The following is a 56426-nucleotide window of genomic DNA, read 5'->3' as shown; positions in this document are numbered from 1 at the left end:
GCACGACCCTCCCGACCGAGGCTGAGCCGGGGATGGAGTCGTTGCCACAGCACCGCGTACGCGATGTCGAACCGGTGGAACTTCACCCCCTGCTGACCGAACTGGGTCCGGAGCACGGCCAGCGCGTCCTGGTGTTCCCGCTGCGCCGGCACCTGGAGATCCAGTACGGCGGTCGGGCGGCTGGCCGGGACCCGGTTGCGCAACTCGACGAGAAGGCGGGACTTTCCGATCCCGCCGATCCCGGTCAGGTTCACCACCCGGGTGTTGTTCTCGTACCCCGCCAGTAGGTCCTGGAACGCGACGAGCACCGGCTCACGGTCGACGAACGGCCGGCGGGAGGCGCCCGGCCGGAAGCGGGGGGTGAGTGCCATGACAACCTCCGTGCCAGCGCGACATACAGTCGGAGTGCTGTCGCTCGTACGCTCGGCCACCCTCCAGATTAGGCGATGGGGCATAGCCGGGGATCGGGGTGCGGGGCCTCGGTCATGGTGCTGCTGATGACGTCGCTGTACGCCGCACCACCGCCTGCGGCCACCGGGTGACCCGGCGGCGGTGGGGACCTGCGTTGACCGACGAGTTGATCAGTGGAACCATCCACGACGTGAACAAGATCGCGTGGCGGCGGGCGCCCTACGCCGGTGTGCTGCCCGACTCCGGCGTTGCGTGACTCCGGGTTCATGAGCATGGACTCGACTGATCCGCGACCGGCGCAGAGTGTGCCGCCGCTCGTGTCGGAGGCCGTGTCGCCGTCCCGCTGGTCGTTCGGGGTCGCGGTGTCCGGCGGCAACGGCGACATCCGGACCTGGGGTGCCGGTCGGCACAACGTCGACCTCGCCCGGGTCTCGGCACCGCGTAACGCGAAGAAGGCGGTCGTCCTGCCCCGGTCACCGTTCACGATCCGCAGCCGGCCCGACGGCGAAGTCCTCTGTACGGTCCGGCCGACCGGAGCGGAGAGCTACGAGGTGTGTGCGGCCGACGGTTCGGCACTGGCCACGATCACCCGCCGGCCCGGTCGGTTCTGGCCGTGGCCGCGCCGGATCCGATGGACCGTGACGCCCGGCGCCGGTCCGACGACGTTCACCGGCCGGGTCGGCAGTTGGTACACCTGGCTGGCGTACGTCGTGTTCGCGCCGCTGTGGGTGCCGTTCCTGGTCATCATCGGGCTGTATTCGGCGGTCACCGGGACCGGGGGCGACGACATGGTGCCGGACGGCCCGACCCGCACCCGCTGGCGTGCGCCGGGACACGGCACGGCACTGGAGTACCGCGGCCTCAACAAGGTCTTCCACCTCGCCCCCCGGCGGCTGGACCACCGGGTCGCCTACGCGCAGGCGGTGCTGCACGACTGGGACCGCTGACCGGACTGGACCGGGACGGGGCAGGGGAGAGTCGCCGTCAGGTCCGCAGGTACGAGGCGCCGTTCAGGTCGACGATGGTGCCGGAGGCCCACTCCGCCTCGGGGGAGGCGAGCCAGTACACGGCCGAGGCGACCTCCTCCGGGCGGGCGACCCGGTTGAACGGGCTCTGCGCCCGGATCGCGTCACCGCGCGGGGCCTTGAGGTGCTCGTTGGTCATGTCGGTCTCGACGAAGCCGGGCGCGACCGTGGCGACCGCGATGCCGTACGGGGCGAGGGCCACCGCCAGCGACTGGCCGAGCGAGTTCAGCGCGGCCTTGCTGGCGCCGTACGCCGGTTGGGTCGGCTCGCCCCGGAAGGCGCCCCGGGACGAGACGTTGACGATCCGGCCACGCCGCTGTCGCAGGTGGGGGGCGGCGCACCAGATGGCGTTGGCGGCGCCGAGCAGGTTGACGTCGAGGATCCGCCGCCACTGCTGCTGCCACTGCTCGTAGGAGGTTTCGAAGACCGGATGCGGGTCGTCCGCCCCGCCGAACACCCCGGCGTTGTTGACCAGTACGTCGAGTCCGCCGAGCCGGTCCGCCGCCTCGTCCACCATCGTCCGCACCTCGGCCGGGTCGGCGAGGTCGGCCCGGACCACCACGTGCCCGTCGCCGGGCAGCGCCGCGACGAGTTCCTCGGCCAGCGGGGTCGAGTCCCGGTGGTGTACGGCCACCCGGTCCCCGCCGGTGGCGAACGCGATCGCCACCGCCCGTCCGATGCCCCTGGAGGCTCCCGTCACCAGTACCGCGCGTCCCGCCATCTGATCATCATGCCGCAGTCGGTGCCGCGCTCCGTTGCCGGGGAAGAGCATCGGCGAGGCGGTCGAGTGCCGCGCTGAACTCGTCGGGCGGAAGGTGGCCGAAGCCGAGCCGGAACACCCGGTCCGACTCGCCGAACCAGGAGCCGGGTGCGACCCGGGTGTCCCGCGCGGCGAGGCGGGCGTGGAACTCCGGGACCGCGTCGTCGGTGAACCGGTCGGCCGGCAGGCGCAGGCAGCACATGGCGCCGCCGTCCGGGAGGACGATCTCCAACCGGTGGTGCCGGGTCCAGTCCACCAGTTCGTCGAGCGCGTCCCGCAGCCGCCGCGCGCGGGGGCGGAGGAGTTCGGCCTGCCGTCGGAGGACCCGGGTGGCGAAGTACTCGTCAAGGGTGGAGCAGGCGATCGTGGTGACGAACTTGGCCTCCCGGAGCCGCTCGTACAGGTCGGGGTCCGTCGTGGTCAGCCAGCCGATCCGCAGCCCCGGCGCACCGTGTGCCTTGGAGATCGAGGAGCAGGTCACGATCCGTGGCGACAGTGTCGCGGCCGAGGATGGGACCGGAGCGTCACCGTAGGTGGCGGCACGGTAGGTCTCATCGACCAGCAGCACGGCGTCGGGCGCCCGTTCCGCGACGACGGCGAGCAGGGTACGCAGCTCCTCGTCGGTGAAGCGGACACCCGACGGGTTCTGCGGCGACGCCACGGACACCAGGCGGGTGTCCGGCGTCAGGGTACGGGCCAGCCGGTCCAGCGGCAGTCGGTAGCCGTCGTCGAACGACAGTGGCAGCACCTCCACCCGCGCCCCGAGCCCCTCCGGCACGGTCCGGGCCGGTGGGAAGCAGGGTGTCGCGAGCAGCACCCGGTCGCCGGGCCCGCAGGTGGCCTGGGCCAGCAGGAACATCGCCTCGATCCCGCCGACCGTGACCAGCACCTGGTCCGGCCGCACCCCGGCGTCGGCGGCGATCAGTTCGCGCAGTTTGGTGTCACCGCGTGAGGTGCCGTAGCCGAGCGGCAGGTCCGCGAGCGCGGCGGCCTCGGCGAGGGCACCGGTGGTCAACGGCGGACATGTGCTCTCGGCGAGGTCGTACCGCACCGGCACGTCGACCAGGGCGGTGATGGGGCTCGATGCGAAGACGGTCATGGTCTCCAGGGTCGGAGCGTCGGCGGCGCCGGGACAGAGCCAATTCGCTCGGACTGGTTCGACCGGCGCGGCCGTACCCGCGGTTGTCGGACCAGGTCGCGGCCGGGACGCGCGGGAGGCGCGCCGCGCGGCCGGGGCGGCACCCCTACGATGCGGGGCATGGAGAGCAACAGCGACTGCCTGTTCTGCCGGATCGTCGCCGGGGAGATCCCGGCGACCGTGGTCCGGGAGACCGAGACCACGCTGGCCTTCCGGGACATCGGGCCGCAGGCGCCGGTGCACGTGCTGGTGATCCCGAAGGAGCACTACGCGGACGTGGCGACGCTCGCCCAGGCCGACCCGGCGCTGGCCGGTGAGGTGCTCGGCACGGCGGCGGTGGTGGCGGAGAGCGAGGGCCTGCTCGCCGACGGCTTCCGGATGATCTTCAACACCGGCCCGTACGGCGGCCAGGAGGTCTTCCACGCGCACGCGCACGTGCTCGGCGGGGAGCCGCTGGGGCCGATGCGGTCGCGCTGAACCCCGACGTCACCGGAACCCGCCGACACCCAGTTCTTCGAGGTCGGGAGGGTGACCGGTACGATCAGTGATCTTGGCGTGAGGGGGCGGTGCGTGACCGGGATGACTCGGCGGTACGAGCGGATGGTCCGGCAGGCACAGGCGGAGTCCCGGATACCCGCGGTCTCCGCCGCGCTGCACCGGGCGGACCGGCCGCTCTGGACCTGCACGGTCGGCGCGACCGGCAACGACAGCCCGCTGAGCGCGCGGACCGCCTTCCGGATCGGCTCCGTCACCAAGACCTTCACCGCCGTCCTCGTCCTGCAGTGTCGCGACCACGGCCTGCTCGACCTCGACGACCCGATCTCGGCACACCTGGACGTCCCCGCCCACGGGGAACTCACCGTACGTCGGCTGCTGTCGCACACCTCCGGGGTGCAACGTGAGCCGTACGGCGACATCTGGGACACCCTGCACACCCCGGACGTGACGGAACTCCTCGCCGACCTGGCCCGGGCCGAGCGGGTCCTGCCGCCGGCCCGCCGCTTCCACTACTCCAACCTCGGCGTCGCCCTGCTCGGCCAGGCCGCCGCCCGGTTGCGGGGCGGCACCTGGGCCGAGGTCCTCGCCGACCGGATCCTGCGGCCACTCGGACTCGCCGACACCAGCCTCGCCCCGCCACCGGCCGCGGCGACCGGGTTCCTGGTCGACGCGTACTCCGACCACGCCCGGCCGGAGCCGAACACCGACCTCGGCGCGCTCGGGCCTGCGGCCCAGCTCTGGAGCACCGCCTCGGACATGGCGCGGTGGGCGGCGTTCCTGGCCGACCCGGCGACGGTCGACCCGGACGGCACGGTGCTGGGCCCGGGCACCCTCGACGAGATGCGCTGGCCGGCGACCACCACCGACGAGGCGGTCTGGTCCGCCGGTTTCGGGCTCGGCCTGATCCTGGTGCCGCAGAGCGCGCCGACCGGTTCGCGTTCGGCCGGCGGCGAGCGGATCAGCCACGTCGGGCACGACGGCGCGATGCCGGGCTTCCTGGCCAGCGTCTACGGCCGGCGCGGCGGTGCCGGCAGCCCGGCGGCGCTGGGCTGCGCGGTCTTCGGCTCCTCCGGCACCGGCACCGCGGTCAACGAACTCAGCCACCAGCTGCTCGCCGCCTCGGCCGAGGACGACCCGGCCGACATCGCGCCGTGGACCCCGGGCGAGCCGGCGCCGGAGGCGTACCGGGGGCTGCTCGGCCGCTGGTGGGGCGAGGGTTTCGAGTACGTCTTCAGCTGGCGGGACGGCACCCTGCGGGCCCGGGGCGCCGACGACCCGGCGGGCCGGCCGCCGGCGGTCTTCGAACCCCTCCCGGACCGCCCCGACGTGCTGCGGACGGTCTCCGGTCGGGAGGTCGGTGAACTCCTCCGCCTCACCCGCGACGACCAGGGGAATGTGATCCTGATGCACTGGGCGACCTACCGGTTCACCCGCCACCAGGAGACGTTCGACCGTTTCGACTTCCGCCAGGTGTAAGGAAGGGCCCCTTATTATCGTTTTCGGTGTAGGAAGGGCCCCCTGTTAACACCCGACACAGCTGACCGCCCCGGCGGAAATGGGCGGCGTGCCGGCGGTGTTGAACAGATACGATGACGGTAACGTCCGCACGCCGCGCCGCCTGGGCGCGGCATCGAGATCGAGAGCAGGTGGCACAGGGCCGCGGGCCCGACCCATGACCGGTACCCCACCCCCCGGGCAGCCCCGGGTGCAGACCAGGATCACGGTCCCTGACCCCAAGATCATGGTTAATCTGCTCGGCGCGGGCGACGAGATCCTGCGACTGATCGAGCGGTCGATCACCAGTGACGTGCATGTCCGGGGCAACGAGATCACCGTCACCGGTGCCCCCGGCGACAATGCCTTCGCGGAGCGCCTCTTCACCGAGCTGCTCGAGCTGATCGAGAAAGGCGAGACCCTGACCACCGACGCCGTGCGGCGTACCCTCGGCATGATCGAGCAGGGCGGCGCAGAGCGCCCGGCCGAGGTGCTGACGCTCAACATCCTGTCCCGGCGCGGACGGACCATCCGGCCCAAGACCCTCGGCCAGAAGCGGTACGTCGACGCGATCGACCAGAACACCATCATCTTCGGCATCGGCCCCGCCGGTACCGGCAAGACGTACCTCGCGATGGCGAAGGCCGTCCAGGCGCTGCAGGCCAAGCAGGTCAACCGGATCATCCTGACCCGCCCGGCGGTCGAGGCCGGCGAGCGGCTCGGCTTCCTGCCCGGCACCCTGTCCGAGAAGATCGACCCGTACCTGCGGCCGCTCTACGACGCGCTGCACGACATGCTCGACCCCGAGTCGATCCCGAAGCTGATGGCCGCCGGGACGATCGAGGTCGCGCCGCTGGCGTACATGCGGGGCAGGACGCTCAACGACGCGTTCATCATCCTCGACGAGGCGCAGAACACCACGCCCGAGCAGATGAAGATGTTCCTCACCCGACTGGGCTTCGGCTCCAAGATCGTGGTCACCGGTGACGTCACCCAGGTCGACCTGCCCGGCGGGACGACCAGCGGGCTGCGCGCCGTACGGGAGATCCTGGACGGCGTCGAGGACGTGCACTTCGCCCAGCTCTCCAGCTCCGACGTCGTACGGCACCGGCTGGTGAGTGAGATCGTGGACGCGTACGCCCGCTGGGACGCCGAGCGGGAGTCTCAGCAGGGCCAGGGCGTGCACGCCGTGCCGGGCCGTACCGCCCACGGCGGCCGGGCCGGCCGCCGCCGCTGACGCAGCAGAGGAAAGAACCAGTTGTCCATCGAGATCGCCAATGAGTCGGGTACGACCGTCGACACCGACGCGGTGCTCGCCGTCGCCCGGTACGCCCTCGACGAGATGGGGGTGAACTCCCTGGCCGAACTGTCGGTGCTGCTCGTCGACGTCGACTACATGACCGAACTCAACCACCGCTGGATGGGTGGGGACGGGCCCACCGACGTACTCGCCTTCCCCATGGACGAGGGCAGCGTCGACCACGGGCCGGGCGAGGTGAACGGCGGTGAGCCGGCGCTGCTCGGCGACATCGTGCTCTGCCCGGAGGTCGCCGCCAAGCAGGCCGCCACCGCCGGGCACTCGCCCGCCGACGAACTGCACCTGTTGACCGTGCACGGTGTGCTGCACCTGCTCGGCTACGACCACGCCGAGCCGGAGGAGGAGCGGGAGATGTTCGGACTGCAGGCCCGCCTCCTCGACGGCTGGCGCGCGACCCGGGCGCACTGATGCCCGGTCACTTAGCCACCCTGGCCGACGCGGTGGGCGTACCGTCCATCCCGCTGGCCGAGGCCGGTTCTGCCGCGGCCGGTCTGCCCGACCTCCAACTGATCTTCTTCGCCGCCGCCCTGGTGGTGCTCGCCGGGATCTTCGCGATGGCGGACGCGGCACTCGGCGCCGTCTCCCCGGCCCAGGCCGGTGAACTCGCCCGGGACGGCGTACGCGGGGCCCGTACCCTGCAGATCGTCGCCGCCGACGCGGCCCGGCACATCAACCTGCTGCTGTTGCTGCGTCTGCTCTGCGAGCTGACCGCGACCGTGCTGGTCGCGCTGGTCGCGGTCGACACCTTCGGTGCTGGCGTGACGGCCGCGCTGGTCACCGCCGGCGCGATGACCGTGGTCAGCTTCGTGGTGGTCGGTGTCGCGCCGCGCACCATCGGCAGGCAGCACGCGTACGCGGTCGGCCGGGCCACCGCGCCGGTGGTCCGCTGGCTGGGGCGGGTGCTGAACCCGCTCGCCTCGCTGCTGATCCTGATCGGCAACGCGGTGACCCCCGGCCGGGGGTTCCGGGAGGGTCCGTTCGCCACCCAGGTGGAACTGCGCGAACTGGTCGACCTGGCCGAGCAGCGTGGGGTGGTGGAGCACGGCGAACGACAGATGATCCACTCGGTCTTCGCGCTCGGCGACACCATCGTCCGCGAGGTGATGGTGCCGCGTACCGAGATGGTCTGGATCGAGACGAACAAGACGCTGTCCCAGGCGCTGGTGCTCTTCCTCCGGTCCGGGTTCTCCCGGATCCCGGTGATCGGCGACAGCGTTGACGACGTGCTCGGCGTGCTCTACCTCAAGGACGTGATCCGGCAGACCCAGGGCGGCGACCCGGACGGCGAGGAGCGGTCGGTGGCCGAGGTCATGCGCGCGGCGACCTTCGTACCCGAGTCGAAGCCGGTCGACGACCTGCTCTCCGAGATGCAGGCGGCCCGGACCCACATGGTGATCGTCGTCGACGAGTACGGCGGCACCGGGGGCCTGGTCACCATCGAGGACATCCTGGAGGAGATCGTCGGCGAGATCACCGACGAGTACGACGTCGAGCGGCCGCCGGTCGAGCGGCTCGACGACAACGAGGTCCGGGTCACCGCCCGACTGCCGGTCGAGACTCTCGGCGAGCTGTTCGACGTCGAACTGCCGGCCGACGAGGTGGAGACCGTCGGCGGACTCCTCGCCCAGGCGCTCGGCCGGGTGCCGATCCCCGGCGCCGAGGCGGAGGTGGGTGGACTCCGGCTGCTCGCCGAGGGCACCACCGGCCGGCGCAACCACATCGACTCCGTACTGGTCCGCCGGGTGACCGGGACCGACGACCGCGACCACGACCGCGCGCGGGACGGCGACCGGGAGCGGAATGGCGACCCGGACCACCCGACCCGTACCGACCCCGATTTCCGGGCCGCACAGCCGACCCGGGAGGAGCACTCCCGGTCTGAGGAGAGGCAACCCGCTGATGCCTGAGTCGTCCGCCGCCCCGACCGCCCCGGTGGCCGTCGAGCTGAGCGCCGAGGACAACAAACTGGTGATCCTGGCCAGGGGAGCCCGGGCCAGGATCGGTGCGGTCGAGGGTGCGGCCGTCCGCGACCAGGACGGGCGCACCTATGCCGCGGCCAGCGTGTCGCTGCCGTCGCTGACCATCACCGCGCTGCAGTTGGCGGTCGCCTCGGCGGTCGCCGCCGGTGCCACCCGGCTGGAGGCCGGCGCGGTGGTCACCGAGGCGTCGACGCTGGACGGGGCCGGCCACGCCGCCGTCCGTGACCTGGCGACCGACGCCCCCATCCACGTGGCGGCCCCGGACGGCACCGTGCTCGGCACGGTGGTCGAGTGACGGCGAACCGCCAGGCAGGCGACGACTACCGGGCAGGCTTCGCCTGTTTTGTCGGCCGTCCGAACGCCGGGAAGTCGACGCTGACCAACGCCATCGTCGGCCAGAAGATCGCCATCACCTCCAACAAGCCGCAGACCACCCGGCACGTGATCCGGGCCGTCCTGCACCGACCCGACTCGCAGTTGGTCCTGGTGGACACACCCGGCCTGCACCGTCCCCGTACGCTGCTCGGCGAGCGGCTCAACGACCTGGTCCGGCAGACCTGGAGCGAGGTCGACGTGATCGGTCTCTGCATCCCGGCCGACGAGCCGATCGGCCGTGGTGACCGGTTCATCACCGGCGAGCTCGCCGAACTCAAGGCCAAGGTGCTGGCGGTGGTGACCAAGACCGACCTGGTCGACCGGAAGCGGTTGGCCGAGCAGCTGCTCGCGGTCAGTGAGCTGGGGGAGTTCGCCGACGTGGTGCCGGTCAGCGCGGTCTCCGGCTACCAGGTCGAGACCCTGGTCGAGGTGATGACCGGCTATCTGCCGCCGTCGCCGCAGCTCTACCCGGACGACATGCTCACCGACGAGCCCGAACAGGTCCTGGTCGCCGAGCTGATCCGGGAAGCGGCGCTGGAGGGCGTCCGCGACGAGTTGCCACACTCGATCGCCGTGGTGGTCGAGGAGATGATCTCCGAGGGCCGGCTGATCAAGATCTACGCCGACGTGTACGTCGAGCGGAGCAGTCAGAAGGCCATCGTGATCGGTGCCCGGGGTTCCCGGCTCAAGGATGTCGGCACCCGGGCCCGGCAGCAGATCGAGGAGCTGCTCGGCAGTCGGATCTATCTCGACCTGCATGTGCGGGTGGCGAAGGACTGGCAGCGGGATCCGAAGCAGCTTCGTAAGCTCGGCTTCTGAGTCGTCCGACCGTCAGAATCTCCTTGTGGCCCACCGGGGTGGGGCCGTCGTCGGGGCGAAGGGTGGTTGACGTGCCGGAACGGGTGTTGGTCACGGGGTCGGGCGGCCGGATCGGCGGATATCTGCGGCCGCGGCTCGCCGCCGCGGACCGGATCCTGCGCCTGCTCGACGTCGTCGACCAGGAGCCGGCCGGTCCGGATGAGCGGGTGGAGCTGGTCCGGGCCGACCTGGCCGACCCGGCGGCGCTGGCGGCGGCCTGTGCCGGAGTGGACGCGGTGGTGCACCTCGCCGCGATCCCCACCGAGGACGCCTGGGACACGCTGCTGGCGGTGAACGTGATCGGCACCCGGAACGTGCTGGAGGCGGCCCGGGCGGCGGGGGTACGCCGGGTCGTGCTGGCCTCCTCGATCCACGCCGCGGGTTTCTACCGCCAGCCCGGCAGCAGCCCGGAACCGGCCGGGGTGCCGGCGCCGACCGGCCCAGACGGGGTGCCGTCCGGGGTGCCGCCCCGGCCGGACTCCTACTACGGCTGGACCAAGGCCGCGGTCGAGTCGCTCGGCAGCCTCTATGCGGACCGGTTCGGGATGACGGTCTTCGCACTGCGGATCGGTGCCTGCTTCCCGGAGCCGCCCGGACTACGTGGACTGGACGGCTGGCTCTCCCCGGACGACTGCGCCCGGCTGGTCGACGCCTGTCTGGGTACGGACGCGACCGGGTTCCGGGTGCTCTGGGGGGTCAGTCGGAACACCCGCCGGTGGTGGTCGCTGGCCGAGGGTCGCGAGATCGGGTACGAGCCGGTCGACGACGCCGAGCCGTACGCCGACCGGGCGCGGCCGCTGGCCGAGGAACTGGGCACGATCGGGCTGCTCGGGGCGCAGTTCAGCAGATATTCGCTCGGCGAGCGGCACTGAACCGCGTACCGTCCCGCCAGGGGCAGGGAGGAGCGTGCGGATGAGCAGGATCCTGTCGGTCAACCTCGCCGTACCGGAGCCGAACACCGCCAAGGCGGTCGGCGTCACCGGCATCAACAAGCGCCCGGTCGACGGGCCGGTGCCGGTCCGGGCGCCGGGCCCGAAGACCACCGGTCTCGGCAGCGGCCTGGTCGGGGACCAGATCTTCGACATGGCCCACCACGGCGGCGACGACCAGGCGGCGTACGCGTACGCCCGGGAGGACTACGACTGGTGGGAGGCGGAACTCGGCCGCGACCTGCCCGGCGGGATCTTCGGCGAGAACCTGACCACGACCGGGGTCGACGTGAACGGCGCGCTCATCGGCGAGCGGTGGCGGATCGGTGCCGAGCTGCTGCTGCAGGTGACGTTCGCCCGGATCCCGTGTGCCACGTTCCAGCTCAAGATGGCCGAACCGCAGTGGATCAAGCGGTTCACCCGGGAGGCCCGGCCCGGAGCGTACCTGCGGGTCGTGGAGCCGGGCGAGGTCCGGGCCGGTGACCAGGTGACCGTGGTGCACCGCCCCGACCACGGGGTGAGTGTCGCCGAGGGCTTCCGCGCCTGGACGCTCGAACCGGAACTGCTGCCCCGACTGCTGGAGGTGCCGGAGGCGCCGGAGGGTGTGCGGGAGAAGGTCCGGCAGCGGCTGGCCGGCTGACCACGCCCCGCCGGTCCGTCGGGCGGTCCGCTCAGCGCTGCTGAATGGTGATGTCGCCGCTGCCGGTGCTCGCGTCGAGCACCGCCGTCGCGTCCGGGGCGTTCGGCACCTCGCTGTGGGCGTTCCCCGAGCCGGTGGCGGTCCGGACCTGGTAGCCGCCAGCGGGTACGGACAGCGTGACCGACCCGCTCGACGCCCGGGCCTCGACCGAGGCGGCCGTCGACAGGGTCAGCGTGATGTTTCCGGAGCCCGTCTCCGCCTGCACCTTCCCGGCCCCCAGTTCGCGTCCCTCGATGTCGCCCGACGTGGCCCGCGCCGCCACGGCTCCCGGCAGCCGGGCGAGGGTGATGTCGCCGGACCCGGTCTCGGCCCGGACCGCCCCGGTCGCCCCGGAGACGGCCACGTCACCGGAGCCGACCGTGAAGTCGACCACCGCCACGTCGGTCAACGAGACGTCGCCGGAGCCGTTCTCGCCGCGTACCGCCACGCCGGCCGGGGCCAGGATGTCGTACGACACGCTGCAGGCGCGACCACACTCGATGTCGATGAACAGCGTGCTGCCCTCGATCCGGTAGGTGTGCTGCTCAGGGTTTCCGCTGCGGTACCGGATCACCCGTCGGACCTCGACGTCGGCGACCGGGCCGGTCCGGACCACCAGGTCACCGGAGCCCGGGGCGACCCGGATCTCGGTGATCTTGACACGTTCGGTGTCGCTGAACTCCAGCTGTCGCTCGGCGAGCGGCTCACATCCGACCAGACCTGCCAGCAGGACAATCGCGGCGGCGCCGGTGAGGGGCCGAAGAAGTCGCATGCCAGCAACCTATGTCCGGTCCGGCCTGGAAAACATCCGGGAAGCCCCACCATCCGGATCGGGGTAGCACCCTGATCCGGCCTCGGGGTGGGCCGACACCGGCCCGGATAACGCGACCGGGCCGTGACCGGCCGCGACGGTCGGGCCGGGCAGGGAACAGCCGGTCGGGCCGGGTAGCGAACAGCACCTCGGGCCGGGTAGGGAACAGTCGGTCGGGCGGGCAGGGAACAATGGTCGGATGCCCGGGTACCGCCGCCAGCTCTACCGCGACGACGCGGTGGTGCTCCGCGCGCAGAAGCTCGGCGAGTCGGACCGGATCATCACCCTGCTGACCCGCCGGCACGGCCGGCTCCGGGCGGTCGCCCGGGGCGTACGGCGGACCATGTCGCGGTTCGGCGCCAGGCTGGAGCCGTTCGGTCACGTCGACCTGCAGTTGGCCGGCGACCCGAAGGGCGAGCAGGGCAGTTCCCTGCACAGCATCAGCCAGGTCGAGGGCATCCAGCTGTACGGCAAGCGTCTTGTCGACGACTATCCGCGCTACACGGCGGCCAGCGCGATCGTGGAGACGGCCGAACGCCTCACCCCGGTGGAGCGGGAGCCGTCGTTGCGGCTGTTCCAGCTGACCCTGGGCGGCCTGCGGGCACTCGCCGACGGGGAGCACGCCAGCACCCTGGTGCTCGACGCGTACCTGTTGCGGGGGATGGCGCTGGCCGGTTGGGCACCGGCCCTGGTCGCCTGTGCCGTCTGCGGCACACCGGGGCGGCACGGCGCGTTCTCCGTACCGGCCGGGGGGTGTGTCTGCCCGGACTGCCGACCGCCCGGCGCCGCCCATCCGGCACCCGCCACGATCGAGCTGATGACCGCGCTCACGTCCGGCGACTGGCGGATCGCCGACGTCGCCGAGCCGGCGCACCGCCGGGAGTGCAGTGGTCTGGTGGCGGCGCACCTGCAGTGGCACCTGGAGCGGGGGTTACGCTCTTTGCCGCTGGTCGACAGAGGGTCGAGCGGTGCACGGGACGGAACGAAGGAAGCACAGTGAACCGAGCGATGAGCCGGGGATTACGTCGGCAACCCAGTCCACCGACTCCGCATCCGTCCGGTGCCCGCCCGCCCGCGCTGCCGTCCGAGGCGCTGCCCCGACACGTGGCCATCGTGATGGACGGCAACGGCCGGTGGGCCAAGGAGCGGGGTCTGCCCCGGACCAAGGGGCACGAGCAGGGTGAATACTCGCTCTTCGACACCATCGAGGGCGCCATCGAACTCGGCATCCCCTATCTGACGGCGTACGCGTTCTCCACGGAGAACTGGCGGCGCTCGCCAGAGGAGGTCCGCTTCCTGATGGGCTTCAACCGGGACGTCATCCGGCGTCGCCGGGACCAGTTGGTCGACCTCGGGGTACGGGTGGTCTGGTCCGGCCGGGCCGGTCGGCTCTGGAAGAGCGTGATCTCGGAGCTGCAGACGGCTGAGGAGATGTCCCAGGGCAACTCGACGCTGACCCTCCAGTTCTGCGTGAACTACGGCGGTCAGGCCGAGATCGCCGACGCCGCCGCCGCGATCGCCCGGGACGTCGCCGCCGGCCGGGTCGATCCGGGCAAGGTGAACGAGAAGATGATCGCCCGGTACCTCTACCACCCCGAGGTGCCGGAGGTCGACCTGTTCCTGCGTCCCTCGGGCGAGCAGCGGACCTCCAACTTCATGCTCTGGCAGAGCGCGTACGCCGAGCTGATCTTCCTCGACACGCTCTGGCCCGACTTCGACCGTCGGCACCTCTGGTACGCCTGCGAGTTGTACGCGCAGCGCGACCGTCGATTCGGTGGCGCGCTGCCGAACCCGGTCGCCCCGGAGCCGTCCCGGATCTGACCCGGTCGTCGGCGGACTGGAGACAGCCGGTCGGTTCGCGGAGAAAATATGCTGCGCCGGCCGGTCCGACCGGTTACTGTCGTGGCATGCGTAACTGACGCCCCTTCATCCAGCCGGACCCGCGCCTCCGCGCGTGGTCTGTGCGCTCCGGGCGTCCGCATTCCTGCCGTTTCGGCATCCTCTGGACACAGGACCTTCCCGGGGCCCCTTTCCCGTCGTTGCACCGCCGCAGGGTGGTCCTGACCAACGAGGAGGCGCCGTATGGCTGCCAAGCGAAAGACCAGGAGTGGGCGGAAATCCGCCGCCGGCAGCAAGCCGTCCGGCAGGGAACTGGCCGGCAAGGAACTGACCGGCTCCGACGAGGGCACGGTGACGGCCGACAGTCCGACCGTTGACGGGTCGGAGCTGCCGGCCGTGGCGAGGCCCACCGCCGGCCGGCCGGTCGCGCCGACCACCGGACCGGTTCCCCGCGGCGGCGCGGGCTTCTCCGGGGTCGGACGCGGCCAGGGGGCGGGTTCGGCCCGCCGCTACGCCTTCCGGCGTAGCTGACCCCGGACAGCACGGACCTGCCCGGGAGGCCGGCACCGGATCGGTGCCGGCCTCCCGGGTCAGCCAGGTCGGATGACGGTCCGGACCGGACGTCCGGTGTCTGGCACAGCCTGGGGATGATGTCCCACATGGACGAGATCCGTGATCTGGTGGCGGCGCATCTGCCCGGGTACGTGCCCCGGACGGTCGTCCTGCTGGGCGAGGGCGCCGACAACGTCGCGTACGAGGTCAACGACGAGTTGGTCGTGCGGCTCGTCAGGAGGGCCGAGGACGCCGCCGAGGTGGCGCGGGAGGCGCGGCTGTTGACCGCCGTCGCCGGGGTCTCCCCGCTGCCCGTACCGGTGCCGGCGTTCGCCGTCCCCGAGTTGGGCTGCCTGGCCTACGTGAAACTGCGTGGTCGTCCGCTGCTTGAGCTTTCGCCGTCGTGGCGCTCGGCGCATCGGGAGTCGGTCGGCGCCATGGTCGGAGAACTCCTCGCCGCGCTCCATACGACCGGCACCGAACGACTCGCGGCGGTGGCCGTGCCGGACGACTCACCGCCGGAAGAGTGGCTGGCGGAGGCGGGCGACCACTACGAGGCGGTGTCGGCGCGGGTGCCGGAGATCCACCGTGCCGCCATCGAGGCGTTCGTGGCCACCGCACCGCCGTCCGGCGGGTACCCCCTGGTCTTCTCCCACAACGACCTGGGCATCGAGCATCTGCTCGTCGATCCCGTGCACGGCACGGTGACCGGCGTCATCGACTGGGGCGACGCGGCGTTCGTCGACCCGGCCTACGACTTCGGTCTGCTCTACCGCGACCTCGGTCCGGTCGCGCTGGACGCGGCCCTGTGCCGCTACCATGCCGATGACGCGGCGCTACGGCAGCGCGCTGTCTTCTACGCCCGGTGTTCGGTTATCGAGGACCTCGCGTACGGGCTGGAGACCGACGACCTCCGCTACGTCGACAAGTCGCTGGCCGCGCTCGACTGGTTGTTCCGGTGAGCCGTGACGGCTCGCCGGCGGTCTGCCACGGGCTCAGCCGATCAGCGGCCGGTACGTGCCGAGTACCACGCTGGTCGCGAGGATGGCTGCGGCGAGTACCACCGCCCCGACGACCAGGACGGTGTCCGCCCCGGTGAAGTGTTGTCGCCGGGCCGACGTACGCGGGACGCCGGAGTCGAAGCCGCGGGCGTCCATCGCGGTGGCCAACCGGGTGCCCCGCCGGATCGCCCCGACCAGCAGCGTGAACGCCGTCGAGCCGAAGAGCCGCAGCCGGGCCAGCGGGTTGCGCCCGGCGTCCACGCCCCGGGCCCGCCGGGCCATGCTGATCATCCGCCATTCCATCCCGAGCAGCGGCACCAGCCGGAACGCGGCCAGGGCGCCGATCGCGAACCTCGGTGGGGCCTTGGCGTTCTGCACCAGCGCGTCGGCGAGATCGGTCGGGTCGGTGGTGGCGAAGACCAGTACCCCGGGCAGCGCGACCGCGATCACCCGCAGCGCCAGCCCCAGGCCGGTACCGAGCACCCCGGTGGTGACCAGCAGCGGACCGGCGGAGACGAGGACGTCACCGGTCCGCTCGGCGGCGAAGAGCAGCATCGTGACCAGGACGCCGAGCGCGCTGAACAGCAGTGGCCAGGCACGTCGGGCAAGCAGTCGGTAGGAGACGCCGAACAGCGGCGCGGCCAGCAGTTCCACCGCGATGGCCAGGGACGGGACGAGCGGGTCGAGGGTGGCGAGCAGCGGCACCGAGAAGAGCAGCGCGGCGGCGAGCTTCGCCACCGGGTTACGTCGGGCCAGCGGCGCGGCGGGCGCGGTGACCATCGGGTACGGGATCATCCCGACACCGGCCGCGGATCGTCCGTCGGCACCGTCGGTGCCGGATCGCCGTCCCTGCGCACCGTCGGCGCGGCGGTTGGCGCCGCATCAGCACCGAGCCGCCACGTCCGGTCGGCCAGGGCGGTGACAAAGTCCGCGTCGTGGGTGACCGCGACGACGCCGTGCCCGGTGTCGCGCAGCCCGGCGAGCAGCTCGACCAGCTCCAGCCAGGTCCGCCGGTCCTGGCCGAACGTCGGCTCGTCCAGGATCAGCAGCCGGGGCGCGGTGGCCAGCGCGGTCGCCACGCTGAGCCGCCGCGCCTGCCCACCGGAGAGGGTGTACGGGTTGGCGGCGGCCAACTGGTCCAGCCGGAGCCGGGAGAGCAACTCGTCCACGGTGGACGACACCTCGGCCTCGGAACGGCCGGCCCGACGTGGGCCGAGCGCCAGTTCCGCCCGTACCGTGCCGGTGACGAACTGGTGCTCCGGATCCTGGAAGACCGAACCGATCCGTTGCGCCAGCACCGGTGCCCGCCAGCGGTGCGGTGGGCTGTCCGCGTACCGGCCGGCGAGTGCCGGGGTCGCCCGGAGGGTGCCGGTGCCGGGCTTGAGCAGACCGCCGAGGAGCAGGGCGAGGGTCGACTTGCCGGCGCCGTTCGGTCCGAGCACGGCGAGCGCCTCGCCGGCGCGTACGGTCAGGTCGGCCGGGGCCAGCCGCGGTGGCAGGCCGAGCCGCTCGGCGGTGAGCAGCACCTCCCCGGCCGGGGAGGTGGACCGGCGGGGCGCCGGCGGCGGACCGGGCACCCAGACCCCGGCGGCGGCCAGCTCGGCCCCGTGCGTCGCGAACACCTCGGCCGGCGGCCCGTCGGCCCGGACCCCGCCACCCGGTTCCAGCACGACGACCCGGTCGACCAGCGGCAGCGCCTCCGCCACCCGGTGCTCGACCAGGATCAGCGTGGTGTCGGCGTCCAGTGCGGCGCCGATCGCGCCTCGGACCAGGGCGGCGCCCGCCGGATCCAGGTTGGCGGTCGGCTCGTCGAGCAGCAGCAGTCCCGGGCGCAGGGCGAGCACCCCGGCCAGGGCGAGCCGTTGCTGCTCACCGCCGGAGAGTGCGCTGGTGGACCGGTCCGGCCGGTACGGGAAGCCGACCCGGTCCAGGGCCTCGGCGACCCGGGGCCAGATCTCCGCCGCCGGAACTCCCCGGTTCTCCAGGCCGAACGCCACGTCGTCACCGGCCCGGGCCATCACCAGTTGGGTCTGCGGGTCCTGGAAGACGACGCCGACCCGCTCCCGGGCCTTGCGCGGGTCCAGCCCGTCGATCTCGACGCTGCCGGCCTGCTCACCGGAGTCCTCGGCGAGCAGGCCGGCGAGTGCCGCCAGCAGGGTGCTCTTGCCGGCCCCGGAGGCCCCGAGCAGCAGGACCCGCTCACCGTGCTCGATCCGCAGGTCGACGTCACGGACCGCCCAGGCCCGGCGTCCGGCGTGCCGCCAGCCGAAGCCGCGCAGCTCGACCGCGCTCACCGTGACACCGTCCGCTCCGTCATCGGGTGGCCCTGCTCAGACCGGGGCCCGGTCCCGGCCGGCCGGGAAACGGTCCAGTACGCCGGTCTGGGCCAACGCCCGGGTCAGCGCCCAGCCGCCGACGCCGGCGATGATCGCCGAGCTGACCACGGTGATGACAAAGACCGGCAGCCGGAACGAGGCGAAGTCGCTCTCCGAGTAGTAGCGGATCTGGTCGAAGATCGCGGCGGCGAGCCCGGCCAGGGCGCCGGAGAGCACCGCGACCGGCAGCCGGAACAGGCGGTAGCCGAAGGCCAGGAAGGCCAGTTCGGCGCCGACACCCTGGAAGAGGCCCTGGAGGACGGCCATCGTGCCCCACTGGCTGCCGAGCATCACCGAGACGAACGCGGCGAGGAACTCGCAGTACAGAGCCGCGCCCGGCTTGCGGATCACCAGGCCGCCGAGCACCCCCGGCACCAGCCAGACGCCGTAGATGACCGCCTGGGCCGGCGGAAAGAAGGTGAAGGCGCCCTCGGTGGCGCCCCAGACCAGGTTCCAGGCCCAGAAGATGACGCCGAAGGCGACCGCGATGACCGAGGCGACGACGATGTCGACGGTCCGCCATCCGGTGCTGCCGGACTCTTTCATGGGTGATGCCTCCCAGTCGCTTGGCGATCCAGGGGCGGAACGCACGCCACGGTCCGGGTGGGCCCGGACCGTGGCGTGGCTGGAGACTCGACCGAACTCCCTGCGCTGGCATTACCCAGATCAGGTTCGAGGGTCTGCGGGCGTGTCTGCCCGCACTCTCAGCGCTGCGCGCTCCCCTGTCGGATGTGCAGTTGTTTCGCGAACGCTAGCACCGGATCCGTCCGCGCCGATAGCCACGACTAGGGTCGGGTCATGCGGATCACCGTCCGGGACCTGACCTTCGACCTGCACACCGGTGGCCCGGCGGACGGCGAGCCCGTCCTGCTGCTGCACGGTTTCCCCCAGCGTGGCGCGCAATGGGACGACCTGCTGCCGGCCCTGCACGCGGCGGGGCTGCGCAGCCTCGTCCTGGACCAGCGGGGCTACTCGCCGCAGGCGCGGCCGACCGAGGTCGCGGCGTACCAGCTGACCGAACTGGTCGCCGACGCGGTGGCGGTGCTCGACGCGCTCGACCTGCCCGCGGCGCACGTGGTGGGGCACGACTGGGGTGCGGCGGTCGCCTGGCGGCTCGCCGCCGACCACCAGGACCGGGTCCGTACCCTGACCGCGGTCTCCGTACCGCATCCGACCGCCTTCGCACGGGCGATCGCGGAGGACCCGGACCAGCGGTCCCGCTCGGCGTACATGCAGCTCTTCCGGGAGACCGGCAAGGCCGAGCACGTCCTGCTCGCCGACGGGGCGGCGGTGCTGCGTCGGGTGCTCAGCGGCCTGCCCGAGGACCGGATCGACCGGTACGTCGCGCCGCTGCGCGAGCCCGGTGCGCTGACCGCCGCGTTGAACTGGTACCGGGCGATGTCGACGGAGGGCCTGGCCAAGACCGGGCCGGTGGTGGTGCCGACCACGTTCGTCTGGGGCGACGCCGACGTGGCGGTGGGTCCGGTCGCGGCCCGGAACTGCGCCGACCACGTCACCGGCGACTACCGCTTCGTACCGCTGGCCGGGATCGGGCACTGGGTACCGGAGGAGGCGACGGAGGCGCTCGCCGACGCCGTACTGTCCCGGATACTCGGCACACGGTGAGCCCTCGGGGGCCGGGCATGGCATCGTCGACACGGACCGCATGATCGACAGTGGGGCGAAGGGACGTGGACAGGTGACACTGAGCGCGGAGGGCTACCTGGAGGTCGTGACCGGGCTGATGACCCGGGTGGCGGCGGGGCAGCGGGACAACGTACGCCGGGCGGCCGACCTGGTCACCACGGCGCTCCGGGCCGGCGGCGTGGTGCACGCGTTCGGCACCGGCCACTCGGAGGCGCTCTCGATGGAGATCGCCGGCCGGGCCGGTGGACTGGTCCCGACGAACCGGATCGCCCTGCGTGACCTGGTGCTGTACGGCGGTGCGCCGGCGGACATCCTCGGCCCGACCCTCGAACGTGACCCCACGGTGGCCCGTCGGCTGCTGGAACTGGCTCCGGTCCAGCCGCCGGACATCTTCGTGATCGCCTCCAACTCGGGCGTGAACGGCACGATCGTCGAGTTCGCCGCCCTGGTGAAGGAGCGTGGACACGCGCTGATCGCGATCACCTCGGCGGAGCACTCGGCCGGCGTACCGTCCCGGCATCCCTCCGGGCGCAGGCTCGGTGACCTGGCCGACGTGGTGCTGGACAACGGTGCCCCGTACGGCGACGCGACGTTGCCGCTGCCCGGTGGCGGCGCGGTCGGCGCCGTCTCGTCGATCACCGCCGCGCTGCTCGCCCAGCAGATCACCGTCGAGGTGGTGGCCCGGCTGATCGAGGCGGGGGAGACACCACCGGTCTACCTGTCGGCCAACATCCCTACCGGCGACGAGCACAACAAGGTGCTGGAGGCCCGGTACGCGGGCCGGATCCGGCGCGGCTCCTGACCGGTGGAGCCCGAGGTCGGGGACGGGGTGGGGCCCGAACCCGAGGTAGCGAACCCGTCTGTCGTGATCCGGCCGGCGGCCGTCGGCCGGATCGGGCGCGGCAGGGGCGCCACCTGAACCGGAATCGATGGCGACGTCGGGACGTCCGGGCCGAAGCATGACGAACCGGACTCGCGTTTCGGGTACGTCGATGCGGGGCACACTGCTCCGCACTCGATTCCGACGAACGGGTGTGGCGGTGGCAGCGGAGGTGGCTGGGTGAGTGTCGAGACCGAGAAGCAGCGCTGGCAGCGCAACTTCACCGACCTGCTCCAGGAGCTGCGGGTGGCGCAGACCGGTGTCCAGATCCTTTTCGCGTTTCTGCTCACCCTGCCGTTCAGCAACGGTTTTCCCCGGGCCACCGAGTTCCAGAAGGACACGTACATCGTCGCGTTGATCGCCGCGGCCGCCGCGACCGCGTTGATCATCTCTCCGGTCGCGTTCCACCGGGCGCTTTTCCGGCAGGGGCGCAAGCCGGAGCTGGTCCGGTTCGCCCATGCCGTGGCAACCGGTGGTCTGGCCTTCATGTTGATCGCGATGGTCAGCTCGGTGCTGCTGATCACGGACTTCGTCCTGCCCCGAGGGGTGGCGCTGGTGCTCAGTGGGCTGACCGGCGCATGGTTCCTGACCTTCTGGGTCGGGCTGCCGTGGCTGCGTCGGAACTGGGGTGAGCCCGACGACGAGGAGGGCGAGGGCGAGTTTCCCGACCGGGACGAGGTGGTCGGGGCCTGAGAACGGCTCGCGGCGCCCCGTGGTCCACCCCGCCCGTCGGCGCGTCGCGACCGGTTCCGCCCGCCAATCGACCGTGGACGAGACTGCCAACACTCCGAAGTATTGAAGTACTACGCTCCGCGATCCATACTGGACAGTATCCAACCTCGTATGATCTGGTTCTCTCCATTGACCGATCATCCGAGGTATCGCAGGTGGGCGTCGTCTATTCGATCATCGTCATCCTGAGCTCCGCGCGTCGCCGCCGACATCACCGTCATTGACGGAGAGTTATACGGGGAACGACACCTACGGAGACGAGAGACGAGAATGGATCACCTGCAGGGGGGGTTGCACGCCGGGGACCCGGTGGCAGCTGTGGCGGGGCCGTTCGGGGGAGCGGGACGCGGACCAGGAGGGGGCGGGACGGCGTGAGGGGGCACGGCAAGGCGGCAGTACGGGTGGAGTCCGGCACTCGGTTGGGGGACCGGGAACAGACCGACCTGGACGTCGGTTTCGAGGAGTTCTGCCAGCAGAACTTCGTGCTGGTGGAGCGTTTCCTGCTGTATCAGTGTCCGGACCCGGGTGTGGTCGAGGACGCCGTACTGGAGGCGTTTGTCGCCGCCCGCGCCGAGTGGGACCAGATCCGTGGCTACCGGAAGCCGTTGGCCTGGGTGGTGCAGACCGCCCGGCACAGGTTGTCGATCGTCCGGCGGCGCGCGGCGGCGGAGCAGGGTGGACCGGATGTCCTGTCGGCCGGGCCACCGGACGAACCGCTGGCCGGCTCGGCCGCCGTGGCCCGCGAACTGCTCCAGGGTTGGCTGCGACAACTGCCACCACGTCAGGCGGAGGTCCTCGCGCTGGCTCTCGACGGATGGTCCGATCAGGAGATCGCCCGGGTGCTCGGTGTCGCGTACCGCACCGCGCGCAGCTACCGGCGACAGGCGCGGCGCCGGCTCCGTGAGGTCGCCGAGCGGGCGGACCTTCCCGAGGGCGAGGCGCGGGGAGGGCGATGAACCTGGACGAGGTTCTCGCCCTGGCCGGTGCGGGCGGTCTGAGTGAACTGGAACGGGCCCGGGCCCGCCGGGCGACCCGGCGGATCCAGCAGGAGTACCAGCGCGCCGAGTCCGCAGGCGTCGACCCGATCAGCGACGTCGACGTACGCGACCCGCTGGCCGACGACGTCGACGAGGCGGCCCGGATCATCCGGGCCGCCCAACTGGCCAAACTGGGCAGCCTGTGGTGGAACCGGAAGGACGGCGGACTGCGCTGGTCGGACGAGATGTCGTTGGTCTTCGGCTATCCACCCGGCACGGTCCGACCGTCGGTGGAGCTGCTCTCCCGGCTGATCCATCCGGACGACGTCGCGGAGGTCCGCCGGACCGTCGAATCCGCCTGGCAGGCGGAGACGGTCCGCGAGACGAGCTTCCGGGTGGTCCGCCCGGACAAGATCGTCCGGTACGTCTCCGCGCTGGTCGAGATCGTGGTCGACGCGCGGAACCGCCCGTGCGGCATCGTCGCCACCGGTCAGGATGTCACCGAGGCGGAACTGGACCGACAGGAGCGGGCCCGGCTGGCCCGGCGCCGGGAGACGGTCCGGACCGAGCTGGCCGGACGGGACCCGGGCGCGGATCCGCTCAGCCGGCCGAGGTTCATCAACGAGATCAACGCCGCCCAGCGGGCCGGGCCGGGCGTGCTGCTGGTGGTGGCCGTCGCGCCGGTCGTCCCGATCCCGTCCGGAGCCGGCCCGAGGGGTACCGACCCGACCGGTGTCCACCCCGGACATCCGGACGTGGCCGGTGGTGACGACCACGACCGGCTGGACGTCGCCGTCGGTGCCGTCGTCCGACGGGCGGTACGGCGTGCCGACGTCTACGGCCGTACCGCGCCCGGCGAGTTCGGTGTGCTGATGCACCGGACCACCCTCGGGGCGGCCCGGGCGGTCGCGGAGGCGGTGGTCGCCGGGATCCGGAACCAGTCCTTCCTGCTCGGCCGGAGCCGGCTGCGGCTCAACGCCTGGGCCGGTCTGATCCGTTATCCGGGCCGGCACGGGAGTCGGGCCCTCGACGTGCTGCTCGACGCCGAGGCGGCGTGGCGACTGGCCCGGGTGGCCGGGGTCGACTGCGTGGCACCCGAGCAGGCGGCGGACGGGTCGGATCAACGGCGGGGTACGCGGGGCTCGACCCCGGTGACCCCGCCCGCGCACCGGTTCACCCTGCACACCCAGCCGATCCTCGACCTGCGGCTGAACCAGATCACCCGGCAGGAGATCCTGCTCCGGCTGGCCGACGAGGGCGTCGATCCGTACCCGGTGGCCGGTCCGCACGGGGCGGCGGGACCGGCCGGCGAGGTCGTGCCACTCGACCGTTGGGTGGTCGACCACGCCCTCGAACTGGTCGCCCGGGGCGCCGGTACCTCGCACTACCAGGTGAGTCTCTCCGACCGGTCGCCCGGCGACCCGGAGCTGCTGGAGCACCTGCAGCAGCGGTTGAGGCGGTACGACGTCGACCCTGGCCAGCTCACCTTCGCGATCAGCGAGGCGGCGCTGACCGGCGATCCGACCAGGGCGGTGGACTTCACACACGGCCTCCGGCAGCTCGGTTGTCAACTCGCCCTCGACGACTTCGATCCCGGGCACGCGGCCGCCGACTCGCTCACCTGCCTTCCGGTGGACCTGGTCCGGATCGACGGCGAGCTGACCTCCGGGCTCCGCACCTCCCGCCCGCACCAGCGGGCCGTACGGTCGGTCGTCGAGACCTGCCGCGAGCTGGGCATCCGGACGGCGGCGCAACACGTCCGGGACCACGCCACCCGGGACCTGCTCCGCGAGTACGGGGTCGATTTCGCCCAGGGCTACCTGGTCGGCCGTCCCAAGGCGGTCACCGGCCCGCACCGGACCCTGTCGACGGCCGGCGGGTCCGTCCCGTCCGATCCGGCGCTGCGGCCATCGGCCGCCCCGGGGTGACCCCGGGAATCTCGACGAGTGTGCCACGTCATGCAACGTCGTGAGCCCCCGTCACCGTAGTAGGGGTGTGACGGATCAGCGGGCGTGGCGGCGCGGGCAGGCGACAGAGCCGGGCGCGGCGGCGTTGCGGTCCGTCCGCACCGCGCTGCTGCCCGTTCTCCTCAGCCTCGCCACCCTGGTCACGGGCTGTGACGGAGCCGGAGCGCCGGAGCCCGCGAAGCGGGGTGCGACCGCCGGAACCGTCGGTGTTCCGGTCACCGAGGCTCCGGTGGGTGGCCCGGTCACCGGCTCGACGACCGGGGCCCCGGCCACCACCGACGGTCCGTCCCGAGATGTCCTCGTGGCGGCCCTGTTGGGGCCCGCTGAGCTGGGTGCGGGGTGGCGGGAGGGCGGTTCGCCAGCGGAGGCGCCACCCTGGCCGTGGCTGCAGACCGACTGTCCGGCGTACCGGGACGGGGACTATCCCGCCCAGCGGCATCGCCGCGACGCGGTACAGCGTCGCTACCAGCACGAGTCGTCACAGCAGGCGGCGATGCACGTCGTCGAGGCGTACCAGGCCGGTTGGGCGGTGCGCGCGCTGGACGACGTACGCCGGGTTGTCCGGATCTGTTCCCGGTACGCGGCCTGGGGCGGAACGATCTCGTTCACCGTTCTGCACAGTCGACTCCGGGCCGAGGAGGGTGTGCTGGTGCTGGGCCGGATCGAGGCTCCCGGGGCACCCGAGCGGTTCACCCTCTTTCTGACCGTACGCCGGGGTGATTTACTCTCGACGCTGAACGTGCCGGGTCCGATGGACGAGTGGCGAGCGTACGAGACGGCGGAGAAGTTGGTGGATCTTCTTGGCTAGCCGATCGCGGCGGCGGGGTGTGGGTCGTCGGGAGATTCTTCTCTCCGGTGCCACCGCGCTGCTCGGAGTGGGTGTTGTCGGCAGTGGGATCACCCGGTGGTGGGAGGACGGTGCCAGCGGGACGTCAGCGGCCCTGGTCCCGCCGCCGACTCCGCCCACCCCGACCCCGGACTACCAGGGCATCGCCCGATCCAAGATCGAGAAGTACCTGCGGGACGCGGGTGACCGGGTCACCGTCGCGGTACGCGACCAGGTGACCGGTCTGGAGCTCACCGTCGGCAAGCGGCGTTTCCAGACCGCCAGCATCGTCAAGGTCGACATCCTCGCCGCGTTGCTGCTGCACCGCCAGGAGCAGGGCAAGTCCCTCACCTCGTACGAGCGGAACCTCGCCCGTCCCATGATCGTGCTCAGCGACAACAACGCCACGACCAGCCTGTACCAGACCATCGGCTACCGGGCCGGCCTCACCGAGGCGAACAAGACCCTCGGGTTGAAGGAGACGAAGCCGAACGCGAGCTGGGGGATGACCACCACCACGGCCGCCGACCAGCTCCGGCTGCTGAAGACGATCACCGATCCGGACGGTCCGCTGACCGAGGCGAGCCGGAAATACCTGCTCGGCCTGATGGGCGACGTCGACGAGGCCCAGGACTGGGGCATCACCGCAGCGGCCGGCGAGGACGCCACCGCGAGTTATGTCAAGAACGGCTGGGACACCATCGACATCGACAACGGGCTCTGGCAGGTGAACAGCATCGGACGGATCATCGAACCGGACCGGGACTGGCTGATCGCCGTACTCTCCGACCACCACGCCAGCCAGGAGAAGGGCATCAAACTGGTGGAGCGGGTGGCGAAGTACACCCTGAACCAGTTGCGGCCCATCCCGGCGCCGGAGGATCAGACCCACTGAGCGGTCCGGTCTCGTACCGGTGGAGCCTGCGGCGTCGCGGAGGCCCGGGCGGCCGGTGACCCTCGGTCAGGGCGGGCCGGGCCGGTGACGGCGCAGCTCAGGACTGGTGGCAGGCTGCTGGTCATGATGGGATCGGATCCGAAGGCGGACCTGCACCGCTACCTCCAGTCGGCCCGCGACGCGCTGCTGTGGAAGCTCGACGGCCTCGCCGAGTACGACATCCGTCGCCCGCTGACCCCGACCGGCACCAATCTGCTGGGGCTGGTCAAGCACGCGGCCACGGTCGAGGCGGGGTACTTCGGCGACTGTTTCGGTCGTCCGTTCGGTGAACCGTTGCCGTGGCTGACCGACCACACCGAGCCGAACGGTGACATGTGGGCCACCGCCGACGAGCCGCGGGAGTGGATCGTCGGGCTCTACCGGCGGGTGTGGGCGCACTCCGACACGACGGTCGACACCCTGGGCCTGGACGCGGTCGGTCGGGTGGCCTGGTGGCCGAAGGACCGCAACGAGGTGACGCTGCACCGGGTCCTGGTGCACGTGATCGCCGAGACCCACCGGCACGCCGGGCACGCGGACATCGTCCGTGAGCTGATCGACGGGGAGGCGGGGATGCAGCAGGGGAACAGCAACCTGCCCTCGGTCGGCCAGGCCTGGTGGGTGGAGTACCACAGGCGGGTGCAGTACGCGGCGGAGCAGGCCCGGGACGCTGGCCCCGCCGGCCGTCCACGGTAGAGGACAAGATCGCCGCAGGCTGGCATAACTCTTGCTACCGCTGGGTAACAAATGGGAGTAGCTTTGTCCTTACTGGTTGTAGGCGTTAACAGGGGGCCCCTCCTCGACAAAAACCGATAACAGGGGCCCTTCCTCACACGTCAGGGGGTTGCCGTGACCACGACTCAGCACAACACGTCGGCGGCGGGTGAATCCGACGGCGTCGGGTCACCGCCCGGCGGAGCCGGTTCGCTCGCTGACGGGGTCGGTCCGATGCCCAAGGAGGTCGGCTCGTCACCCCAGGAGGGCGGCCAGGTCTCCGAGCGCGAGGCCCGACAGGTCGCCGAGGCGGCCCGGGAGTCGGAGTGGCGCAAGCCGAGCTTCGGCAAGGAACTGTTCCTCGGCCGGTTCCGGCTCGACCTGATCGAGCCCTGGCCCCGACCCGACCCGGAGCGGACGGCGAAGGCCGAGGAGTTCCTCGGCCGGCTCGACGCGTACTGCCGCTCCGAGGTGGACGGTGCGGCCATCGAGCGGGACGCCCGGATCCCCGACGAGGTGTTCCAGGGACTGGCCCGGCTCGGCGCCTTCGGCATGAAGATCGACGAGAGGTACGGCGGCCTCGGGCTGTCGAACCTGCACTACTGCCGGGCGTTGATGCTGGCCGGTTCGGTGAGCCCGGCGATCGGCGCGCTGCTCTCCGCGCACCAGTCGATCGGGGTGCCGCAGCCGCTGAAGATGTTCGGCAACGAGGAGCAGAAGCAGCGCTTCCTGCCCCGGCTCGCCGCCGGCGAGGTGTCGGCGTTCCTGCTCACCGAACCCGACGTCGGCTCCGACCCGGCCCGGCTCGGCAGTACGGCCGAGCCGACCGAGGACGGCACCGGCTACCGGCTCAACGGCGTCAAGCTCTGGGCCACCAACGGTACGGTGGCGAACCTGCTGGTCGTGATGGCCCGGGTGCCGAAGACGGCGGACCGGCGTGGCGGGATCACCGCGTTTGTCGTCGAGGCCGACACGCCGGGGATCACCGTCGAGCGGCGCAACGCCTTCCTCGGACTGCGCGGGCTGGAGAACAGCGTCACCCGCTTCGACGACGTGTTCGTACCCGTCGAGAACGTCATCGGCGGCGAGGGGCGGGGTCTGCGGATCGCGTTGAGCACGCTGAACACCGGGCGTCTCTCGCTGCCCGCGATGTGTGTCGGTGCCGGCAAGTGGGCGCTGAACGTGGCCCGGGAATGGGCCGCCGAACGGGTCCAGTGGGGCCGGCCGGTCGGCGAACACGAGGCGGTGGCCGGCAAACTCGCGTTCATGGCCGCGACGACGTACGGCATGGAGACCATGCTCGACCTCTGCTGCCTGCTCGCCGACGACGACACCAACGACATCCGGATCGAGGCGGCGCTGGTCAAGCTCTACGCCAGCGAGATGGCCTGGCGGATCGCGGACGACCTGGTCCAGATCCGGGGCGGACGCGGTTACGAGACCGCCGACTCGCTGGCCGCCCGTGGCGAACGTCCGGTCGCGGTCGAGCAGTTGCTGCGTGACCTGCGGATCAACCGGATCTTCGAGGGCTCCACCGAGATCATGCACCTGCTGATCGCCCGGGAGGCGGTCGACGCGCACCTCTCGGTGGCCGGCGACATCATCGACCCTGACGCCGAACTGGGCCGCAAGGTCCGGGCCGGGGCGAAGGCCGGCGCCTTCTACGCGAAGTGGCTACCGACCCTCGCGGTCGGTCGCGGCCAGAACCCCACCGGGTACGCCGGGTACGGCGTGCTCGCCGGCCACCTGCGGCAGGTCGAGCGGGCCTCTCGCAAACTGGCCCGGTCCACCTTCTACGCGATGTCCCGCTGGCAGGGAAAGATGGAACGCAAGCAGGCGTTCCTGGGCCGGATCGTCGACATCGGTGCCGAGCTGTTCGCGATGTCGGCGGTCTGCGTACGGGCACACGCCGAGCGTGACGTCCGGCCGGAGGGCGTCGAGCTGGCCGACCTGTTCTGCCGGCAGGCCGAGGTACGGGTCGCGGCCCTGTTCCGGGCCCTGTGGGAGAACACCGATCCGGTCGACGGTACGGCGGCGAAGCGCATCCTCGCCGGCCGGTACGCCTTCCTGGAGGACGGGATCGTCACCCCGTCCGGTGACCAGCCCTGGGTGACCACCTGGCAGCCCGGCCCGTCGGAGACCGAGGACGTCCGCCGCCGGATTCCGCCCGCCGAGCCGGCGGCCGGTTCCGCCTGACCCGCCGGGTACCGGGCAGGGGCCGACCTCCGCTTCGCCGGAAGTCGGCCCCTGCGGTCAGTCCCGTCGCCGGAGGAGGGCGACGGAGACGGTTGCCGCGAGGACGCCGGCCGCCGCCCCTATCATCGCGCTTCCGACGCCGACACCGAGGTCGACCGTGGTCACCAGCACGAACCAGGCGACCAGGAGCAGGAGTCCGATCACCAGGGTCACGACCACCGGTGACCGCCGTTGCCGTTGTTCCCTCATCCGCACCGTCCCTTCTCCCACGGTGCTCGATACGTTTCCAGGACCAGGCCGAGCGAATCCCCTCCGGAGACGCGACCTCGTTCTCCGAGTGCTGGTCGTGGTCCGGTCTTCCCGGTGTCGGCCGTGGCGGCGCCGCGACACCGGCCGTCCGCCGGACGGACGGGCCGGCTGGCCCGGCGCCGGTCCGTCACCAGAGCCAGAAGTCCTTCGGGGCGGTGAGCGGGGCCAGGGTCTCCCACAGTTCCTCGGGGATGTCCCAGGTGGCGAGTCGGGCGGTCTCGGCGATCCGCTCCGGGCGGGAGACGCCGACGATGGTGGAGGTGATCCGCGGGTCGCGGAGCGAGAACTGCAGCGCCGCCGCGGCCAGCGGTACGCCGTGCAGTGCACACGCCTCCTCCATCGCCCGGATCCGGCGCAGCACCTCCGGGTCGGCCTGCCGGTAGGCGTACTTGGTGAAGTGGGCCGGGCCCTTGGCCAGGATGCCGCTGCCGAAGGGCGCTCCGTTGACCACGCCGACGCCGAGCGACACCGCCTCGTCGAGCAGGTCGCAGGCCGAGCGGTCCACCAGGGTCCACCGGTTGTGCGTGATCAGCGCGGAGAAGTGTCCGGTGCGTAGGTACTCCGCCATCAGCGCCACCGGCCCGCCGGCCACCCCGAGCTGCCCGACGATTCCCTCGCGTTGCAGCTCCAGCAGTGTCTCCACCGGTCCGCCCGGCGCCATTCCCGCCGCGAAGCTGATGTTCTCGGGGTCGTGCAGGTAGACCAGCGGCAGGTGGTCCAGGCCGAGTCGTGCCAGGCTCTCCTCGGCGGAGCGGCGTACCTGGTCGCCGGAGAAGTCGCCGGTGGCGAAGTTCCGGTCGACCTTGGTCGCCAGGACAAAACCCTCCGGCACGCCACCGATCCGGGCCAGCGCGGCGCCGATCCGTCGTTCACTCTCCCCGTCGCTGTAGCCGGCGGCGGTGTCGAGGAAGTTGAACGGTCCGGTGAGCGCGGCGAGCGCGGTCTCGGTGCCGCGTTCGGCGCTGACGTCGTACCCGAAGAGGTCGGGCATGCTGCCCAGCGGACCGCCGCCGACGCAGATCGGGGTCACCGGCAGTCCGGTGGAGCCGAGCGGTCGACGGAGGAATTCCTCGGTCGGATGGCCGTCCCGGGTCGCCGGTTGTCCCGGGCCGCCGGTCTGTCGATCACGGTTCGTTTCGGTCACGGGCTGATTCTGCCGCCAGCGGCGGGAAGGCCCGGCGGCGGTCGGACCGTACCGGCCCAGGTCGGTGGCGGATGCGGTGGATCGCCCGGCGGCCCGGCCGGGGAACCGGTCGTGACGGGCGGGCGTCGGCTGACCCGGGTAGGCCATGACCAGCGGTCGAAACAACTCCGCCGCAAAAAATAAACAATGTTGTTCCGGAGATACAGAAACTGTTTCGGTGATGTCCCTTCCGGCTGCCTCAACCGGGGCTGTGATCAGTGTTGTCCAGGAAGTCTTCAGGTGTTTCGCAGCCGATTGGGCCGTCCTGTCGATGGTCGGACCGGACGCGGAATGATCGCTAAACCTCCATCTCAGTTGCCGGGACGGGGGCTGTGCGGGAGATTGCGGCCACGTAACATCGACGACAGATGATCGGCGTTGACGCGGTGAGGTATCCCAGACCGTATGTCGGCCGACGGCTCATGCTGTCGCATGATCACTTCCGGGGCCATTCCAGCATTGTGGCTGGAAGCAGGATTCCTTTGTGTGACTCACCCGGGGCGACCGGGTGTCGGCCGTCGGTGCGCGCCGACGACGGGGATTTGCTGAAACGGGGGACGAGGCATGATGTGGAGACACCCACCCCTCCCCGCGCAGGGCGCTCGGGTGAGTTCGCCGGGTGCGGCGGGGGGATCACCCAGATAACGGAGAACGCCGGTTAGGGCGTGCCTGTCGAGCTGGGCGACCTGTCGTCACCTCGACCGGTGCGGAAGATCGCGTTCGCACAGATCCGGGCCCGACCCATGGTGCTCCTGTCACATGCTGCCTACGGCCGTACGGCCCTGGGTGGCGAATCGTGAGCGTCGTGCGGGCCGCCGCCTGTCCACAGTGATGGGTCACCGACCGCTCAGCGCCCTTCGGTGGCGTGCTGCGGAGCCCACGGAAACCGCCGACCGCCAATGTGAGCGACGTCGGCACCACGGGAGCGTCTATCAGGAGGAGGACCATGTCCGATCAACGCGGTACCGGCGGACGGGGTGCCATGCTGCTGCGACAGCGTGCCGCAGAGGTGCAGCGACGGCCCCTGACCTCGGACGAGGCGGCACTGATGACGACGGAAATCGGACGCGCCCCGAACATCACGGGCTACAGTCGGCGGGAGTGGACCGGCGGGCGTGACACCTTCGTACTGGTCGGGCTGGACGGCGGAGAGGTCATCGGTGCCACCCTGGTCCACCAACTGGCTGGCAACTGGAGCGAGATAGCGGTGGTGTACGTCCGTGAGGAGTTCCGCGGACAGGGCTTCGGAAAATTCATGCTGCAGGCGGTGCTGCGGACGCTCAAGGTCGACGGCCGGCGCAAAATCCTCTTCTTCTCGGACGCGGTGATGGAGAAGCTCGTCCGAGACTGCGGCTTCCGCATCTTCACCGAGGAGGACGAATTCGTCGGTGGACGTGCCGGTCGCTGGCTCTTCCTCAAGGTTGTTTACAAGGTGCAGTGGTTGTGGAGCGTCTACCGGATCCGCGAATTGCGTCGGAAGACCCGTGAACTCGGCAGTGAGTTCAAATTCCAGATCGCGGTGCTGAATCCCTGACGGCATCCCGGACGCGGTGGGTGACAACCGCCGCTCCGCGAGCACTGTTCCCATAGAGCCAATCTCGGCCCTGCGGTCCGTCGGGCCGCAGGCGCCGCGTGGTGCCGAGAGGGTTCACCGGCGTGGAATCGACGACAAGGCAGGACATGACAACAGATCAGACGACCGTGCGACAGACCCAGGATGCCAACCCGTTGTGGGGTGGCCGGTTCCACCAAGGGGCGAGTTCGCTGCTGGAGGAAATAAACTCGTCGGTTCATTTCGATTGGCGGCTCGCCCGCCAGGACATCACCGGCTCCATCGCACACGCCGAGATGCTCGGTGCCCGGGGCGTGATCGACCCGACCGAGGCCACGGAGATCATCGACGGATTGCGCAAGATCGAGGCCGAGATCGCGAGCGGCGACTTCCGGTTCGACCCCGCGCTGGAAGACGTGCACATGAACATCGAGGCACGGCTCCGGGAGCTGATCGGACCGACCGCCGGCCGGCTGCACACCGGCCGGTCCCGCAACGACCAGGTGGCGGTCGACACGAAGATGTGGGTACGGGACGCCATCGACCGGCTCGACGGCCTGCTGCACCGGACGATCGAGGCCGTCGTCGACAAGGCACTGGCCCACCACGCCGACGTCATGCCGGGCTTCACACACCTGCAGTGCGCGCAGCCGGTCACCATCGGGCACCACCTGCTGGCCTACGGCGAGATGTTCCTGCGTGACCGGGACCGGTTGCGGGAGGCCCGCCAGCGGCTCGACGAGTCGCCGCTGGGCGCCGCCGCCCTCGCCGGTACGAGTCACCCGATCGACCCCGCCATGACGGCCCGGGCACTCGGTTTCGAACGCGCGACGCGGAATTCCCTGGACGCCGTCTCCGACCGGGACTTCATCCTCGACTACCTCGCGGCCGGCGCGATCCTGGCGGTGCACGTCTCCCGGCTCGGCGAGGAGCTGGTGCTCTGGAGCACCCCCCAGTTCGCCTTCATCGACCTGCCGGAAGACCTCTCCGCCGGGTCGTCGATCATGCCGCAGAAACGTAACCCGGACACCGCCGAACTGATGCGGGCCAAAGCCGGCCGGGTCTTCGGCAACCTCACCGCCGTACTGACCGTCATGAAGGGCCTTCCGCTCGCGTACAGCCGCGACATGCAGGAGGACAAGGAGGCTCTCTTCGACTCCGCGGACACGCTCGAGGTCTGCGTCCGGGCGACCACCGCGATGATCGAGGGAATCACCTTCCGGCCGGCCAAGACGGCGCTCGACGCCGAACTGGGCAACGCCGTCGCCACCGATCTCGCGGACTGGCTGGTGAACGCCCGACAGGTGCCGTTCCGGGAGTCGCACCTCGTCGTCGGCGGACTGGTCAAGTTCCTCGAGGTCCAGGGCAAGGAGCTGAAGGACGTCACACCCGACGTGGTGAGCGCGTACGACCCGCGGTTCGCCGGCCTGCCGGCCGAGTTCCTCTCCGTCCAGCACGCGGTCCAACGCCGCGACTCCCCGGGCGGTCCGGCACCCGCCCTGGTCCGCGAGGCGGCCCTGGCCATGCGTGACCGCAACGACCGGATCTCGCCGGTCCGGTCATCCTGACTCCCCGGCACACCGAGACGACAAGGACGAACTCATGGCTGCTTCTCCCCGACGCGTGGTCCTCGCCTACTCCGGCGGAGTGGACACCACCGCCTGCATCCCCTACCTCCGACACGAGATGGGCTGCGAGTACATCGTGGCGATGACCGCCGATCTCGGCCAGGGCGACGAACTGGAGCCCGTACGCGAGAAGGCCCTCAAGGCTGGCGCGGACGTCGCCGTGGTGGTCGACGCCAAGGAACGGTTCGTGCGGGAGTTCGGCTTCCCCGCGGTGGCCGCCAACGCCGTCTACGACGGCCAGTACCCGCTCTCGTCGGCCCTCGGCCGGCCGCTGATCGCCGACCTCCTCGTCGGCCTCGCCCACGAGTACGACTGCGACGCCGTCGCCCACGGGTGCACCGGCAAGGGGAACGACCAGGTCCGGCTCGACCTCGCCGTGGCCCTGCTGGACCCCCGGCTGGCCATCCTGGCGCCGGCCCGGCGGTGGGGGTTCAGCCGGGCGGAGACGATCGCCTACTCGGAGAACTTCGGCATCGCCCCGCACGTGTCGAAGGAGAAGCCCTGGGCGATCGACCTCAACATCCTCGGCCGCAACGTCGAGGCGGGCCTGATCGAGGACCTGAGCTGGGAGCCCACCGAGGAGGTGTGGGCCCTCACCCAGTCCGCCGAGGCGGCGCCGGCTGTCCCCGAGTACGTGACGATCGGCTTCGTGGCGGGAGTCCCGGTCAGTCTGGACGGCGAGCCGTGCGCACCGCTCGACCTGGTGGCCCGGCTGAACGAGCTCGGCGGCCGGCACGGCGTCGGTCGGGTCGACATGATCGAGAACCGGGTCGTCGGTCTGAAGTCACGGGAGCTGTACGAGGCTCCCGCGCTGACCCTGCTGCTCCAGGCGCACCGCGAACTGGAGAACCTGGTCCTGCCGGCCGACGTCCTCACCCACAAGGCACCGATCGAGCAGGCGTACGCCAAGCAGGTCTACGACGGGCTCTGGTTCGGCCCGCTCCGGCAGGCACTCGACGGCTTCGTCGGATCGCTCCAGCAGTACGTCACCGGCGACATCAGGCTGAAGCTCTACAAGGGTGTCTCGACCGTGGTGGGACGGAGCGCGCCGAAGTCGATGTACCGGTACGACCTCGTCACGTACGGCCCCGAGTCCGCGTTCAACCAGGACAGCGCGGAGGGCTTCATCGACATCTTCGGTCTGCCCAGCCGGGTCTGGGCGCGTAACCACGGCATGGTGCCGGAACCGGAGCTGGCATGACGGTCCCCTCCGGCGCCGAGCGGGGATCCCCGGGCCGGCCGGCGTCCGCCGCGCCGCCCGGCACGGGGGCGGCGATCGTACCCATCATCATCAGCGGGGTCTTCGGGATCACGCTGGGCATCAGCTACCCACTGCTCGCGATGATGCTGGAGCGGCAGGGGGTCTCCGAGACGGTGATGGGCGTCAACGGTGCGATGACCCCGCTCGGCATGGTGCTGGCCGCGCCGCTGGTGCCGCCCATGGTGCGGCTGCTCGGGCCGTGGCGGGTCATGGTGGCCGCCACGGTCGGGGTGTCGGTGCTCCTGGTGGCCGTGGGGCTCACCGAGAGCCTGTGGTTGTGGTTCCCGCTCCGCTTCGTGCTCGGCATCTGCACCGTGGCGCTGTTCATCCTCAGCGAGACCTGGATCGGCGCGATCGCCGGCGCGTCGAACCGTGGGCAACTGCTCACCGCGTACACCTCGGTGCTGGCCCTGGGTTTCTCGGTCGGTCCCGCCGTGCTGGCGGTCTCGGACGGCTCGGTCACGGCGGGACTGCTGGTCGCCGTCGCCAGTCCGGTCCTCGCCCTGGTCCCGCTCTGGTGGGCCCGGGACCGGGTGCCGCAGATGCTCGTCGACGGCGGCATCCCGCTGCGTCCCCTGGCCAGGGCGCTGTCCGTGCTGCTGGTCGCGGTGCTGGCGGTCTCCGTCTTCGACAGCGTCACCCTCCAGTTCCTTCCGATGTACGGCACACAGTCCGGGCTCTCCACCGCGCTGGCGGCGCTCTCCCTCACGGTGCTGCTGATCGGCCAGGTGGTCTTCCAGTACCCGCTCGGCTGGTTCGCCGACCGGCTGGGTGCCCGCTCCGCCCTGATGGTCTCGCTCGTCGCCGGCGGTGTCGGCGCGCTTCTCCTGCCCGCCGCCGTCAGCAACGGGTTCTGGTACTGGCCGCTGGTGGCGGTCTGGGGCGGCGCGGCGTTCGCCGGCTACCCCCTGGTACTCGCCATTCTCGGCGAGAGCCTGCCCGGGGAGAGTCTGCTGCTCGGCAACACCGCGTTCGCGATCGTCTGGGGGGTCGGCGGCGTGATCGGTCCGCCGTACGTGGGTGCGGCCATGGACTGGCTCGGCGCCTCCGGGCTGCCCTGGTCGCTGGCGGCGCTGTGGGCGGTCGCGCTCGGCGTCACCATCGTCGGGCTGCGACGGGGGATCCGGTCCGGGCAGCGCGGGGCAGCCGATGTCGTACGGCTGTAGCGTCCGGGCGTGGGACGTGCCGGGGCCGGGACGTTGACGTCGGGCGTGGGGCGCGGGTCGGTACACCGCCGGGTTGACCTGCCCACGGCCGGTGCCCGGGTGGGTGCCGGCGGGCAGACCCGGTCCGGCGGGCACGAGGCCGGGCTTCCCGCCGGGTGGGACGCGCTGGCCGGGCCGGACGACCTCTTCCTCACCCGGCGCTGGTTGCGGGTGGTCGAGGAGGGCCTCACCGCACCGCTGCGGTATCTCTGGCTGGACCGGGCCGGGCAGGTCGTCGCCGCGGTGCCGGCGGTGCTGGCCACGGTGGACGTGCCATGGGTCCTCAGCCGGCCCGACGTGATCCTCCACAACAGCCTCGCCGCCGGCCTGCCGGACGCCGCCGGGTTCCTCGCCGGCCTGCCGGGCGCCGCCGGCCCGCCGGATCCCGCCGACTCCGGCTGGTCGGCGACGGGCGCGCTGATGCCCGGCCTGGTGGCCGGTGGCCGACACCTCGGCCACACCCGGATGCTGTCCGGCCCGGCCACCACCGCCGCCGACCTGGACCGGCTGCTGGCCGCCCTGGAACAGCTCGCCACCGGGTGGCGGGCGGCGTCGGTGGCGTTTCCGTATCTCGACGACCGCGACGACACGCTCGGCGGCGTGCTGCGCGGCCGTGGCTACCGCTCCTTCGTGTCCGGCCGCTACAGCACCCTGACCGTGCCGGCGGACGGGTTTCCCGGATACCTCGCCGCGCTGCCCCGCAAGCGTCGGGTCTCCGTCGCCGCGGAACGGCGTCGGATCCGGTCGGCGGGTGTGGTGCTCACCACGCGTCCCCTCGCGGACGTGGACCTGGCCGTACTCGCCCGGCTGGAGGTCGCCCTGCTGCGCAAACACGGCATCGACTGGGACCCGGATCGCGGAGCCGCCATCCTGGCCGCCGTCGCCGAGTCCTTCGGGCAGCACGCGTTCGTGGTGCAGGCGTACGCCGACGGCGGTCTCCGGGGGTTCGTGCTGGTCCTCGCGCACGCAGACCAGTGGTACTGCCGGCAGGCCGGCTTCGACTACCCCTACCAGCGCCGGACCCGGTTGCCCCTCTACTTCGAACTGCTCTTCTACCACCTGGTGGCGGAGGCGGCCGGTGCCGGAGTCACCACCATCCACTACGGGCTCGGCAGCACCGAGGCCAAGCGGTCCCGGGGCTGCCACGTCACCGACCAGCGCTGCTGGCTCCGAACCCTGCCCGGGGTGCCCGGATGACCGGGCAGACCGGGGACGGCTGCTTCGCGGTGGTGGAGACGAGCCTGTCCGACTTCGGATTCGCGCCGCTGGCCGCCGCCCGCGCACTCGGACTCCGTACCGTCTTCGTCACCGCCGACCCGAACCGCTACACCGGCTCGCCCGCTCTCTCCCGGGCTTTCGCCGAACACGTCACCGAGGTCCGGCAGGCCGACACCGCCGACCCCGGCGCGGTCCTGCGCAGCATCGCCGACCTGGCCCCCGACCTGCGCGGCGTCTTCTCCCTGACCGACTACAACGTCCACGTCGCGGCCCGCGTCGCCCAGGAGTTGCACCTTCCCGGGCTCGACCCGACGGCGGCGGCGACCGCCCGGGACAAACTGGCGACCCGGCGCGCCTGTGCGGCGGCGGGTGTGGCGGCGCCACGGTTCCAGTGGGTACGGACACCGGAGGAGACGCCGGACGCCGTCGCGCGGGTCGGTCTGCCCTGTGTCGTCAAACCGCTGACCGAGGCGGGCAGCGTCGGCGTGACACTGTGCCGTACGGAGCGCGAGGCGGTGGAGCGGGTACGGGCGACAATCGGGGTGACGACCGACTACCGGGGTCGGCCGCGCCCGCCCGGGGCGTTGGTCGAGGAGTATCTCGTCGGATACGAGACCAGCGTGGAGACGGTCACGGTCGACGGCCACCACCTCGTGGTCGGGGTCACCGACAAACTCCTCGGCCCGCACCCGTACTTCGTGGAACTCGGGGAGACCTTTCCCTCGCTGCTGCCGCCCGATGTGACGCGGCTCTGCGTCGGGCTGGCCACCGAGGCGTTGCGGGCGGTCGGGCACGACTTCGGGGCGGCCCACGTGGAAGTCAAGATCACCTCGGACGGGCCGAAGCTGGTGGAGGTGAACCCCCGTGTCGCGGGCGCCCAGATCACCCGGCTGATCCGCGAGAGCACCGGACTCGACCTGCCGGCCGAACTCGTCCGGCAGCACATCGGACTGGCACCGGTGCTGGGTACCGGGCCGGTGCGCGGCGCGGCCTCGCGGTACCTGACCGCGCCCGGACCCGGCCGGCTGCGGGCGGTGCACGGCGTGTCCCTGGCACGCCGGCTGCCGGGCCTGGCCGCCCTGGTCGTCGACGTCGAGCCGGGTGCCCGGCTGGCCCCACCCCGCAGCAACGTCGACCTGTTGGGATATCTGGTGGCCGTCGGTACGACCGCGGCGGAGGCGGCGCGTCGGGCGGACAGCGCCGTCGGCCAGTTGAGTTTCGAGATCGATCCCGGGTGAACCGACTCCGCCGATCCGGTCGACCAGCCGTGCTGGCCCGGGGGCCCGGAGTGATCCGGTACGGCGCGGCGGGACTGTTGAACGCCCTCGGCACCGGCGTCTTCTACCCGTACGCCCTGCTGGTCTTCCAGGAGGTGGCCCGGCTGCCGCTGCGTACCGTCGGGATCGTCCTCACCGTCGCCGCGTTCGCGGCGCTGCCGGCGATGTCGCTGGTCGGCCGGGCGGTGGACCGGGCCGGTCCGCGTACGGTGCTGGTCGTGGCGTCGCTGAGCCGGGCCGCCGCCTTCGTCGGGTACGTGGCGTTGCCGGGCGTGCTGCCCTTCCTGCTGATCAGTGTGCTGGTCGCGATCGCGAACCGGGCGGAGCAGGTGGCGTCACCGGCGCTCGCCGTCGCGCTGGCGCCGGACGGTCAGGCGGGACGCTGGCTCGCGCTGTCCCGGGCGGTGTTCAACGCCGGTATCGGCGGGGGAGCGCTGATCGCCAGCGCCTTCGTCGGCCACGGGCGGACCGGCTTCCTGGTGCTCACCCTCGCCAACGCGGTGAGTTTCCTGGCCACCGCGCTCCTGCACGGGTCGCTACCCGCCGGGAGATCCTCGGCGGAGTCCGGTACGGCCGACGGGCACCGCAAACCCGACCCGCCGTGGCGTACCCCGCGATTCCTGCGGGTCAGCCTGATCACCGCGACGCTGTGGGCGGTGGCGCTCGCGGTCGAGGCCGCCCTGCCGGTGGTGGTGATCGTGCAACTCGGGCAGCCGGCGTGGGTGGCCGGGACGCTCTTCGCCGTCAACACCGCACTGCTCGCGCTCTGTCACGTACCGGTGGGTGCCGCGCTGACCCGCCACGACCCCTGGCGGGTGCTGGCCGTCGGTGCGCTGCTGCACGGCACCCTCGCGGTGGCCTTCCTCGTGGTCGAGCGGTACGCCGTGGCGCTGCTCCTGGTGCTGCTGCTGGTCGGCATGGTCGGCTACACCCTCGGGGAACTGGTCGCCGCACAGGCCGGGCTCGTCCTGCTCACCGAACTGCCGCCGCCCGCCCGACGTGGCCGGCACCTCGCGTTCCACCAGATGCTCGTCGGCGCCGCGGGGGCGCTGGTCCCGGTTGTCGTCACCGCGCTGCTGGCCCGCTGGCCGGCCGTGCTGTGGTGGGGGGTGCTCGCGCTGTCCGCGCTGGCCGCCGGCTCGGCGCGGACCGTACGCGGCACGACGCGTCAAGCGCCGCCTGGCCGGACATCCGCCGGGTAAGCTGCCTATCCGTTGCATGCAGTCATCGATGCTTCTCGTTCTCAGGGGTGGTCGCCAATGCAGGTTCCTTCGCCGCAGGGTTTCCGTACCTACCTGGCGAACGTCGGCCTGAAGGACTCGGCCGACGACTTCATGGTGCTGGTGTCGGAGGTGCCGGCGTCGTGCAGCGCGGTCTTCACCCGGTCCCGCTTCGTCGGGCCGAGCGTGCTGCTCAGCCGGGAGGCCGCGAAGGGTGGCACGGCGCGGGGTGTCGTGGTGCTCGCCCGCAACGCCAACGTGGCCACCGGGCGGCAGGGCCTGGCCAACGCCGAGGAGGTCCGGCGGATCGTCGCCGACGCGGTCGGCCTCACCGAGACCGACCTTCTCATCGCCTCCACCGGCGTGATCGGCCGGCAGTACCCGATGGCCGAGCTCCGGCACCGGCTGGCGGAACTCAGCTGGCCGTTCCCGGCCGCCGACCTGGCCGGCGCGGCCCGGGCGATCATGACCACCGACACCCGTCCGAAGGTCGTCAGTGCGCGCTGCGGCGCGGCCACACTGGTCGGCATCGCCAAGGGGGTCGGCATGATCGAGCCGGACATGGCGACCATGCTGGCTTTCTTCTGTACGGACGCCCAGTTGGCCCCCGACGAGCTGGACGAGGCGTTCCGGAACGTCGTGGCCCGGACCTTCAACGCGGTGAGCATCGACACCGACACCTCGACCAGCGACACCGCGGCCATCTTCGCCAACGGGCTGGCCGGCCCGGTGGACCGGGCCGAGTTCACCGACGCGTTGTACGACGTCGCGCTCCAACTGGTCCGGGCCATCGCCCGGGACGGCGAGGGTGCGAGCAAGCTGATCGAGGTACGGGTGTCCGGCGCCCGGGACGACGCGCAGGCCAAGCGGGTCGGTAAGACCATCGTCAACTCGCCGCTGGTGAAGACGGCGGTGCACGGCGCCGACCCCAACTGGGGCCGGGTCGCGATGGCGATCGGCAAGTGCCAGGACGACCTCGACATCGTGCCGGAGCGGGTCAGCATCGCGTTCGGCGGCACCGAGCTGTATCCGAGCGAGCCGAGCGCGGAGACGCTGCACCGGCTCGCCGACTACCTCTCCGGCGACGAGGTGCTGATCGAGGTCGGACTCGGCATCGCCGACGGCTCGTTCACGGTGTACGGCTGCGATCTCACCGAGGGGTACGTCCGGCTGAACGCCGACTACACCACCTGACCGTCACACCGCCGCGGTGACCGGGTCAGCCGGATCCGGGAAGCCCAGGTGACCGTTCCGGACCGTCTGCACCATCCGGCCGAAGGCGTCGTCGGTGGAGAAGTAGAAGACCGCCGGATCGCCTCCGCTGCCGCCGGCCCGTGCACTGGCGCCGAGCAGTACGTCCGCCAGGCGCTGGTAGAACCGGGCCGGCGCCAGCCGCGTCGGGAACAGGGTGTGGTAGCAGTCGAACAGTTCCGGGTCGTCGCTGATGAGTTCCTGCCGCACCTCGTCGTACAGGTCGGTGCCGGGAAGAGGGGTCAGGACGGAGAAGCTCGGCATGTCCACGGCCAGCTCGTCGACCGTCCGGGCGAGCCGGTCGAAGTCCTCCTCGCCCCAGGACGGGCGCACGATGAAGTTCGCCCGTACCTTGACCCCCAACTCCCGGAACAGGCGCAACGCCTGCCGGGTCTGCCGCGCGGTGGTGCCCTTCTGGTACCCGGTCAGCTCGTCGTCGGCCGTCGACTCGGCGCCGATCAGCACCGAGTCCAGCCCGACCTCGGCCCAGCGGGTGATGACGTCCGGGCGGCGCAGCGCCGTGTCGGTCCGGACGTACATGTGGTACCGCTTGCGCAACCCGGCCGCCTCGATGGCGTCGGCCAGTTCACCCATCCGCTCCGGCTGGATGAACGCCTCGTCGTCGACGACGTACACGTTGGCCTGGTCGATCTGCTGGAGTTCGCCGACCACCCGCTCGGCCTCCTTGACCAGGTAGCGCCGGTCCGTCATCCGCCACAGCGAGCAGAAGTGGCAGCGGTACGGACACCCCGCGCTGAACCTGGCCAGGGCCACCGGGCGGTAGATGGAGTGGAAGTACGAGCCCCGGTGCCGGGCGAGCAGTGTCCGGTCCGGGGCGGGCAGCTCGTTGAGGGTCGCCGGCGCGGGCTTGGTCACCCGGCGCAGCGCGGCCCGGGCCTGGTACGGGGCCAGACCGATCACCGGCTCGACCGGTCGTCCGGCCTCCACCGCCGCGATCAGCCGGCGCAGCGGCTCGGCACCCTCGCCGGCCACCACGTAGTCGGCCGCGAACCCGTCCAGCCACTCGGTCGAGACCGTCGGATGGTGGCCGCCGATCACCACCGGCACCTGCGGCCAGAGCCGCTTGACCTCCCGGGTGACCTCCCGGGCCACGGTGACGTTGGTCGTGTACGGGACGGCGACCCCGACCAGGTCCGGCGGTTCGGCGGTCGCGGCGTACTCGGCCAGCGGGGGATCGAGCCGCAGGTCGTGGATCGTCACGTCGTGGTGTCCGCGCAGCGCGCCGGCAAGGTACTCCAACGGCAGCGGTTCGCAGCAGCTCAGCGCGTCGCTGAGCACCGCCCGTGGGTTGCGGGGCCAGACGAGCAGGATGCGCATGGTTGCCTCCCGGAGGTCAGTAGACGCCTTCGACGCGTCCCAGCTCGGTGAATTCGGGGCTGTACGGATCGCCGATCCACGGCCACGGGAACTCCTCGGCGGCCGCGCCGTACGGACGTACCCGGCGTGCCCGGTCGCGTTCGAGGAAGCCGGGAATGAGCTGGTCGTCGGTGAGCCGCCAGACGCGTACCCGCCCCTGCGCCCCGTACGGGACCTCGTCGCCGTTGTCGTCGACGAGGTCCAGCAGCAGGTGCGGGGAGCTGGGTACGTACACCACCCGGTGCTCGTCCGCCGGCTCGAACGGCTTCTGCCAGCTGATGCCGGTGGTCGACGTGCCGTACATGCCGACAACCGGAACGCCCGGGAAGACCGACTCGCGCAGGATCCGGTGGCTCTCCGGTTCCATGGTGGTACCGGCGTGCACGATCGCGCGGACGCCGCCGAGCAGCGCCGGGTCCAGGTATTCCGGCAGCATCTCGAGCAGTCGGGAGGTGCAGAACAGCACCCCGACGTCCTGGCTGCGGACGACCGCCTCCACCTGGTCCCAGATGTGCCGCAGGTAGCGGTCCGAGGCGGCGGTCATCCCCTCCTCGCCGTAGATCTTCACGATCCGAGGGTCGAGGTCGATGGAGAAGCACCGCCCGCCACGCCGTTCGGCGAAGTTGACCACGAGCCGGCCGGTCGTGTGTGGACCCATCGGCCCCACGAACAGCCAGTTCCGTCCGCGCGGCACGCCGTGCCGGTCAAGGAAGTGATCCGAGCAGTCAAGGACCGCGCGCCAGTAGGTGCTGCCCCAGGTGCCGTGTTTCGGCGCGCCGGTGGTGCCGCCGGTCTGGGACGCCCAGAGGAACCGTTCGCTCTCGCGTACGTCGCGGGGCACGAAGTCCTCGACCGGGCGACGACGGGTCGCCTCCTCGTACCTCTCCTGGTCGGTGGCGTCGCGCAGGCCCACCAGCCGTACCGCGTCGGCCAGCCCGGAAACCTTCTCGTACGCGGTCGACCCGAGGGCCCGGTCGCGTTCCAGCCAGAATTGTGACCCGGTCCGGGGATCGAGGTGCCGACGGACGATCCGGACCACGTCGTCGTCGGTTACCGGGCGGAGGGGATGCGACGGCACAACTGCTCCTTGTCGACTCGGGCTTCCGGAACGGGAAGCAGCGCCTTCTTCTGGAAGAGAAAATCCGCGAGGTACCCCTCCTGGGGGTCCTCGGGCTGGTAGCCACGGTCGAACAGGGCACCGGAGAAGACCTTGGTGATGGTGGGTTCGGCGGCCAGGGCCGCGACGACCTCGGCGTCCTCACCGACGACCGAGACGATGAGCGAGTGGGCGCAGGCTTGGCCGAGCCGGGACCGTTCGACCGGCGCCACGGCGGTGAACGGGAACGGCAGTTCGGTGCGGAACAGCGGGGAGTCCGCGGTGGTGAGCAGCACGGTCGGCCTCAGGTAGGGCACCCCGTCGAGTTCGATCCGCAGCGGCTGCCCGGTCACCTCGGCGGTGACGTCCACCGCGCCACCCGCGACCTCCCGTTCGACCATCCGAACCAGCGCCTCGAACTCGGTCCGGTCGGGGAACGCGGGCACCCGGGCGGCCGGTTCCGTCAACGGCCGGGCGGGGTACCGGGCGAACGCCTCGGCGAGTCGGCGGGCTGCCCGGACCGGATCACCGGTGACCGCCAGGGCGCTCATGTTGGTGCAGAGTCGTCCCGACCCCTGGAAGGCCAGCCGGGCCAACCTGGTCCACACCTCGGCGCCGGGATCCTCGTCGCCGAGGACGACCTTGCTGCGGCCGAAGTGGTACGTCTTCAGCCGCGCCGGATCGTGCTGCGGCGGTGCGTGCTCGCCGGGCCAGACGACCTGGTCCGCGAGCCGTACCCAGGTGCTGGCGTCGCCGTGCACCAGCGACACCGCCCCGTCGGGCAGGCCGGCCTCGTACAGCGCGGCGACGAAGATGCCGGCCGTGAACGGGTCCCGGTCGGAGGTGTTGACCAGCACCGGGCGCCGGGCCGCCAACACCTGCAGCCATTCGATCATGATCGTCGGGAAGTTGGCCGGGACCCGCACCATGCAGGTGCGACCGGTCGGCAGCCAGCGCCAGGGCGCCCCGCAGTCACCGGTCCGGTACGCCGCCAGGTCACCGTTTGGCGCCTGCGCCGCCATGATCTGCTCGATCCGGCGCAGGTGCCCGACCACCGCCGCGATGCCACGCAGCACCCGGGTCTCCGGCAGGCCGGTCGCACGGGACAGCCGACGCGCCGGGTCGGTGAGCCGTCCGTCGGCGAGCCAGCGGGCGACGATCTCCGCCGCGCGGTGGAAGTGGGCGAACCAGGCCGACTCCTCGACGCTGCTCAGCAGCGGGGCCACCTGCCGGGCCCGCTCCACCATCTCGTGCTGCATGAGCCGGCCGGCCTGCGCGACGTGGGCGACCAACCGGCCGTCGCAGCCCGTCAACGGCACGGTACGGGTGCGGTCCACCCGACGGCTGCCGATCCAGACCGGGACGGTGGTCGGCTCCGGGTCGCTGCGGCCGCCCGGCGTGCCGGCGACGTCGCGGGAACCGGGGGCGGCGGGTACGGGGTCATCGGGCATGACGGTCTCCTCCGGGGCGCCGCCGACGGCGCGACTCGCGCGGCCGGCGTGGGTCTCCGTCGAGGGCGGGGGACCGCCCGGTCGGGTCGGTACGGCCGGTCGGGGCGGCCGGCCGTCCAGGGCCGGACTCGTACCAGCTGTCCTGGCGGAACGGCTCACCGGTGAAGTCGTGGCGGACGCCCCCCGGGCCGAGGGCCACCAGCGAGGCCGAGGTCGAGCCGTAGCGCCGGCCGTCGAGTTGACGCCGCTGCAGCAGGCTCCTCGGATCGCCCACGCCGACCCCGCCCGCGGCGAGCAGGTCCAGCCAGTCACCCCAGGCGTCCGCGGTGCCGGTACCCGGCGCGGGTGCCGGCGACGGGGTAGCCGCCAGCAGCGCGCGTACGTGCGGTACGCGGGGCGGTTCGGCGACGTCCAGACCGTGGAAACTCAGGGTGTGGTCGCCCGGTTCGACCCGGTGTCGAACGAGCCGCTCGGTGTCCCAACCCCAGACGGTGGCCTGTGCCGGTTCGGCCAGCAGCAGGTGGAATCCCCGGGTACCGGTCAGCTCACCGCTGTCCAACGGGGTGCCGGGCACCAACGCCCGCAGCGGCAGCCGGCCCCGGGTCTGCCCGCCGCCAGCGTCGCACCCGTCGTTGCCGGGGCCGGGCTCGTCACCGTTGACCAGGACCGCGACGGCGGGCCGGGCCGGGTCGACCGCGAGCCAGGTGCCGCCGGCGGTCTCGTCGAGTGGACCGTGCAGGTGCCGGTACGGTCCGTCCCAGTGCCGACCGGGCGGTCGCCAGGACCGGTCGAGGAACTCGTCCCGTACGGCGCACAGCAGCACCGGCCAGGCTCGGCCGGGACTGAACCGGAACAGTACGGTGCACATCAGACCGCTTCCGTGACCGGCGCCCGGGCGGCGGCCCCGGCCCGTTGCCGCAGCAGGGTTCCGGCCGGTGCGTGGTCCACGCCGGCGAGCGGGTCGGTCCGCAGTTCGTCGACGATCGACCGGAAGCACTCCCGGTACGCCTCGACCTTTCCCGGCCGGCCGCCGAAGAGACGGTCGAGCCCGGCCTGCAACCCGCCGCCGTGGTGCACCGCGATCTTCTGCCGCCAGGCGACCGATTCGGGGACCAGACGGGCCATCGCCGCCCGGAAGTACGCCTTGTCCCGGCCGGCCCGGGCCGGATCCGTCCCGGTGCGTCCGAGCTTGCAGTCCGGGTGTACCGCCAGCCCGATTCGCAGCACCTCCGGATGCCAGTACGGGTGCACCAGCTGTTTGCCGCGGGCGACCGCGGCCATCGGGCTGAACTCGCCGCTGTACCGGGTTTCGTCGATCCCGTCGGCGACGGCGGCGACGAGTGCGTCGGTGTCGGTCGTCGCCGGGGGTAGGCCGAGGTTGATCAGGTCGTTCCCGTAACCGGTGAGCACCAGATCGGGCGTGATGACGCCACGGCGCAGCAGGGCCACCGCGGTGACGGCGATGTCGACCTTGTCGCTGTGCGCGGTGCCCAGCAGGCGGATGGTCTCCGGGATCGCCGCCAGCAGTTCGTCGGTGTCGAGGTCGACCAGTACGTGTTCGATGCCCAGGTACCGGGCCAGCTCCGCCGCCTCGGTGTGTTCGTTGCCCCAGGGGCTGCCCGCGCTGTACGCCACGACGGGCAGCCCGGCCCGCCGGGCCAGCGTGGTGACCGCCCCGGAGTCGATGCCGCCGGAGAGCAGCGTGGCGACCGGGCGACCAGCGGCGGCGCCGGTGACGGCGGCGGCGAGTGCCTGGACGAACGCCTCGCCGGCGGCGGCCGGTTCGACCAGGTCCACTCCGTGCGCCGCGTCCAGCGGATCGGGCCGCTGCTCGGTGGCGAGCGCCCAGCCACGGCCGGTGCGGCGGACCACGGTCACCGATCCGGGATCGAGCCGGGTGACGCCGTGACAGGGGGTCGCGCCCTCCCGGGACAGCAGGTCCGGGCGGCCTGGGTCGTCCGGGAGATTCCACCGGGCGCGGGCGGCGGCCGCCACGAACATGTCGGAGCAGACCAGCAGCCGACCTCGGAACCGGTCTTTGACCAGGTAGAGCGGGACCTCGTTCATCGGCGCGACGTCAACGACGAACCGGTCGTCGCCGACCTCCACCCTGGTGGTGGGCCGGTCGGCGCGGACCCCCGGTGCTGCTCCGAGTCCGGCGTGCCAGGTCAGGCCGGTGCCGGCGGGGCTGACCGGCGTGGTCGCGTAGACCTGTGGTGAGCCGGGCGGGGTGGCTATCCGGGCCACCTCGAATCCGGGGACGGGGGCGGTCGCCGCCAGGAACCAGGCGGACGTCGGCGACGGCACCGCTCAGGCCTTTCCGATGATCCGACGCATACGCTCCCGCGCCTCGCCGGCCGCGAACGCCTGGCGGTGAGCGATCTTGCCCTCGACGCGGATCCGTTCCAGGCCGGCCAGACAGGGCTGGTTGATCCGGGGTCGGGTGGCGCGTACCGCCGTCGGGGTGTACGAGGCGATTGCCCGGGCCCGGGCCAGGGCGTGGTCGAGCAGTTCGTCTGGCCCCACCACCTCGTGCACCAGCCGGTCGTCCAGGGCGCGTTCGGCGTCCCACGGCTCGCAGGTGAACAGCATCCGCTGCATGACGCTGCGCCCGACGACCGTCTCGAGCAGGTAACCGCCGAAGGTGCAGGCGATCCCGATTTTGAATTCGGGCATGATCAGCTGTGCCCGCGAACTGCCGATGCGGTAGTCGCAGCAGAGCATGATCTGTAGCCCGACTCCGATGGCGTACCCGTCGACCGCCGCCACGACCGGTTTGGAGATACCGGCGAGTGTGGCGTACAGATCGGTGATGTCGTCGATCCAGTCGTCCACCTCGTCTCCGCCGTCGAACTCGGACACCTCGTGGAAGTCGCCGCCGGCGCCGAATGAACGCCCCGGCCCGCCGTAGAGAACCACGCAGTTGACCTCGTCGTCATTGTCGAGGGTGCGAAGCAACTGACGCAGTTCCCGCATCCGGGCCCGGCTGAACGGGTTCTGCTCGTGCGCCTCGGAGAACTCCAGCAGGGCGATTCGTCCCGGCAGTGCCCGGTGGACGATTGTTCGGTGCGTGACTGAGGCCGAGCTCATTGAGCGGTCCCTCCAAATTGTCGGCTGGTGGTGAGCCGGCGGGCGTCCGGAGGTGGCTAGCCTCGGACAGCCCGCGCCGCTGGTGGCGTGGGCAGGTCATCGACCCTGGCTCCGCGGTCCGTCGATCTCGGCGCGCCGAATTGAGGCATGCGTCGAGAGCCGGTACGACGCGGATCTGACACCGTCAGCGTCGACGGTAAGGATGAGATTCCGTCGACGTCGACGGAATTGATGGCCGCCTGTCCGCGTTCGCGTCGGATCGACGGCGCGGATGGAATGGCGGCGAGTGCCGCGCTCGGAGTGGAATGTCACGTGACCGGTGACGATCCACTGCCCCCGTTCGGTCTCCTCCCCGGATGAAGACGTTTCTCGCGGGACGGGGAGCCAACCCCGTATCCGCGCCGATAATACCGCGCCCGAGTGCTGGTCCGGGGTGCCGTTTGATGGTCCACTGTGGTCAGCTGATCCGCGATAGCGCAGTTCATGGCGGAGGTGATCGTGGGGAAAGAGTGCTCGACGTATCCCATAATCCGGGAGTCAATCGGTGGGTGGCGCAATCCGGTGCGCTGATCACAATGACGGTGATCAGGGGCGCCACTCCCGACTGTCCCTTACGACATACTATCCATTGATCTGACTGGATTTGTGGATCTCTGCCGCGGTCAGCGCCGCGCCCGCAGCCCCAGGCTCCGTAGCTCCAACCCCGCGAGTGCGTCCACCGTCGCGTCGTCGCCGCGTCGCCATGCCTCGACCACGTCCGGACCGATTCGGGACAGCCTGCGCAGCGGCTGGCTGGCCAGCGCCCGCAGCGCCAGCAGGTCCCGGCCGGCCGGTGCCGACCGCAGCGCCCGCGCGACGGACGCCCGGCGCAGCCAGCGCAACCGCAGCGGCAGCCAGCCGAACAGCACCAGCCCGAGTGGGAACACCAGCAGGGCCAGCGACAACGCCAGCGCCAGGTCCCCGACCAGTTCCTGCTGGTCGCGGCCGGCGTCGGCCATCGCCCGGGCGGCCCCGGCGGCCCGTTCGAACGGGGCGGTCAGTTCGTCGCCGACGACCGGTACCCGGCCCACCTTGCCGCCCGCGTCGGCGAGGTTGTCGGCCAGCCCGCCGCCCGCCCCCTCCAGCTTCTGTCCGGGTACGGCGAGCCGCGCAACCAGGTCGTGCAACCACATCGCGGCCCGGATCCAGAGGTAGACCCAGATGACGACGAGCAGGTCGGTGAGGAGTTGACGGGCGGCGGTCGGGAAACGGTCGGCATAGATCCTCATGCCGGTCAGCGTGCCACCGACCGGCGAGCCGCACACGACGGCCAGGTCAGCGCGGGCTGCACTCCGGGCAGGTGCCGAAGATCTCCAGGGTGTGGCTGACATCGGTGAAGCCGTGCTTGGCGGCGACCCGCTCGGCCCAGCTCTCCACCGCAGGCCCCTCCACCTCGACGGTCCGGCCGCAGGCCCGGCAGACCAGGTGGTGATGGTGGCCCTCACTGCACCGGCGGTAGAGGTGCTCCCCACCCGGCGGGCGCATCACGTCGATCTCGCCCGCGTCCGCCAACCCCTGCAGGGTGCGGTAGACGGTGGTCAGACCGACCCGCTCGCCGCGACTGCGCAGCATCGCGTGCAGATCCTGGGCGCTGTGGAAGCCCTCGACCTCGGCCAGCAGCGCGCTGACCGCGCTGCGCTGCCGGGTGTTGCGGACCGCGGTGCCGCTGTCTGCCGTCGTCATCTCACCCTCCCTCGCGCTCGATCAGGTGCCCGTCCAAGGCCGGCGTCATGTGGCCTCCCCGGAATGGCTGACCGCGTCCGCCACGATATGCGCGATGTGCTCGTCGACCAAGGCGTAGGCGATTTCCCGACCGCGTCGTGAACCGCGTACCACCCCGGCGCCGCGCAGCACCCGCAGGTGCTGGGAGACCAGCGGCTGCGGCGCGCCGAGTTGCTCGACCAGCTCGTGTACGCACCGTTCACCGTTGGCCAGCTCGCTGACGATGGCGAGCCGGATCGGAGCGGACAGGGCACGAAGCAGCTCTCCGGCGCCGGTGTAGGCCTCGTAGGCGTTCGTGCTCGTCACCCCGTTACGGTAACCAATTCTACCGGGGTACCGCCGCGCGGTCGGGCGCTCCAAGGTCAACCGTCGGGGCGGGGGAGGCGGGCGTCGATCCGAGGACGACGTCACACGGCTCGGCGAAGGGTGCCGGGCGGGACGGAACCGCCCGCCGACGCCCCAGCGCCCGGCGTACCGCCGTGCCCACGGCGGCGAGCAGGAAGATGGCGATCGCCAGGATCACGATGGTCGCCCCGAGCGCGGTGTTCGCGGTTCCGGCCAGCCACACCCCGGAGCCGGAGGCGACCAGGCCGATCCCCATCGCGGCCAGCATGGTGGCGACAAAACCCCGGGAGAAGAGCTGCGCGGTGGCGACCGGCACCACCATCAGGGCACTGACCAGCAGCAGCCCGACCGCCCGCATGGAGATCGTGACGGTCACCGCCGTGGTCACCGCGAGCAGCAGGTTGAGCGCCCGGACCGGCAGGCCGGAGACCCGGGCGTACTCCTCGTCGTGCGAGATCGCGAAGAGCGCCGGACGCAGCACCAGCATGGTCGCCAACACCACCACCGCGAGGACCACGATCACCACCAGGTCCTGCGGCGACGTGGTGGTCAGTGACCCGAAGAGGTACGCCATCAGGTTGGCGTTGCTGCGGCTGCCGGAGAGCCCGACCAGCATCACCCCACCGGCGATCCCGCCGTAGAACATCAACGCGAGCGCGACGTCCCCGGAGGTACGACCGCGTTCCCGGATCAGCTCGATGGCGACCGCCGCGACCGCCGACACCAGCACCGCCATCAGCACCGGGGAGGTGTCGAGCAGCAGACCGACCCCGACCCCGGTCAGCGCCACATGGCCGATCCCGTCACCGATCAGCGACATCCGCCGCTGCACCAGGTAGATGCCGAGCGCGGGGGCGGTCAGCCCGATCACCAGCGCCCCGACCAGGGCGCGGATCATGAAGTCGTACTGGAAAAGGCTCATGCCCCCTCCTCGCTTCGCTCGTCGGCGTCATGAGCTGGCATTCTGAGTTGGCTGATTCGCTCGCTGGGCTCGCTCATGCCCCCTCCTCGCTTCGCTCGTCGGCGTCATGAGCTGGCATTCCGAGTTGGCTGATTCGCTCGCTCATGCGGGTGTCCCCCACATCCCCACGGAATCCTCCGGCGCGTGCGGGTGGACGTGCTCGTGGCCGGGCGCCGCGTGGTGCCCGGCCGGTTCCGGCACCGGGCCGTCGTGCGCGATCCGCCCCTCGTGTACGACCACCGCCCGCGTGATCAACGGCGCCAGCGGTCCGAGTTCGTGGGCGACCAGCAGCACCGTCCCGCCGTCGGCGACGAACCCGCGCAGTGCCTCGGCGAAGGCGTCCTGGCTCGCCGAGTCGACCCCGGCGGTCGGCTCGTCGAGGACGAGCAGCTCCGGCTGCCCGGCCAGGGCCCGGGCGATCAGGGTCCGCTGCTGCTGTCCGCCGGAGAGGGTGGTCACCGGATCGGCGGCCCGGTCACTCAACCCGACCGCCCGGAGCGCCTCGGCGACCGCCCGCCGATCGGCGGCGCCGGCCGGGCGTATTACGCCCCGACGGGCCAGCCGGCCGGCGGCGACCACCTCGGCCACCGTGGCCGGTACGCCGCTGCCGGCGCCGAGGCGCTGCGGGACGTACCCGATCCGCCGCCACTGCCGGAACCGGCGCTGCGGGGTGCCGAAGAGCGAGACCGTGCCGGCGTTCAACGGCACCAGGCCGAGGATCGCCCGGATCAGGGTCGACTTGCCCGAGCCGTTCGCGCCGAGCACCGCAACGACCTCGCCTGGGGCGACGGCGAATGAGATGTCACGGAGCACGGGACGCTCGTCGTAGGCGACCGCCCCATGCTCGACTGTGATGACCGGTTCCGTCACGTCCCCGCCCCGTTCCGCCAGCTGATGACCTCGCTCCGCTCGGTCATGTCGCCACCTCGCTGCGCTCGGCGTCGTCATGACCTGGCCAACCGGATTGGCTGACGACCTCGCTCCGCTCGGTCATGAGCAGCCCAACGCTGTCCTGATAGCTCCCAGGTTGTCCCGCATGACCGAAAGGTAGTCTCCGGTGCTGCCCGGTTGCAGGCCCTCGATCGGATCAAGGACCGCGGTCTTCGCGCCGATCTCCCGGGCCACCGTCTCGGCGACCTTGGGGCTGACCAGGGTCTCGAAGAAGATCGTGGTCGCGTGGTGCTCGCGGGCCTCGTTGGCGATCTCGGCCAGCCGGGCGGCCGGCGGTTCGTCCTCCGGGGTCAGCCCACTGAGCCCGATCTGCTCCAGGTGGTAGCGCTCGGCCAGGTACGCGAAGGCGGTGTGGCTGGTCACCAGTTCGCGCCGCTGACAGGTCTGCAGGCCCTTGGCGTACTCGGAATCCAGGGTCTCCAGGTCGGTGCGCAAGGTACGGGCCCGGGCGGTGAAGTCGGCGGCCCGGTCCGGATCGGCCGCGCCGAGCTGTTCGGCGAGCCGGTCACCGATCGTGGCGAGCCGGGTCGGGTCCAGCCACACGTGCGGGTCCTTGTGGCCGGTCGCCTCCTCGTGCTCCTCGCCGGCTCCCTCGCCCTCACCCTCGTGTACGTGGTCACTGGCGGCGGCGTCCAGCAGCGGCTGCACGGTACCCACGTCGAAGGTCCGGTCGCCGCCCTGCTGCTGGATCGCCTCGTCGACGGCCGGCTGGAAACCGGCCAGGTAGACCACCAGATCGGCGTCGCTGATCTGACCGACCTGGCCGGGGTTGAGTTCGAGGTCGTGCGGCTCGGCGCCCGGCTTGACGAGGTTGGTCACCTGGACGGCGTCTCCTCCGATCCGCTCCGCGACGAACTGCAGGGGATAGAAGGCGGCGACGATGTCGACCCGGTCGGGGTCGTTGCCGGGGCCGTCGTCGGCGCAGGCCGTGGCGGTGGCCAGGGCGAGCAGCCCGGCGGCGGCGAGGGCGACGGAACGGGAGGCGGAGCGGATCAGCATGTCATCCACTCTCCGCGACAATGAGAATGATTGTCAAAAACGCATGCTTGCATGAGAACGTCTCAGGTCCGGTCGGGCTGGTGGATCACGCGCTCAAGCGATCTTCATCAGCGCGAACGCGATCAGCAGGGTCAGCAGCACCAGCCGGATCGTCCGGGTCCCCGGGGTCTGTACCGGCCAACTCGTCACCAACAGGACGCCGAGCAGCCCGGCGAGGGCCAGCAGCAGCAGACCGCCGACGATCCCCGGAGCGAAGAAGGCGACCAGCACCAGCGTCAACGCGACGAGGAACACGGTGGTCGGACTGACCCGGGCCAGACGGGTCACCAGGACGCGCTGCGTACGCTGCATCCCACAGACTCTACGAGATCTCGATGCCCCGACCGGCGTGCTGTCACCGATGACACCATTCGCGGCTTCTCCGGTCGGCGGCCCAGGCGAGGAGGCACACAGGTGCTCGTCACAAACCGGTTCGTGGTGGCGGAGGAGGCGGCCGCCGGGTTCACCGAGCGGGCCCACGCCGCGCTGGGCGTACTCGCCGCCCGACCCGGCTACCGTCGGGGTGAGCTGCTGCGGGCGCTCGACGACCCCACGCACTGGTGCCTGGTCACCGAGTGGGAGTCGGTCGGTACGTACCGGCGGGCCCTGGGCGCCTTCGATGTCAAGATCCACGCCACGCCGCTGCTCGCCGAGTCGCTGGACGAACCGTCCGCGTACGAGGCGCTGGCCAGCGCGGCACCGGAGGGTCCGGTCCAGGTGGCCCGCAGCGACCGTGCCGCTGACCCCAGCCGGTGACAGACCGGGCACTACGCTTGCCGTCATGACCTTTCCCGGACCGCCCGGTGGTCCCGCGTCGTCGCCGACGGCCGGTGGCGCCGGCCCCGCGCCGGCCGGCTTCGGCGCCGCTCAGTCGCCGGCTGATCCCGGTTCGGCGTCGCCGCCCGCTGGCTTCGGCGCGGCACAGTCACCGGCTGGTTCCGGTCCGGTGCCGCCGGCCGGCTTCGGCGGTCCGGCGCCGGCCGACCCCGGCCTTCCGACGTCGGCGGGCTCCGGTGGTCCGCCGGTGGCGTCCGGCACCGGTGGCGCCCAGGCCCCGGCCAACTTCGGCCCGTCGTACCTGACCGGCGCGGGGGCGGTGCCGCCCGGCGTACCCGGTCCACCACCCGGTCCCGGCGCCGTGCCGCCGTTCGCCGCGCCGCCCACCGAGGGCCGCACACTGCGGATGTGGCTCGGCATCGGAGTCGCCGCCCTGGCCGTGCTGCTGGTCTGCGGTGGCGGCGGCGCGGCCCTGATCGGGTTGCTGGTCTCCAGCACCGAGGCGGTCAACGAGCAGGCCAAGGCGGTCGTGACCGACTACTTCGACGCTGTCGACGACGAGCAGTTCAGCCAGGCGTACAACCTGCTCTGCGACGCCACCAAACAGCGGGAGTCGCCGACCGAGTTCGCCCGCCGGGTGGGCGCCGAACCGGACATCGCCTCGTTCCAGGTCGGCGACCTGGTGATGGGCAACACCCTGAGCGTGCCGGTGGACGTCACCTACGCCCAGGGTGGCCAGGACCAGTTGCATGCCCTGCTCGAGCAGGATCCGGTCAACGGTCTGACGATCTGCGAGATCAACTAGGCGGCCGCCGGGTCGGAGAACCTGTCCAGGGTCGGGGGTGGCCGGTGGAGTAATCTGCTGGGCCTGGGTGGGGGTGAGCCGTACCGTTGTGCGCACCGTTGCCCGATCCGGTACCGACGCCGTCGGTGCCGGTCGTGCCTGCCCGTACCGACCGCTGTGCCCGCTGACCGTTCCGAAGCACGTTGTTGTCTGTTGACCGTTCCGATTCTGTCCCCGCCGGCCGCCAGCCGGTGTAGGAGGTAACCATGCCAGCCGACCGTATCGACGCCATCGTCAGTCTCGCCAAGCGCCGAGGCTTCGTCTACCCGTCCAGCGAGATCTACGGGGGCACCCGGTCAGCCTGGGACTACGGCCCGCTCGGCGTGGAGCTGAAGGAGAACGTCCGCCGCCAGTGGTGGCGGGCCATGGTCCAGCAGCGCGACGACATCGTCGGCCTGGACTCGGCGGTCATCCTGGCCCGGGACGTCTGGGCCGCCTCGGGCCACCTCGACGCCTTCGTCGACCCGCTGACCGAGTGCCAGTCCTGCCACAAGCGGTTCCGGGCCGACCACCTGGAAGAGGCGTACGAGGCGAAGCACGGCAACGCACCGGCCTCGCTCGCCGAGCTGAACTGCCCGAACTGCGGCAACAAGGGCACCTTCACCGAGCCGAAGATGTTCAACGGCCTGATGAAGACCTACCTCGGTCCGGTGGAGAGCGAGGAGGGCATGCACTACCTCCGCCCGGAGACCGCCCAGGGCATCTTCATCAACTACAACAACGTGGCCGCCTCGGCGCGCAAGAAGCCGCCGTTCGGCATCGCCCAGGTCGGCAAGTCGTTCCGCAACGAGATCACCCCGGGTAACTTCATCTTCCGGACCCGCGAGTTCGAGCAGATGGAGATGGAGTTCTTCGTCGAGCCCGGCACCGACGAGGAATGGCACGAGTACTGGCTGCGGGAGCGCTGGAACTGGTACCTGGGCCTCGGCCTCGCCGAGGAGAACCTGCGGTTCTACGAGCACCCGCAGAACAAGCTCTCGCACTACTCGAAGCGGACCGTCGACATCGAGTACCGCTTCCAGTTCGGCGGCACCGAGTTCTCCGAGCTGGAGGGCATCGCCAACCGTACCGACTTCGATCTCTCCACGCACAGCAAGCACTCCGGCGTCGACCTGTCGTACTTCGACCAGGAGAAGGGCGAACGCTGGGTGCCGTACGTGATCGAGCCGGCCGCCGGCCTCACCCGGGCGGTGCTCGCCTTCCTGCTCGACGCGTACGACGAGGACGAGGCGCCGAACACCAAGGGCGGCGTCGACAAGCGCACCGTGCTCCGCTTCGACCCCCGGCTCTCCCCGGTCAAGGTCGCCGTGCTGCCGCTGTCCCGTAACCCCGCCCTCTCGCCGAAGGCGAAGGAACTCGCCGCCGACCTGCGCAAGCGCTGGATCGTCGAGTTCGACGACTCGCAGGCGATCGGCCGCCGCTACCGTCGACAGGACGAGATCGGCACCCCGTTCTGCGTCACCGTCGACTTCGACACTCTCGAAGACAACGCGGTGACGGTCCGCGACCGGGACACCATGACCCAGGAGCGCGTCTCCCTCGACCAGGTGGAGCGCTACCTGGTCGAGCGCCTGCCCGGCTGCTGAGGTGTAAGGAAGGGCCCCTTCTTATCGCTTTCTGTTATAGAGCCTGTTTCTGAACCTGGTGTTGGGGTTTGTGGTAGGTCATGTGGGCTTGTCGTCGGCTCATCTGGATGATGGCGGCCCAGTAGACGAT

General features: G+C 71.4%; 56 protein-coding genes and 1 riboswitch (1 of these 57 running past the window's edge). Of the genes, 34 read left to right on the top strand and 22 right to left on the bottom strand.

Going from position 1 to position 56426, the window contains the following annotated elements:
- A protein-coding gene (locus tag V1633_RS33575) for a phosphotransferase (protein WP_331218319.1) crosses the window boundary here: on the bottom strand, window positions 1-371 show its beginning. Its footprint begins 3043 nt before the window's first position; 371 of the gene's 3414 nt are visible here — the first part of the coding sequence; it begins with the start codon at window positions 369-371; its stop codon lies off the left edge, out of view.
- A gap of 312 nt (window positions 372-683) precedes the next feature.
- On the opposite strand from V1633_RS33575, the gene V1633_RS33570 reads away from it, so the two are divergent.
- Complete coding sequence (locus tag V1633_RS33570) at window positions 684-1358, top strand: hypothetical protein (protein ID WP_331218318.1); 675 nt, start codon at window positions 684-686, stop codon at window positions 1356-1358.
- A gap of 37 nt (window positions 1359-1395) precedes the next feature.
- Here the strand turns inward: V1633_RS33570 and V1633_RS33565 are convergent, their stop codons facing one another.
- The gene (locus V1633_RS33565; protein ID WP_331218317.1) at window positions 1396-2157 is read right to left on the bottom strand and encodes an SDR family NAD(P)-dependent oxidoreductase; all 762 of its coding nucleotides are present in this window, start codon (window positions 2155-2157) and stop codon (window positions 1396-1398) included.
- A 7-nt stretch (window positions 2158-2164) separates the two neighbouring features.
- A complete protein-coding gene (locus V1633_RS33560; RefSeq protein ID WP_331218316.1) occupies window positions 2165-3295 on the bottom strand; it encodes a pyridoxal phosphate-dependent aminotransferase in 1131 nt (376 codons plus the stop codon).
- A gap of 159 nt (window positions 3296-3454) precedes the next feature.
- Here V1633_RS33560 and V1633_RS33555 point away from each other — a divergent pair, with 159 nt between their 5' ends.
- From V1633_RS33555 to V1633_RS33515, 9 genes are all read left to right on the top strand, one after another.
- The gene (locus tag V1633_RS33555; protein ID WP_331218315.1) at window positions 3455-3811 is read left to right on the top strand and encodes a histidine triad nucleotide-binding protein; all 357 of its coding nucleotides are present in this window, start codon (window positions 3455-3457) and stop codon (window positions 3809-3811) included.
- Window positions 3812-3913: 102 nt separating this feature from the next.
- On the top strand, window positions 3914-5308 hold the full coding sequence (locus V1633_RS33550) for a serine hydrolase domain-containing protein (protein WP_407952156.1): 1395 nt from the start codon (window positions 3914-3916) through the stop codon (window positions 5306-5308).
- Window positions 5309-5504: 196 nt separating this feature from the next.
- Window positions 5505-6563 carry a PhoH family protein gene (locus tag V1633_RS33545; protein ID WP_331218313.1) on the top strand — a complete coding sequence of 353 codons (1059 nt, stop codon included), beginning with the start codon at window positions 5505-5507 and terminating at the stop codon, window positions 6561-6563.
- Window positions 6564-6584: 21 nt separating this feature from the next.
- Window positions 6585-7052, top strand: a complete 468-nt coding sequence (ybeY, locus tag V1633_RS33540) for an rRNA maturation RNase YbeY (protein ID WP_331218312.1) — start codon at window positions 6585-6587, stop codon at window positions 7050-7052.
- Window positions 7052-8551, top strand: coding sequence for a hemolysin family protein (locus tag V1633_RS33535; RefSeq protein ID WP_331218311.1), 1500 nt, complete (start codon window positions 7052-7054; stop codon window positions 8549-8551). The genes ybeY and V1633_RS33535 overlap by 1 nt, the downstream gene beginning before the upstream one ends.
- Entirely contained in the window at window positions 8544-8918 is a 375-nt protein-coding gene (locus V1633_RS33530; RefSeq protein ID WP_331218310.1) for a cytidine deaminase, read from the top strand. Before V1633_RS33535 ends, V1633_RS33530 begins: the two co-directional genes overlap by 8 nt.
- A complete protein-coding gene (gene era / locus V1633_RS33525; protein ID WP_331218309.1) occupies window positions 8915-9817 on the top strand; it encodes a GTPase Era in 903 nt (300 codons plus the stop codon). The genes V1633_RS33530 and era overlap by 4 nt, the downstream gene beginning before the upstream one ends.
- Before the next feature lie 71 nt (window positions 9818-9888).
- Window positions 9889-10728 (top strand): NAD-dependent epimerase/dehydratase family protein, encoded by an 840-nt coding sequence (locus V1633_RS33520; protein ID WP_331218308.1) that lies wholly within the window; start codon window positions 9889-9891, stop codon window positions 10726-10728.
- A 40-nt stretch (window positions 10729-10768) separates the two neighbouring features.
- Window positions 10769-11425, top strand: a complete 657-nt coding sequence (locus V1633_RS33515) for an MOSC domain-containing protein (RefSeq protein WP_331218307.1) — start codon at window positions 10769-10771, stop codon at window positions 11423-11425.
- Between the two features lie 31 nt (window positions 11426-11456).
- Here the strand turns inward: V1633_RS33515 and V1633_RS33510 are convergent, their stop codons facing one another.
- Window positions 11457-12236 carry a DUF4097 family beta strand repeat-containing protein gene (locus tag V1633_RS33510; RefSeq protein WP_331218306.1) on the bottom strand — a complete coding sequence of 260 codons (780 nt, stop codon included), beginning with the start codon at window positions 12234-12236 and terminating at the stop codon, window positions 11457-11459.
- A 238-nt stretch (window positions 12237-12474) separates the two neighbouring features.
- Between V1633_RS33510 and recO the strand changes: the two genes are divergently transcribed.
- From recO to V1633_RS33490, 4 genes are all read left to right on the top strand, one after another.
- Window positions 12475-13275, top strand: coding sequence for a DNA repair protein RecO (gene recO, locus V1633_RS33505; protein WP_331218305.1), 801 nt, complete (start codon window positions 12475-12477; stop codon window positions 13273-13275).
- Between the two features lie 8 nt (window positions 13276-13283).
- Window positions 13284-14096, top strand: a complete 813-nt coding sequence (locus V1633_RS33500) for an isoprenyl transferase (RefSeq protein ID WP_331218368.1) — start codon at window positions 13284-13286, stop codon at window positions 14094-14096.
- A gap of 261 nt (window positions 14097-14357) precedes the next feature.
- The gene (locus V1633_RS33495; RefSeq protein ID WP_331218304.1) at window positions 14358-14645 is read left to right on the top strand and encodes a hypothetical protein; all 288 of its coding nucleotides are present in this window, start codon (window positions 14358-14360) and stop codon (window positions 14643-14645) included.
- Between the two features lie 128 nt (window positions 14646-14773).
- On the top strand, window positions 14774-15628 hold the full coding sequence (locus V1633_RS33490; RefSeq protein WP_331213753.1) for a phosphotransferase family protein: 855 nt from the start codon (window positions 14774-14776) through the stop codon (window positions 15626-15628).
- Between the two features lie 33 nt (window positions 15629-15661).
- On the opposite strand, the gene V1633_RS33485 is transcribed toward V1633_RS33490, so the two are convergent.
- The 3 genes from V1633_RS33485 to V1633_RS33475 are packed head-to-tail and all read right to left on the bottom strand — an operon-like array spanning window position 15662 to window position 18588.
- A complete protein-coding gene (locus V1633_RS33485; RefSeq protein WP_331213754.1) occupies window positions 15662-16462 on the bottom strand; it encodes an energy-coupling factor transporter transmembrane component T family protein in 801 nt (266 codons plus the stop codon).
- Window positions 16459-17961 (bottom strand): ABC transporter ATP-binding protein, encoded by a 1503-nt coding sequence (locus V1633_RS33480; RefSeq protein ID WP_331213755.1) that lies wholly within the window; start codon window positions 17959-17961, stop codon window positions 16459-16461. The genes V1633_RS33485 and V1633_RS33480 overlap by 4 nt, the downstream gene beginning before the upstream one ends.
- Before the next feature lie 36 nt (window positions 17962-17997).
- A complete protein-coding gene (locus tag V1633_RS33475) occupies window positions 17998-18588 on the bottom strand; it encodes an ECF transporter S component (RefSeq protein ID WP_331213756.1) in 591 nt (196 codons plus the stop codon).
- Window positions 18589-18667: 79 nt separating this feature from the next.
- Window positions 18668-18776: riboswitch (TPP riboswitch) on the bottom strand.
- Window positions 18777-18840: 64 nt separating this feature from the next.
- Here V1633_RS33475 and V1633_RS33470 point away from each other — a divergent pair.
- The 9 genes from V1633_RS33470 (at window position 18841) to V1633_RS33430 (ending at window position 28915) form a co-directional block, all read left to right on the top strand.
- Window positions 18841-19668, top strand: coding sequence for an alpha/beta fold hydrolase (locus V1633_RS33470; RefSeq protein WP_331213757.1), 828 nt, complete (start codon window positions 18841-18843; stop codon window positions 19666-19668).
- A gap of 73 nt (window positions 19669-19741) precedes the next feature.
- Window positions 19742-20491, top strand: coding sequence for an SIS domain-containing protein (locus V1633_RS33465; protein WP_331213758.1), 750 nt, complete (start codon window positions 19742-19744; stop codon window positions 20489-20491).
- A 258-nt stretch (window positions 20492-20749) separates the two neighbouring features.
- Window positions 20750-21262 (top strand): DUF6328 family protein, encoded by a 513-nt coding sequence (locus V1633_RS33460; RefSeq protein ID WP_331213759.1) that lies wholly within the window; start codon window positions 20750-20752, stop codon window positions 21260-21262.
- A gap of 440 nt (window positions 21263-21702) precedes the next feature.
- Window positions 21703-22257 carry an RNA polymerase sigma factor gene (locus V1633_RS33455; protein ID WP_331213760.1) on the top strand — a complete coding sequence of 185 codons (555 nt, stop codon included), beginning with the start codon at window positions 21703-21705 and terminating at the stop codon, window positions 22255-22257.
- Window positions 22254-24206, top strand: a complete 1953-nt coding sequence (locus V1633_RS33450; RefSeq protein ID WP_331213761.1) for an EAL domain-containing protein — start codon at window positions 22254-22256, stop codon at window positions 24204-24206. Before V1633_RS33455 ends, V1633_RS33450 begins: the two co-directional genes overlap by 4 nt.
- Before the next feature lie 67 nt (window positions 24207-24273).
- Window positions 24274-25053, top strand: coding sequence for a hypothetical protein (locus V1633_RS33445; protein WP_331213762.1), 780 nt, complete (start codon window positions 24274-24276; stop codon window positions 25051-25053).
- On the top strand, window positions 25046-25966 hold the full coding sequence (locus tag V1633_RS33440) for a serine hydrolase (protein WP_331213763.1): 921 nt from the start codon (window positions 25046-25048) through the stop codon (window positions 25964-25966). Before V1633_RS33445 ends, V1633_RS33440 begins: the two co-directional genes overlap by 8 nt.
- Window positions 25967-26089: 123 nt before the next feature.
- Complete coding sequence (locus V1633_RS33435) at window positions 26090-26701, top strand: DinB family protein (protein ID WP_331213764.1); 612 nt, start codon at window positions 26090-26092, stop codon at window positions 26699-26701.
- Between the two features lie 153 nt (window positions 26702-26854).
- Window positions 26855-28915, top strand: coding sequence for an acyl-CoA dehydrogenase family protein (locus V1633_RS33430; RefSeq protein WP_407951984.1), 2061 nt, complete (start codon window positions 26855-26857; stop codon window positions 28913-28915).
- Window positions 28916-28972: 57 nt separating this feature from the next.
- On the opposite strand, the gene V1633_RS33425 is transcribed toward V1633_RS33430, so the two are convergent.
- The gene (locus tag V1633_RS33425; RefSeq protein ID WP_331213765.1) at window positions 28973-29164 is read right to left on the bottom strand and encodes a hypothetical protein; all 192 of its coding nucleotides are present in this window, start codon (window positions 29162-29164) and stop codon (window positions 28973-28975) included.
- A gap of 187 nt (window positions 29165-29351) precedes the next feature.
- A complete protein-coding gene (locus V1633_RS33420; protein ID WP_331213766.1) occupies window positions 29352-30368 on the bottom strand; it encodes an aldo/keto reductase in 1017 nt (338 codons plus the stop codon).
- A gap of 985 nt (window positions 30369-31353) precedes the next feature.
- Between V1633_RS33420 and V1633_RS33415 the strand changes: the two genes are divergently transcribed.
- The 8 genes from V1633_RS33415 (at window position 31354) to argJ (ending at window position 40962) form a co-directional block, all read left to right on the top strand.
- Window positions 31354-31941, top strand: coding sequence for a GNAT family N-acetyltransferase (locus tag V1633_RS33415; protein WP_331213767.1), 588 nt, complete (start codon window positions 31354-31356; stop codon window positions 31939-31941).
- Window positions 31942-32087: 146 nt separating this feature from the next.
- The gene (argH, locus tag V1633_RS33410; RefSeq protein WP_331213768.1) at window positions 32088-33527 is read left to right on the top strand and encodes an argininosuccinate lyase; all 1440 of its coding nucleotides are present in this window, start codon (window positions 32088-32090) and stop codon (window positions 33525-33527) included.
- Between the two features lie 34 nt (window positions 33528-33561).
- Window positions 33562-34788 (top strand): argininosuccinate synthase, encoded by a 1227-nt coding sequence (locus tag V1633_RS33405; RefSeq protein ID WP_331213769.1) that lies wholly within the window; start codon window positions 33562-33564, stop codon window positions 34786-34788.
- Complete coding sequence (locus V1633_RS33400; protein ID WP_331213770.1) at window positions 34785-36014, top strand: MFS transporter; 1230 nt, start codon at window positions 34785-34787, stop codon at window positions 36012-36014. The genes V1633_RS33405 and V1633_RS33400 overlap by 4 nt, the downstream gene beginning before the upstream one ends.
- A 9-nt stretch (window positions 36015-36023) precedes the next feature.
- On the top strand, window positions 36024-37250 hold the full coding sequence (locus V1633_RS33395) for a GNAT family N-acetyltransferase (RefSeq protein WP_331213771.1): 1227 nt from the start codon (window positions 36024-36026) through the stop codon (window positions 37248-37250).
- Complete coding sequence (locus V1633_RS33390) at window positions 37247-38509, top strand: ATP-grasp domain-containing protein (RefSeq protein WP_331213772.1); 1263 nt, start codon at window positions 37247-37249, stop codon at window positions 38507-38509. The genes V1633_RS33395 and V1633_RS33390 overlap by 4 nt, the downstream gene beginning before the upstream one ends.
- Complete coding sequence (locus V1633_RS33385; protein ID WP_331213773.1) at window positions 38506-39750, top strand: MFS transporter; 1245 nt, start codon at window positions 38506-38508, stop codon at window positions 39748-39750. The genes V1633_RS33390 and V1633_RS33385 overlap by 4 nt, the downstream gene beginning before the upstream one ends.
- A gap of 57 nt (window positions 39751-39807) precedes the next feature.
- A complete protein-coding gene (gene argJ / locus V1633_RS33380; RefSeq protein ID WP_331213774.1) occupies window positions 39808-40962 on the top strand; it encodes a bifunctional glutamate N-acetyltransferase/amino-acid acetyltransferase ArgJ in 1155 nt (384 codons plus the stop codon).
- Between the two features lie 3 nt (window positions 40963-40965).
- Here argJ and V1633_RS33375 read toward each other — a convergent pair whose 3' ends face one another.
- From V1633_RS33375 to V1633_RS33315, 13 genes are all read right to left on the bottom strand, one after another.
- A complete protein-coding gene (locus tag V1633_RS33375) occupies window positions 40966-42357 on the bottom strand; it encodes a B12-binding domain-containing radical SAM protein (protein ID WP_331213775.1) in 1392 nt (463 codons plus the stop codon).
- A gap of 16 nt (window positions 42358-42373) precedes the next feature.
- Entirely contained in the window at window positions 42374-43474 is a 1101-nt protein-coding gene (locus V1633_RS33370) for an AMP-binding protein (RefSeq protein WP_331213776.1), read from the bottom strand.
- Window positions 43447-44943 (bottom strand): aldehyde dehydrogenase family protein, encoded by a 1497-nt coding sequence (locus V1633_RS33365; protein WP_331213777.1) that lies wholly within the window; start codon window positions 44941-44943, stop codon window positions 43447-43449. The genes V1633_RS33370 and V1633_RS33365 overlap by 28 nt, the downstream gene beginning before the upstream one ends.
- Window positions 44933-45811 (bottom strand): NRDE family protein, encoded by an 879-nt coding sequence (locus V1633_RS33360; RefSeq protein WP_331213778.1) that lies wholly within the window; start codon window positions 45809-45811, stop codon window positions 44933-44935. The genes V1633_RS33365 and V1633_RS33360 overlap by 11 nt, the downstream gene beginning before the upstream one ends.
- A complete protein-coding gene (locus tag V1633_RS33355; RefSeq protein WP_331213779.1) occupies window positions 45811-47250 on the bottom strand; it encodes an asparagine synthase C-terminal domain-containing protein in 1440 nt (479 codons plus the stop codon). Before V1633_RS33355 ends, V1633_RS33360 begins: the two co-directional genes overlap by 1 nt.
- A 3-nt stretch (window positions 47251-47253) precedes the next feature.
- Window positions 47254-48033 (bottom strand): enoyl-CoA hydratase/isomerase family protein, encoded by a 780-nt coding sequence (locus tag V1633_RS33350; RefSeq protein WP_331213780.1) that lies wholly within the window; start codon window positions 48031-48033, stop codon window positions 47254-47256.
- Between the two features lie 662 nt (window positions 48034-48695).
- Window positions 48696-49301 carry a hypothetical protein gene (locus tag V1633_RS33345; RefSeq protein WP_331213781.1) on the bottom strand — a complete coding sequence of 202 codons (606 nt, stop codon included), beginning with the start codon at window positions 49299-49301 and terminating at the stop codon, window positions 48696-48698.
- A 46-nt stretch (window positions 49302-49347) separates the two neighbouring features.
- Complete coding sequence (locus V1633_RS33340) at window positions 49348-49755, bottom strand: Fur family transcriptional regulator (RefSeq protein WP_331213782.1); 408 nt, start codon at window positions 49753-49755, stop codon at window positions 49348-49350.
- A gap of 45 nt (window positions 49756-49800) precedes the next feature.
- On the bottom strand, window positions 49801-50100 hold the full coding sequence (locus V1633_RS33335; protein WP_331213783.1) for an ArsR/SmtB family transcription factor: 300 nt from the start codon (window positions 50098-50100) through the stop codon (window positions 49801-49803).
- A 19-nt stretch (window positions 50101-50119) separates the two neighbouring features.
- The gene (locus V1633_RS33330) at window positions 50120-51061 is read right to left on the bottom strand and encodes a metal ABC transporter permease (RefSeq protein ID WP_407951985.1); all 942 of its coding nucleotides are present in this window, start codon (window positions 51059-51061) and stop codon (window positions 50120-50122) included.
- A 141-nt stretch (window positions 51062-51202) separates the two neighbouring features.
- A complete protein-coding gene (locus tag V1633_RS33325; RefSeq protein WP_331213784.1) occupies window positions 51203-51970 on the bottom strand; it encodes a metal ABC transporter ATP-binding protein in 768 nt (255 codons plus the stop codon).
- A 120-nt stretch (window positions 51971-52090) separates the two neighbouring features.
- On the bottom strand, window positions 52091-53050 hold the full coding sequence (locus V1633_RS33320) for a metal ABC transporter substrate-binding protein (protein WP_331213785.1): 960 nt from the start codon (window positions 53048-53050) through the stop codon (window positions 52091-52093).
- A gap of 93 nt (window positions 53051-53143) precedes the next feature.
- Window positions 53144-53401 carry a hypothetical protein gene (locus V1633_RS33315; RefSeq protein WP_331213786.1) on the bottom strand — a complete coding sequence of 86 codons (258 nt, stop codon included), beginning with the start codon at window positions 53399-53401 and terminating at the stop codon, window positions 53144-53146.
- Window positions 53402-53503: 102 nt separating this feature from the next.
- Between V1633_RS33315 and V1633_RS33310 the strand changes: the two genes are divergently transcribed.
- From V1633_RS33310 to V1633_RS33300, 3 genes are all read left to right on the top strand, one after another.
- Window positions 53504-53845, top strand: coding sequence for an antibiotic biosynthesis monooxygenase family protein (locus V1633_RS33310; protein ID WP_331213787.1), 342 nt, complete (start codon window positions 53504-53506; stop codon window positions 53843-53845).
- Window positions 53846-53870: 25 nt separating this feature from the next.
- On the top strand, window positions 53871-54671 hold the full coding sequence (locus V1633_RS33305) for a hypothetical protein (RefSeq protein ID WP_331213788.1): 801 nt from the start codon (window positions 53871-53873) through the stop codon (window positions 54669-54671).
- Window positions 54672-54916: 245 nt separating this feature from the next.
- Entirely contained in the window at window positions 54917-56296 is a 1380-nt protein-coding gene (locus V1633_RS33300; protein ID WP_331213789.1) for a glycine--tRNA ligase, read from the top strand.
- Window positions 56297-56426 lie beyond the last annotated feature (130 nt).

This window comes from Plantactinospora sonchi (assembly GCF_036422035.1).
Lineage (GTDB): Bacteria > Actinomycetota > Actinomycetes > Mycobacteriales > Micromonosporaceae > Plantactinospora > Plantactinospora sonchi.
The sequence above is the reverse complement of the archived record's forward strand: the minus strand, read 5'-3'. Positions and strand labels throughout refer to the sequence as shown.

Excerpts from the sequence above, each read along its gene's own strand:
- V1633_RS33300 (WP_331213789.1), top strand. The coding sequence starts at position 54,917 with ATGCCAGCCGACCGTATCGACGCCATCGTCAGTCTCGCCAAGCGCCGA.
- V1633_RS33375 (WP_331213775.1), bottom strand. The coding sequence starts at position 42,357 with ATGCGCATCCTGCTCGTCTGGCCCCGCAACCCACGGGCGGTGCTCAGC.
- V1633_RS33405 (WP_331213769.1), top strand. The coding sequence starts at position 33,562 with ATGGCTGCTTCTCCCCGACGCGTGGTCCTCGCCTACTCCGGCGGAGTG.
- argH (WP_331213768.1), top strand. The coding sequence starts at position 32,088 with ATGACAACAGATCAGACGACCGTGCGACAGACCCAGGATGCCAACCCG.
- V1633_RS33555 (WP_331218315.1), top strand. The coding sequence starts at position 3,455 with ATGGAGAGCAACAGCGACTGCCTGTTCTGCCGGATCGTCGCCGGGGAG.
- V1633_RS33570 (WP_331218318.1), top strand. The coding sequence starts at position 684 with ATGGACTCGACTGATCCGCGACCGGCGCAGAGTGTGCCGCCGCTCGTG.
- V1633_RS33560 (WP_331218316.1), bottom strand. The coding sequence starts at position 3,295 with ATGACCGTCTTCGCATCGAGCCCCATCACCGCCCTGGTCGACGTGCCG.
- V1633_RS33500 (WP_331218368.1), top strand. The coding sequence starts at position 13,284 with ATGAGCCGGGGATTACGTCGGCAACCCAGTCCACCGACTCCGCATCCG.
- V1633_RS33305 (WP_331213788.1), top strand. The coding sequence starts at position 53,871 with ATGACCTTTCCCGGACCGCCCGGTGGTCCCGCGTCGTCGCCGACGGCC.
- V1633_RS33360 (WP_331213778.1), bottom strand. The coding sequence starts at position 45,811 with ATGTGCACCGTACTGTTCCGGTTCAGTCCCGGCCGAGCCTGGCCGGTG.
- V1633_RS33330 (WP_407951985.1), bottom strand. The coding sequence starts at position 51,061 with ATGAGCCTTTTCCAGTACGACTTCATGATCCGCGCCCTGGTCGGGGCG.
- V1633_RS33315 (WP_331213786.1), bottom strand. The coding sequence starts at position 53,401 with ATGCAGCGTACGCAGCGCGTCCTGGTGACCCGTCTGGCCCGGGTCAGT.
- V1633_RS33470 (WP_331213757.1), top strand. The coding sequence starts at position 18,841 with ATGCGGATCACCGTCCGGGACCTGACCTTCGACCTGCACACCGGTGGC.
- V1633_RS33435 (WP_331213764.1), top strand. The coding sequence starts at position 26,090 with ATGATGGGATCGGATCCGAAGGCGGACCTGCACCGCTACCTCCAGTCG.
- V1633_RS33565 (WP_331218317.1), bottom strand. The coding sequence starts at position 2,157 with ATGGCGGGACGCGCGGTACTGGTGACGGGAGCCTCCAGGGGCATCGGA.
- V1633_RS33390 (WP_331213772.1), top strand. The coding sequence starts at position 37,247 with ATGACCGGGCAGACCGGGGACGGCTGCTTCGCGGTGGTGGAGACGAGC.
- V1633_RS33530 (WP_331218310.1), top strand. The coding sequence starts at position 8,544 with ATGCCTGAGTCGTCCGCCGCCCCGACCGCCCCGGTGGCCGTCGAGCTG.
- V1633_RS33345 (WP_331213781.1), bottom strand. The coding sequence starts at position 49,301 with ATGAGGATCTATGCCGACCGTTTCCCGACCGCCGCCCGTCAACTCCTC.
- V1633_RS33320 (WP_331213785.1), bottom strand. The coding sequence starts at position 53,050 with ATGCTGATCCGCTCCGCCTCCCGTTCCGTCGCCCTCGCCGCCGCCGGG.
- V1633_RS33545 (WP_331218313.1), top strand. The coding sequence starts at position 5,505 with ATGACCGGTACCCCACCCCCCGGGCAGCCCCGGGTGCAGACCAGGATC.
- V1633_RS33400 (WP_331213770.1), top strand. The coding sequence starts at position 34,785 with ATGACGGTCCCCTCCGGCGCCGAGCGGGGATCCCCGGGCCGGCCGGCG.
- V1633_RS33485 (WP_331213754.1), bottom strand. The coding sequence starts at position 16,462 with ATGATCCCGTACCCGATGGTCACCGCGCCCGCCGCGCCGCTGGCCCGA.
- V1633_RS33450 (WP_331213761.1), top strand. The coding sequence starts at position 22,254 with ATGAACCTGGACGAGGTTCTCGCCCTGGCCGGTGCGGGCGGTCTGAGT.
- V1633_RS33340 (WP_331213782.1), bottom strand. The coding sequence starts at position 49,755 with ATGACGACGGCAGACAGCGGCACCGCGGTCCGCAACACCCGGCAGCGC.
- V1633_RS33510 (WP_331218306.1), bottom strand. The coding sequence starts at position 12,236 with ATGCGACTTCTTCGGCCCCTCACCGGCGCCGCCGCGATTGTCCTGCTG.
- V1633_RS33495 (WP_331218304.1), top strand. The coding sequence starts at position 14,358 with ATGGCTGCCAAGCGAAAGACCAGGAGTGGGCGGAAATCCGCCGCCGGC.
- V1633_RS33490 (WP_331213753.1), top strand. The coding sequence starts at position 14,774 with ATGGACGAGATCCGTGATCTGGTGGCGGCGCATCTGCCCGGGTACGTG.
- V1633_RS33415 (WP_331213767.1), top strand. The coding sequence starts at position 31,354 with ATGTCCGATCAACGCGGTACCGGCGGACGGGGTGCCATGCTGCTGCGA.
- V1633_RS33475 (WP_331213756.1), bottom strand. The coding sequence starts at position 18,588 with ATGAAAGAGTCCGGCAGCACCGGATGGCGGACCGTCGACATCGTCGTC.
- V1633_RS33535 (WP_331218311.1), top strand. The coding sequence starts at position 7,052 with ATGCCCGGTCACTTAGCCACCCTGGCCGACGCGGTGGGCGTACCGTCC.
- argJ (WP_331213774.1), top strand. The coding sequence starts at position 39,808 with ATGCAGGTTCCTTCGCCGCAGGGTTTCCGTACCTACCTGGCGAACGTC.
- V1633_RS33350 (WP_331213780.1), bottom strand. The coding sequence starts at position 48,033 with ATGAGCTCGGCCTCAGTCACGCACCGAACAATCGTCCACCGGGCACTG.
- V1633_RS33365 (WP_331213777.1), bottom strand. The coding sequence starts at position 44,943 with ATGCCCGATGACCCCGTACCCGCCGCCCCCGGTTCCCGCGACGTCGCC.
- V1633_RS33425 (WP_331213765.1), bottom strand. The coding sequence starts at position 29,164 with ATGAGGGAACAACGGCAACGGCGGTCACCGGTGGTCGTGACCCTGGTG.
- V1633_RS33550 (WP_407952156.1), top strand. The coding sequence starts at position 3,914 with ATGACTCGGCGGTACGAGCGGATGGTCCGGCAGGCACAGGCGGAGTCC.
- recO (WP_331218305.1), top strand. The coding sequence starts at position 12,475 with ATGCCCGGGTACCGCCGCCAGCTCTACCGCGACGACGCGGTGGTGCTC.
- V1633_RS33515 (WP_331218307.1), top strand. The coding sequence starts at position 10,769 with ATGAGCAGGATCCTGTCGGTCAACCTCGCCGTACCGGAGCCGAACACC.